This window comes from Acinetobacter sp. SAAs474 (assembly GCF_032823475.1).
In the GTDB taxonomy this organism is placed as follows: domain Bacteria; phylum Pseudomonadota; class Gammaproteobacteria; order Pseudomonadales; family Moraxellaceae; genus Acinetobacter.
On the sequence record NZ_CP127915.1, the window covers coordinates 2,652,887 to 2,710,557 of the forward strand.

Here is a 57,671-nt window from a genome sequence, read left to right on the forward strand (position 1 = left end):
TAATGCTGCTGTACCAATTGCAACGGCATCTGCTCCCAGGGCCATCGCTTTTGCAACATCTGCACCAGTACGAATACCGCCTGAGACAATCAATTGAACTTTACGATGCATACCCATTTCTTGCAAAGCCTGCACGGCTTGTGGAATCGCAGGTAAGATAGGAATTCCAACATGCTCAATAAATACTTCCTGAGTTGCAGCTGTTCCTCCTTGCATACCATCCAATACAATCACATCTGCACCCGCTTTAACTGCAAGTTTGACATCGTAGTAAGGACGACTCGCACCAATTTTGACATAAATTGGTTTTTCCCAATCAGTAATTTCACGTAACTCCGCAATTTTAATCGCCAAATCATCTGGTCCAGTCCAATCGGGATGACGGCAGGCACTACGCTGATCTACCCCTACAGGTAAGGTTCGCATTCCTGCGACGCGCTCTGTTACCTTCATCCCCAGTAGCATGCCACCACCGCCTGGTTTGGCACCTTGCCCTAACACAATTTCAATCGCATCTGCTTTACGTAAATCATCTGGATTCATTCCGTAACGAGATGGAAGATACTGATAAATTAAAGTCTGTGAATGACCACGCTCTTCTGGTGTCATACCACCATCACCGGTGGTTGTAGACGTCCCAACCATTGAAGCGCCACGGCCTAAAGCTTCTTTGGCATTGGCAGATAATGCACCAAAACTCATCCCTGCAATGGTGACTGGAATCTTGAGATGAATCGGTTTTTTAGCAAAACGATTCCCCAAGACGACATCTGTACCACATTTTTCACGATAGCCTTCTAAGGGATAGCGTGACATACTGGCACCGAGCAATAATAAATCATCAAAATGTGGTACTTTACGTTTGGTACCACCACCGCGAATATCATAAATTCCAGTTGCAGCAGCACGCTGAATTTCTTGAATCGTTAAACGATCAAATGTAGCAGATTCACGTAATACTGGTTCAAATTCTTGAGTTGTTTGAGTCATATCTAAATTCTCCATGAAAAGCTAAAAAGGCTAGTAAGCAGATGCATTATCAACTTTGAAGTTATATAGCTGACGTGCCGAACCATAACGTTTAAAACATGTTGGATCCTCATCAAATCCAGCTTTTTCAAGCAACTCTGCTAGTTCAGCTAAATGCTCAGCGCGCATTTCTTTCTCAATACAATCAGAACCTAAAGATTTAACATGACCTTTTACATAAATACGTGTTTCATATAAAGAATCACCTAATGCATCTCCTGCATCACCACATACCACCAAACGTCCTGCTTGCCCCATAAAACAACTCATATGGCCAATACTACCGCCAACAACAATGTCAACACCTTTCATTGAAATGCCGCAACGTGCACCAGCATCTCCATCGATCACCAGTAAACCACCATGTGCAGTGGCCCCTGCTGCTTGTGATGCATTACCTTTGACACGAACTGAACCAGACATCATATTTTCTGCAACACCCACGCCCACATTACCATGTACCACAATATCTGCTTGTTGATTCATACCAGCACAGTAGTAACCAGCATGCCCTTCAATCGTGACATTGATCGCGGCATGAATACCAACCGCAATATTATGCTGTCCCGCTGGGTGAGTAATGACCCAATCTTGAATATTGCTGGTCAACTGTGGATCATGTAAAGCTTGATTAAGCTCACGAACATCATCTAATGCTAAATCATAGTGCTCTTTTAAGCATGCTGTACTTATTTTTTCTGCCAATGCAATCGTCATATTTTTTCCCCATTATCTGTTATTGATTATGTTTAAGCACTTTGTTCTACATTACGTTCCCATACATATAACGTTGCCGGTTCTGGTTCCCATACTTTGGCTTGATCAATATTTGGTAGTGAAGCTAGCGCTTGATATTCAGAAGCCATTGCAACGTAATCATCGGTTTCAGCCAAAACTGCCGGTTTACATGCAATTGGATCACGAATCACAGCAAAACCGTCTTTGGTCCCAATCGCAAAGGTAAAGAAACCATCTAGATCATCTAGTGCATGATTTAATGCCTGTGCCAAATTATCTCCTTGCTGCAACCGCCAAGTTAAATAGCCAGCAGCTACTTCTGTATCATTTTCTGTTTCAAAATGAATACCTTCCCGTTTTAGTGTTTGACGTAAACGAGCATGATTGGACAATGAGCCATTATGTACCAAACACAGATCTGCACCGGTGGAAAATGGATGACTCCCCTCCATAGTCACCGCACTTTCAGTCGCCATACGCGTATGACCAATAATATGACTACCCTTCATGCTTGATAGACCAAAACGCTGTGAAATTTCAACCGGTAATCCCATCCCTTTTAAAATTTCAATACTTTGTCCAACACTCATAATTTTTAATTGTGGTGCTAGCTCAGACACAGCACTACGAATAGTGATTTCATCAGATTTGGCTTTAATTACTGCAGCAGTCGCATTTTGAAACCATTCTATTTCGGTATCTAACTGTGTTTTTAATTGGCTAATCAATGCAGACCAATCAAAATGATCTTGTACTGATTGAAGGGTTAATTTGACCCAGCCATCGGCCACCTCATCACCATAAATGGCAAAACCAGCACTATCTGGACCACGACCTGTCATCGATTGCAGCATGGGTTCAAATAATTGGCCCAACTGTGATTCTAAAGCAGGATTTTTTAAATATAAGCCGACAATTCCACACATCATCATTCTCCATTGAATATGATTGATACATATATTTTTAAAATTAAAAGATTACATGGTTAGATTTAGAAAAATTCGGTATAACGCTGCACTTCCCAGTCTGAAACGTGGCGACTGTATTCCAACCATTCCATGCTTTTTTGTGTGATAAATTCATCGACAATTTGATGACCCAGTTGGGTTCTAAATAATGAATCCATCTTTAAAGCGTCAATGGCTTCTTTTAAAGACTGCGGTAAGGTTGCAATACCACGTGCAGCAATTTCTTCCAGTGTTAAGGTATATAAATTTTCATTACATGCTGGTGGTGGCATCAATTCACGTTCAATCCCATCTAAGCCTGCAGCAATAATTGCTGCTGACACTAAATAAGGGTTACACCCTGCATCTGGTAAACGTAGTTCTATACGACCATAAGGAATACGAACCATTGCAGAACGATTATTAGCGCCATAAGCAATAAATGCAGGTGCCCACGTTGCGCCAGATAGAGAACGACCAACCACTAGACGTTTATAAGAATTTACTGTTGGCGCACAAAAAGCACATAGTGCTGGTGCATGAGCCAGTAATCCAGCAATAAAATGATACGCCATTTTGGATAAACCCATCCCTTGTGGGTCTGTATCATCATGAAATAGATTGCTTGATTCTGCACTTCCTACCGACAAATGGAAATGCATACCATTACCTGCACGTTTTGGATCTGGTTTTGGCATAAAAGAACAGACAATACCGAGATCATTGGCAATTTCACCCGCAGCCATACGAAAGAATGTAAACATATCCGCAGAATTCATGGCATCGCTGTAGGTGTAGTTAATTTCAAACTGACCATTGGCATCTTCATGGTCAATTTGATAGATATCAAAACCCACAGGAATTAATGCTTCTGTTAAACGTTCTAAAAATTCACGTGAACGTGACAAACCTTTATAGTCATAACAGGGTTTATCTAAAGTATCTGAATCATCTACTGCTTTGAGTTTACCGTCCTCATCTCGGCGAAATAAGCTAAATTCAGGTTCTAAACCCGTATTGAGTGTCCATCCTTGCTGTGCTAGTCGCTCAACTTGCTGACGTAATACATAACGTGAATCATAAGGATGAGGCTGACCATCCACATATCCTTCGCATACAACACGGCCATAACCGGGTTGCCATGGTACGGGTGTTAAGGTGGATAAATCCCCTCTCACCATAAAATCTGGACCATGTGGCTGCATTCCCATACCTGAAATTGCAAAGCCAGCAAATCCAACGCCTACATTTTCAATTGCTTTTAAACCTGAGATCGGTACTGATTTGGTTTTTGCTGAACCATGAATATCAACAAACTGTGCCAATACGTACTTTAATTGATGTTCATCAATGACTTTTTGTACTTCTGGACGGTATTTAGGTTTGGTGATAATACTGTGCTGTTCTTCAAAAAACTCTTTTACAATGGCCTGCTGCAACATATTTGACATACTCCCAATATGACAAAAAATGATATTTGGCTCGAATAATGCAGAGAAATGCTTGCTCTTATATTATTCTAAATAAGAAACTTTATTTCCTATTAAGAAAGCAAATCCCTTGCCAACTTTATGCGTACGGCAAAAAAATTTGAATATATTGCTTGAAAGGCTTAATATTCCTAATGGGAATATTTTTTTCATAAAAATGTTTTTTTATTTACCATGGCGCTGAACACTAATTCTGATGAAGATTCAGCATAATTTAGAGTCAAAATAGTGCGAGTTGATCCATAATGAGACACAATAAAAACAGCCTAAAGCTGGAACAATATATTGGCATTCAAATCAAACGTTGCCGTCAAGAGCAAGGATTAAAGCTGGCAGATGTGGCACAAATTGCTGATATTAGCCAAGGAATGTTAAGTAAAATTGAGAATGCTCAGGTTTCAACAAGTTTAGAAACATTGAGTCGTCTATGTGAAGTCCTCGGTATTCCGCTTTCCACACTATTTAGTCAATATGATCAGCAAGAAAGCCATGCGATGATCGTGAAATCAGGTGAAGGAATGGAAGTTGTACGTCGAGGAACTGAAAAAGGTCATACCTATCATTTATTAACACATTCACGTGGGCCACGTAAAAATTTTGAAGCTTATTTGGTCAGCATGGATGACGCTAGCGAAGAATTTCCAATTTTTGCTCATCCGGGTACAGAAATGCTGTATCTAATCGAAGGAGAAATCATGTATCGACATGGCGATGAAGTATTTCATATGCAGCCTGGTGATTGCCTCACATTGGATGGTGAAATACCCCATGGGCCAGAACAATTAATGCAAGTCCCTATCCGATTAATTTCGATGGTTAATTATGGTGAAACTTCAACAGATTAATCGGAACTCAATAATATCTACAATGAGATGAGTCACGCCATTATTCAACAGTGACAAATCTCATTAGGCAGCGTATAGACTGCATTTTCCAGCCCCGTTCTTTACCCCCTCATTTTGTATGTCCAATACACATTGCATTTTCAATCGACTGGTACTGGTACAGGAATTGCTTTGCATAATAATAAATAAATATTCCCATCGGGAATATTGGTGAAACGGCAATACCATCATGCATTGATATAAACCGTGAATTTTAATTCTGGAGGGGCAAATGTGGATCAATACTTTTAAAACATTATTATGGCTAAGCCTATTAATCTCAGGCTATGCCAGCGCCAGTGAAACATTAGACACTGCATCCACGGTTTGGATGATGCTATCAACACTCTTGGTACTCTTGATGTTTATACCTGGCCTTGCACTATTTTATGGTGGCATGATTCGTGCAAAAAATATTCTTTCTATTTATACACAATTTTTTGCAGTTGCGGCTGTCGTCTGTGTTCTATGGTTAAGCTTGGTCTATAGCATCAGCGCAGATTCTAGCAATATGTCTGCAAATGTGACTAATATTCATAGTTTTATAGGTGGATTAAATAAAGTATTTCTTGTCGGTATTGATGAAAATACACTCATCGGAGGTATCCCTGAATATATTTTAATTGTTTTTGGTATGACCTTTGCCATGATTACCCCCTGTATTGCAATCGGTGCTTTTGTTGAACGCATGAAATTTTCAGCCATTCTACTCTTTACGATTCTATGGCTAGTATTGGTCTACGGACCAATGACCCATATGGTTTGGGGGGGGATGGTGCATTATTTCATAATTGGGGCGTACTCGATTTTGCAGGTGGTACAGCCGTACATATTAATGCCGGTGTTGCTGCTTTGGTGGGCGCTTGGGTATTGGGTGCACGTCGTGGTTGGCCAACTACGCCTATCCCGCCACATAATCTGGTCTACACACTCATAGGTGCTGCATTTTTATGGATTGGATGGTTTGGATTTAATGTCGGTTCAGCCTTTGCTGTCAATGCCTCAGCCACCATTGCCATGATGGCAACTATGGTTGCAACCTGTGGTGGTGTCCTCGGTTGGATGCTGATTGAAAGATTGCATACGCAACATGTAAGTGCACTTGGTTTGGCATCTGGTGCGATTGCTGGCTTAGTCGGCATTACGCCAGCTGCTGCCTATGTTGGACCTTTTGGTGCACTCATCATTGGCTTAATTAGTGCAATATGTTGTTTTTATGCCATTCGCACCTTCAAGTATAAAATGGGGATTGATGATGCATTAGACGTGTTTGCCTTACATGGAGTCGGAGGAATCGTGGGTTGTATCTTAACGGGAATATTCTGTATTCCTGCGCTCGGCGGTAAAGTGGAAGGTATTGTACTCTGGTCACAATTGACTGCACAAACTGGGAGTATCTTGTTTACTGTCATATATTGTGGCGTATTCACCTGGCTCATTATGATTGTGATCGAAAAAACTATCGGCTTACGTGTTACAGCAGAACAGGAACAACAAGGCTTAGATATTAGTGAGCATAATGAAGATGCTTACAATCACTAAATCAATCAACCAGACGGCCTAAATCCACTTTCAAGCTCAAATAGCGCCTCATTCAACTCAGCACTATTTGAGCAATAGCATGATGATCATTGTGACATGTCATCAACTACTGCTTTAGAGATATAGATACTGCTTTAGAGATATAGACCTCAACAAAAACAATCCATTATGCTAAAAGATTTAATGATTAAAATAATGCTATCTATATGAAAATCAACAAATAATAATATAAATTATGGTATGAGAGTTGCATCTGTTTTGATGAATTTCATTTTTGCATGAAATCATATTGCATCACAAAAATGAAAATGATCGTTGTAATGAGCATTTAAATTCATGACATTCAGGAGCAATTCATGATCATCAATAATTTAAAACAGTTACTTGGATGTATAAGCTTACTATTACCCGTGACTGCTTTTGCTGCAGACACACTTGATCCCGCAGCAACTGTGTGGCTTATGGTTTCTATTGTGATTGTCCTTCTTATGTTTATTCCTGGACTTGCCCTCTTTTATGGAGGAATGGTGAGGAGTAAAAATATTTTGTCGCTATTTACACAATTTTTTGCAGTAGCCGGTGTTGTTGGCATTCTATGGGTTGCACTGGTATATAGCTTAGCAACAGATACCAGCGGCATGCAGGCCGGTATCTACAACTGGCACAGTATTGTAGGAGGACTGGATAAAGCAATGCTGAGTAATATTACAGCAGAAACATTATCTGGAACCATTCCTGAATATATTGTCATTGTATTTTTAATGACCTTTGCCATGATTACGCCTTGTATTGCACTGGGTGGATTTGCTGAGCGAATGAAATTTGAAGCAGCTGTAATTTTTAGTGCACTCTGGATTGTGATTGTATATGGTCCAATGGCACATATGGTCTGGGGTGGCGATGGTGCATTATTTCATAACTGGGGAGTGTTAGATTTTGCAGGAGGAACAGCAGTTCATATTGCAGCAGGTGTCACCGCATTTGTCGGTGCGATGGTGCTTGGTAAGCGCAAAGGATGGCCGACGACGCCAATGCCACCTCATAATATGGTTTTTGTCATGATTGGTGCTGCACTACTTTGGGCAGGATGGTTTGGATTTAATGTCGGTTCTGCACTGGCAATTAATTCATCTGCTGCTTTAATCATGATGACCACAATGTTGGCAACCTGTGGTGGAATTATAGGGTGGATGTTTGCTGAAAAACAATATCGCGGTCACGTTACCTCCTTTGGCTTAGCATCTGGTGCAATTGGTGGTTTAGTAGGTATTACGCCAGCTGCTGCCTATGTTGGGCCTTTTGGTGCAATCATGATCGGAATCTTGGCCAGTATTGCCAGTTTTTATGCCATTATGACTTTAAAAAGAAAATTTGGTGTTGATGATGCCCTAGATGTATTTTCCCTACATGGTATTGGTGGCATTGTCGGTTGTTTATTGACAGGAATTTTCTGTATTCCTGAATTAGGCGGAAATATAGAAGGTATTGCTTTAATACCACAATTTTTTGCACAATTGGCCAGTATTGTTATGACATTTGCTTATGTGGGTATTCTGAGTTGGATTTTACTTAAATTAATCGATAAAACCATTGGCTTACGAGTGACGACAGAACAAGAACAACAAGGTCTAGATGTCAGCGAACATAATGAAAGTGCTTATAATCATTAAATTGATCATAGATCAAACCACTTTAAGCATGGTTAAAACAAAGCAAATATTTTAAATATTTGCTTTGTTTAATCCATATCGAAAAAAATAATGCTTCACTACTCACTTTCCATTATCTTTCCAGAGCATCATAAAAAGGCTGTTTGATCAATATCAACAGCCTTTTGTCTAGAGTTAGCTTACATCTATGGATTTAATAAGGCATCTACTCCTGCTGCTTTGCCACCAAACTCAGCAATCGCATCCAACAGTACTTGCCATAAATATAATGCAGCAGCACGATCACATAAAATATTGAATTTCTGTGTTTGTAAATCACTTACATTTAAAATAATACCATTAATACGGGCAATCGATGTCTGTACCACCTGCCCGACAGAAAATGCGTCAGCAGATAAATCTACAGCGCATAATTTCGCCATGACCTGCGCAATATGATGTCCTGTTAATTGAATCCACGCATGACTATCTTGCCGAGCCAATAAATAATTTGCTCGGCCATCTGCGCGCCAATCTTGTTCTAAAGTACGAACATTTTCACCAAAATTCAACAATCCCCCTAATAGTAAATATTCATAATGAGAAAGCTTTGCAACCAAGCTACCATCCTTTTGCTGACATAAGCTGTTAGGCTGTTCAGGAACTTGAAAACCATGTTCAGTTAAAAAATCTGCACTGTCCAGACCGCGAAAACCTACGCGGGGTAGATGGGTTAAATCAATAATGGCACATTGCTGGATTTGAGCAAGATCATCTCCTGCTAACAATAAAGTATCTTGACCAAAGATTTGATAGGCTGGTGAACATTGTTGTATTGGACTTTGTGCAGTAGGATACAAACGATTCATGAGGTGATCTCCTGACGACTATTATTCGGATCGTAAAAAGGTGCTTTCACCACCGTGGCATAAACAAGTGCTCCTTTTTCCACACGAATTGGAAATTGCTGCCCAATCTCACTTTGCTCAATACCCACATAAGCTAAACCAATAATTTGATCTAAAGTTGGTGAATATTCACAAGAAGTGATATGTCCAGTAATGTGTTCATTATTTAAAACAATATGACCCTCTAACGGTTTTTCATGTTGTTTATCTAAAACAAAGGCCACCAATTTACGTTTTAATGGCTGTTGCTGTAAAATTTCAATCGAACGCTTGCCAACAAACCAAGGTTTATTTTTTGCTACCGCCCAAGATAAATCAACTTCTTGAGGATGGGACATACCATCCGTATCTTGACTGACAATAATATGACCTTTTTCTAAACGTAATAAACGCTGTGCTTCGACACCAAATGGTTGTATAGAAAATGCTGTACCCGCTTCAATTAATAGATCCCAAATAAACTCACCATAACGTGCAGGGAAATGAATTTCATAACCTAATTCCCCGACAAACCCCACACGTAGAATACGTACTGGAATTCCTTCGATTGTGCCTAAGCGTAGGCCTAGATATGGAAAAGCCGTGGCACTAAAATCAACATCGTGACAGACTTGCTGCATGACTTGACGTGAATTTGGCCCTGCAATATTAACGGCCGAAAATGCAGTGGTAACATTCGCAATATCAACATTTAAACGCCATTGCGCATTCCATTTCAGCATTTGCTGATAAATCCGCTCTACACCACTGGTTGTTGCTGTCACATAAAAATGATCTTCACTTAATCGTCCAGCAACACCATCATCAATAATCACCCCATCTTCTGCAGTCATCACGGCATAACGGGTTTTTCCAATTGGTAATTTGGTAAATGCAAAAGTGTATAAACGATTAATAAACTCAGCACTATCTGGACCACGAATATCTAACCCACCTAGTGTCGAAACATCAATAATGCCCACCTTTTGTCGTACATGACGTACTTCATTTTCAATATGCTGTAAACGTCTGGCAACATCACCATAATATGCTGGACGTTGCCAATTACCAGCCGGCATCATTTGCGCACCAGCCTCTAGATGACGTCGATGCATTGGTGTCTGGCGGTATGGATCAAAACCACGGCCAGCAATATGTGCCAGTTTTTCTGCCGTAAAGGGTGGCCGCGCTGTAGTGACACCCGTTTCACTGACCGTACGATCTGTATATTTGGCCACTAAGCGTGCTGTCGGCAACGCAGAGTGACGACCTTGTGATGGTCCCATACCCACAGTAGAAAACCGTTTAACAAGCTGAATATCTCGATAACCAGATTTAGTGGCATTAATGATATCGCGAATTTGTAAATCTTCATCGTAATCAACAAATTCCTTGCCTTTAGGATGTGGGAAAATTGGCCAAGGAAAATTGATAGGTGGTTCTACAAAATCCATTTTCACTGGTGTCTGCGCTTGTCCTGAAATCTCAGCAACTGCCCGTAATGCGCTCTGTGTGGCATGCTGTAGAACATGATCTAATTGATATAGCCCGCTAACAGAACCACTAATTTTTAAACCTTCAGGTAAACCTGAAATACTAAATTGAGCATGGATATCGTCATAACTTAATTTCGCACCTACCTGACATAATAATTGATACACAGGCATATAACCTGAAGACATCGCCAAAACATCACAATCAATTTTTGTGCCTGTCTGAGCGACTTGACCTTCGGCAATAATACTGCGAATCTCCACAGCCACTAATCGCTGTATTCCTTTAGCTGCAATTGCTTCATATACCGTACTATTTAAATATAATGGAATATTTCGTTCGCTTAAGGCTTGATGTAATAGTGGATCATGAGCAGCCATACGCATATCGACTAAAGCCGCGACATGGATACCTGCTTCAATTAAATCTAAAGCAGCTAAATAACCATCATCATGTCCTGTTAAAATGACAATATTCTGGCCAGGACGAACTGCATATAATTTAACCAACCGCTGTACCGCACTGGTCAATAATATTCCCGGTAAATCATTATTACGAAAAATGACCGGTTGATCAAAACTTCCGCTTGCCACAATACATTGTTTAGCACGAACTTTATACATGCGTTTTGCTTGAATCACGGGTAAATAGTGATCAGTAAACCATGCATTACAAATTGCTTTCCGAAGTATCGTAATATTTTGATGCTGTTCTACATCAGCGATCAATTGATGTGCCAATGCTGTCGCTTTTTGTCCAGCAACATCAAAACGAGCATAATTTAAACTACCACCCAGCACTTTATCTTGTTCAATTAAAATCACTTTTAGGCCAGCATCAGCCGCAGTGAGTGCAGCTTGTAATCCTGCAGGTCCGGCACCAATAATGGCAATATCGGTAAATAAGTAGGCTTTATCGTAATACTCAGGCTGAAAATTTAAATCAAGTACACCCAGACCTGCTTTTTTACGAATCAAAGGCTCCCATAATTTCCAAACACCTTTTGGTTTATAAAATGAACGATAATAAAAACCTACTGGCATAAATTTAGAAAAACGACCTAAAAATGCATCAGTATCTTTCATTAAAGAACCTGCATAATTTTGGCCCATGGCAGATAAACCTGATGTAATTTCGGTATGATCTGCCAATACATTGGCTTCATGTGGTAATTGAATCAATGTATTGGCATCTTGGCCAGCCATCGTTAATGGTGCACGTGGACGATGATATTTAAATGATCTCGAAATAATCCAACGTTGATTGGCAATCAATGCACTGGCAATACTATCGCCCATATAACCTTGAAAAGTCTGTTGATCAAATTGAAAAGTTACTGGCTGCTGACGATCAATTTGACTACCATAAGGTAAAGGCAGTCGATCTAAACTTGCTGCTTTCATACGGCCATCCCCTGTACTTCATTTGTTTTATTACCCGTTTTTTCAACAGCAATCATGGTAAATTCCACACGACTGTTAAACATTTCACGCGCATCGAAAGTCGCTAGAATTTCATCTGTAATCGTATGTCTTTGCGCAATAAACCAATAATTAGTGGGGGTATGCATCCACCACTCAAAAACTTCACCTGCAATATTATTCTTATTAAATACATAATCTGCCCATTGTTCATCACTACAACTGTTTTGATCAGGCATGGTCTTAAGCTCACCACCATAAGTAAATTCACTGATATTTCGTAGACCGTTTAAGGGACAACGCATCATTTTCATGTTATTACTCCTTAATGACTCGCCGCAGTGGCGCCCATTTCATTGACTTGTTGAAAGCGGCTAAAACGTGATAATTCAAACGGCTTAATTAAGTCTGGTGTCTGTCCTGTCGCTACCAATTGCGCCATGGTTTTGCCACAAATAGGCGTCGATTTAAATCCCCATGTTCCCCAACCCGCATCTAAATAATAATTGTCATAAGGTGATTTACCCATAATTGGACTATAGTCCGGTGTCATATCAGTAATCCCCGCCCACTGCCGCATCAGTTTGACATTGGCCATAAACGGAAACATTTCAATCGCATGTGCCAATAAACTTTCTTTTAAATCAAGTGTTGAACGTGTGTTATACAATGGATATGGATCTGATCCTCCACCAAAAACAATTTCACCGCGACTGGTCTGTTGTACATAACAATGTAATGCCGACGAACTGACCAATGGATCAATAAAAGGCTTAAATGGTTGCGAGACCATGGCTTGTAAGGGAAAGGTCTGAATGGGTGATTTAATATGCAGCTTGTTCATTAAAATGCTCGATGCACCTGCTATTGCCTGTACCACACAGCCACATTGGATTGTGCCGCGATTGGTTTTGACCGCAGTCACATGATGATCATCACGCACAAAATCTTGTACTTCTGTTAACTGATGGATTTCTACACCACGTTTGGCTGCTTCTTTGGCATATCCCCATGCCACAGCATCATGACGTGCTGTAGCACCATCCATATGCCAGAGCCCTGCCAAAACGGGTAAATGTGCTGGATCTAAATTAAGACATGGCACTAACTCTTTAATTTGCTGACGATCAATCATTTCGGTGCGGCCACCAAAATGTTTATTTACTTCAGCACGTTGACGAAATGCACGTACTGTGGCATCCGTATGTGCCAAGGTGAGCTGGCCACGTTCTGAGTACATGATATTAAAATCAAATTCGTTCGATAAATTTTTAAATAAATTAACTGATTCCGAATAAAATTTTACGCCTTCAGCAGTTAAATAATTGGAACGAATTACGGCAGTATTGCGTGCGGTATTTCCTCCACCAAGATAGGCTTTTTCCAAGACAGCAACATTCGTGATACCTTGGTATTTTGCAAGATAATATGCCGTTGCTAAACCATGACCGCCAGCACCAATAATGACCACATCATAATGTGACTTCAATTCCTTTGGTGGAGGCAGATCAACTTCAACAGGATATTCACTGCTTAATCCGTATTTGAGCAGACCAAGTGGCATGATTTTTTCTCCAAGGCATATCTTTCAATGCCGCTATCTCATGATCTAAAATGATTGAATCTGCAGACGTGCAGCGTTAAGCGTATTTTTCATTAAATAGGCAATCGTCATAGGACCTACACCACCAGGCACCGGTGTAATGGCTTTGACCTGAGAGACTACATCAGCAAAATCAACATCTCCGACCAAACGGTTTTGACCATTGTGTTGTATACGGTTAATACCAACATCAATCACGACTGCTTGTGGCTTAAGATAAGACGCATTAATCATGTGAGGTTGACCCACAGCTGCAACTAAAATATCTGCGGTCTTACAGATTTCCTGAATGTTTTTTGTCCGTGAATGGACGATCGTAACTGTACAATTTTCTTGTAATAACAAGGCTGCCATTGGCTTTCCAACAATATTAGAACGCCCCACCACCACAGCATGTAAACCCGATAAATTTTCGCCCAAGGTTTCTTTTAATAAACGAATACAACCTGTTGGTGTACAAGGTGTTAATACATCGCGGCCTTGACTCAGGCCACCCACATTTTCACTATGAAATCCATCTACATCTTTGATGGGATCAATCCGCTGTAACACCAGTATTTCATCAATATGTGCAGGTAATGGCAGTTGTACTAAAATGCCATTTACTGTAGGGTCTGCATTCAATTGATCAATTTTTTCTAATAGTATTTCGGCTGTTGTTTCTGCAGCAAAACGAAACTCTAAAGAACGAATTCCCACCTCTAAAGCTTTTTCAACTTTATTACGAACATAAACATGACTTGCAGGATCATCACCCAGCAAAATCACGGCCAGACAAGGTTCAATTTGTTGTGCTTTAAGCAGTTGTACATCGGCTTTAATTTCTGCCAATACACGTTGTGCAATAGCTTTACCATCAATAATGGACATCTCAGTCGATGTCGGTATTTGAGTAACTAAATTCATTTAAAAATCACCGTACGATCATCATTTAAAAACACACGGTGTTCCACAAAGTATTTCACTGCTTTGGATAATGCCACCGTTTCTGTATCACGCCCTACTGAGACTAAATCCTCAGGTAAATAGGCATGATCCACACGTTGTACTTCTTGTTCGATAATTGGACCCTCATCTAAATCCCCTGTGACAAAATGTGCAGTTGCACCAATCAGTTTTACGCCACGTTCAAAGGCCTGATGATAAGGTTTGGCACCTTTAAAGCCCGGTAGGAATGAATGATGAATATTGATGGCACGACCAGCCAATTGACGGCAAAGCTGATCAGAAAGAATTTGCATATAGCGCGCTAAAATCACCAGTTCAGTCTCTGTTTCATCGATGATTCTAAGTAATTCGGCTTCTTGCTGTGCTTTGGTTTCTTTATTGACAGGGAGGTAGATAAAACGTAATCCTTCACGTTCAGCAATTGGGCGTAAATCTAGATGATTCGACACAATTGCAGTAATTTGAAAATCCAATTCTCCTTTGTGATGGCGATATAATAAATTTAAAAAGCAATGATCAAACTTACTGACCATAATCATCACTTTCATGGGTGAATTACAGTCATAGAATGACGCTTGCATATCAAACTGTTGTTCGATTTGGACAAAATTTGTTTTTAAGCGCTCTAGATCGTCTATTCCATCTTCAAAACGAAAAACGATACGGGTAAAGAAGTAGCCAGTAACTTCATCATCATACTGTGCCATTTCACTAATATAACAACCATTTTGAGCTAAACACCCGCTAATTGCAGCGACAATACCAGAGGCAGCCGGACAACGGATCTTAAGTATATATTGAGCTGGAACATGCTGTGGCATAGGACTGTTTCCTATTAATTGTAAATTTTCAGCGTTGGATTGATAATGAAAAAACTTTCTTGTTAGGAAATTTATTTTCATTATGGGAATTTATATCGGATTTTTTTTATGCCGTCTAGCATTTTTGATGAACTTTTTTTATTTTAAATAATTTTTTTAAGTTTTTGATTTTTATACAGATATAGCAAAGCACCAGCAGGAAATTTCTCTCCTGCTGGTCATTTTTCTTCTAACATAAAACATCCACGCGATGAAATTGTTTAAGCTGCATTAACATCTGAAATGGCTGTGAAGATTGCATTAAATCATTCATCTGTTCATGAAATTTATGAGTTAAACTTTGATTACAACGAATCATCCATCCTTTCATAAACTTTTTATTCATGTTCAACATATACACTTCACATGTGGTCGGTGTTAATAAACGAATTTTCTTAATCACAAAGTGCTCTGGATAACTCATAATCTTCTCCTTGAGAACGTTCATCAAATCAAAAGCAAATAACAAGCCAATTATTTTAAGTAGTTAATTAATAATATTTTTTTATAATGATTAAGAAAATATTCCCAATAAGAATATTTTTTGCATTAAAATTGCACATTTTTTTTAAAGCCATGCACCAAGATATTTAAATGCAGTCTATTAATATGATTGAATTGTTGATTGATATGCTCTCAGCACTAAACTTTAGGTTTAAGCAATTCGTATGTCCTTGTATATTCAAGTTAAATATCATAAATGAATGCTTAATTTAATATTCCTTCCATCTCGCCGATGACTGTGCTATTCATCCCACCTAACAACAACTACTGCTGCGCAGCATAATAAATAGAGAATTGCCTGCAATCAGTTAAAAACTGATGATGACTGAGAAGCATCAAGATCAAACCTTCAAATGATCGATCAAACCCGCAAATAAATCATCTTGGATACCACGTTATTACCCAAACGATTTACAACATTATTTATTTTAATTATACCTATTAAAAAATAAGACTACTCACAAAGACATACTCACAAAAAGTCATTGAATTTAAACAATAAATATAGACAAAAACCTTTGTTTTTTTATATAAAATTTATATGAAATTAACTTTTTATTCGTGATTTTTTTCATGCTATATCAGCAAAATTATATTTTTTAACTGAGTTTTAATTGGAGTATTACGCATGCTAACATCTCATTTGAGTGAATATATTTTAAAAGTGCATTGTCCGGCTGCCTCTGGTATTGTCGCTGCAATTAGCGGGTGTTTAGCTCAAAATGGTTGTTATATTAGTGAAATGGCACAGTATGATGATGAAGTTACTGGCTACTTCTTTACCCGTATCGTTTTTCGTTTTGAAGATGGAATAGACGATCTAGAGCGCTTAAAAACAAATTTTGCCCAAATCGAACAACAGTTTGATATGCAAGCGTCATTCTATGACTGTAATTCACCCATGAAAGTGATGATTATGGTCAGTAAGTTTGATCATTGCTTTTTAAATTTATTATATCGCCATCACAAAGGAGAATTGGATTTTCAAATTACTGCAATTGTGTCGAATCATCTAGATTTACGCCCAATTGCTGAACGTGAAGGATTACGTTTTATCTACCTCCCTGTCAATAAAGAAACCAAAGCACAGCAAGAAGCCGAATTACTTAGAATCATCGATGAAACAGAGACTGAACTGGTGATTTTAGCGCGCTATATGCAAATTCTTTCTGATCAGCTTTGCCGTCAATTGGCTGGTCGTGCCATCAATATTCATCATTCATTCCTACCGGGCTTTAAAGGTGCCAAACCTTATCATCAGGCCTTTGAACGTGGCGTAAAACTGATTGGTGCAACTGCACATTTTGTCACAGGGGATTTAGATGAGGGTCCAATTATCGAACAAGAAGTACAACGTGTGGATCATGCCTATTTACCTGAGGATTTAGTCTCAGTAGGGCGTGATACAGAAACGGTGGCATTATCCAAAGCAGTGAAATACTTTGTGGAACACCGTGTGTTTTTAAATGATGATCGTACGGTGATTTTTAAATAAAATCACTTGCATCAACAGTAGTCAATTTGACCTATTCCCATCACCACACGGCAAGCCGTTAGCATGGTGGGAATCTTTACACCCTGTGCATATTTAGAAGAGGATGACTTTTTTGTTGACCAATTAGCTTTGTCATCGAGTTCTTGAAATGCTTTTTTTAAATAGTCTGTAATAATTGTTTTGTAATACCAATAGCCAATTGAAGACCAAGCAAGTATATCCAGAGTACTGACTAAATAACGCCTATTATATTTTAATCGGATAAATACGGTTTTTTACATTGAGTATTAATCTAATAAAATCCTGCGATAACGCAGGATCAGCTCTATCCAAGGCTAAAAATCAACCTTTTGCAGTACGCTTTAATTTTTGTGGATCATCAAAAGGTAATGTATGTGCAATAGCATTTACTGCTACACTTCCCTTCACTTGCAGTGCCTTGCCTTGTTCAGCATAAGGTAGGGCTAAACGCGCAATTGCCACAGTTTGCTGTGTTAATGGAGAATGCATACCACAGGTGATTACACCTACCTGTTGATCACCATCCCATAAGGTATCTCCCATGGCTGGAGCCTGCTGACCCTCTAATAAAACACCAAAAATTTTAAAGCGTGCTTTATCTTTTAAACGTCGATGTTCATAACAGCCGCGGAATTCGCCTTTATCTGGTGAAACCGTAAAATCCAATCCTAACTCCCATAGCGTATCGCCACAAACATCATGCTCAAATGGAAAATATTCAGAATTATCATAAGGGAAAAATAATAGATAACTTTCCGTACGCAACCAATCCAGTGTGGTAAATGAGCATGGCACAATACCATAAGCTTGACCGGTCTTTAAAATCGTCTCCCAAATCATGGCAGCATCGGCAGCTTTACAAAATATTTCATAACCACGTTCACCGGTATATCCAGTACGCGAAATCATAACAGGGGCACCAAATAGTCTGGTTTGGATATGATGAAAATATGCCAAATCACGAATACCAGGAACATGTTCAGCCAAATAATCAACAGCTAACGGTCCTTGTAAGGATAAGTCATGCAAATCGTCATCAAACAAGATCGCAACCTGACGCCCAAGGGCTGAGCGTGATAACATCTCATAGCCAATTCCTGTACCATGTACCACCATAAAAGCATTTGGTCCAGTACGATAAATGACACAATCATCAACAAACTTGCCTTGTTCATTGAGCATAGTGGCATAGACTGATTTTCCAGGATATAGTTTCGAAATATCACGGGTGGTTGCATATTCCAGTAAACTTTCTGCATGTGGTCCTACATAATGTACTTTTTTAAGTCCCGAAACATCCATCAGTCCAGCTTTGGTACGAATCGCCAAATAATGATCTGCAATATCACTATCATAAGTCCAAGCGGTCCCCATTCCATTCCAGTCTTCTAATTTCGAGCCAAGCTGACGATGCTGTGCTGCTAAAGCTGAAATACGCCAAGAATTTGCCATGTCATCATTTCCTTATCAAATCATTTAAGTTGGTCTAAGTGAGTAAAATTAAAATTATGGGTGATCTGTTGAATCAAATTGAGATAACCATTGCAAAAGTGGCTCACGATATTCATCAATACCTTTATATTGCGCAATCGATTGTGGCAAATCTCGAATGACTCGATACAAACGTTTTGCCCATGCAGGATTACGCGTTAAATCATTCAAACTAATCAGATAAGTACGAATACTAAATAACAATGCATTACTACGTGCCAAACGTGGCATCATTTGTAACTCAACACGTAAGTACACCATTTCGCCAGCATTATCGACTGTAACCATGCCACGCTCATGTCCCCATAAATGATAGGTTTCCGAAGAGGTATCCATTCTTGGATTAATGGTCATTGTCCAATTTAAACGGCGATAAGGTTGCCCAACCTGAATGTTTAATAAAAATTTTAAGGCGCGATCAAAAACACCTAGTTGATGTGCTAATTGAGGCACTGGTGCATGCCATTGCTTAAAACTCATCCCAGCATCGAAATGCAGCGACCAATCGGCTGGCCCTGTAATCATGCCAGCATCCATAAATAGGTCACCTTCTCGCTGATCGAGTAGTGCTACATCCCCTTGAAATTGCCGGCTAATAAACTCAAAAGGATGTAATGCTAAACTATTGTCATCACCAAAAATAAAATGCACATCAATATTTAAAGGACGGTTTATCCAATGCCAATTCAGTCCGTCCTGTTGCAATTGAAAATGTTCAGGATAATTTTTTGCATAATGTTGCATCACCATTTCTAAAAAATCCCAGCTTGCTTGGCGCATATGTGGCATAACAATACATCGCTTAGGATCTTGCGCTAAAGTTAAACGGCGTTCATTCATTTCTGTGACATAATGTTCATCAATATCAAACCAGTGCTCAAAAATGCTATCGGGTTTTGCCAGTGCTGGTTCAATATTGACAGAATACATATATTGATCTTCAGGAAATGGAAATGGAAAACGTGCAATGGCTTGCTCACTATTGTGATAGCGAAATTCATCGCGCATATTTTCATCATGATTAAATTGAACAGTCATACAGATCTCTCAAAGTTATAAGGCTAAATGTAAAATATGGCCGGATTTTGCTCTAGAGACACAAGGCATCAACTGTGATGCCTGCTCCTGTACCGTTAAATAGTGGTCTAAATGTGCTACTTCCCCTTGCGTATAAGCTGTACTACACTGACCACAAACCCCACCACGACACAAATTAGGAATCGCTATGCCATGTTGTTCTAAAGCCTCCAGTAAACTGAAATTACTTGGAATATGAATTTTTCGCTGGCTTTGAGTGAGCAGCACATCAAATGCTTCACCAGCCGCAGGTGCTGTAAATTTTTCCCAGTGCACTCTATGTCTAGACCAGCCTAATTGCTGTGCTGTATTCACCACGGTACCAATTAAACGCTCTGGACCACAAATATAGACATGACTCTGTAAAGACTGCTGTTTGAGTAATTTTTCAATATCTAAGCGTTGTTGAGTTTTTTCTGAATAAATGTGCACATGTTCATCAAATAACTGCTTTAACATCAATTCATAGGCATTGCTTATTCCATCACGACAGGCATAATGCAACTCAAAACTATCACCCGCATGTAATAAATATTTCATATGTGATAAAAAAGGCGTAATACCAATCCCACCTGCAATAAACACATGATGTTTGGCCTGTGAATGTAAGGCAAATAAATTCAACGGTGCAGAAATATCTAGCGAATCCCCCACCTGAACATGCTGATGTAGATATTGTGAGCCACCTCGTGACTTGTCTTGTAAACGAACAGCAATTTGATAATGATGTTGTTCATCAGGATCATTTAATAAAGAATATGCATTATGAATAACCCTGTCCTTTAGCGGTAACTGCACCACAATATGACTGCCAGAAGAAAACGGTAATAAAGGTTGATGTTGCGCTGTTAAAGTGAACTCTCGAATCATAGGGGTGACTTGTTCAATATGTGTCACACAAACCGATAATGTATTAGACATCAACTGATTGCTCCTTGAGACTGTTGTACATTGGCACATACGCCCATATATGCACCTAAGCGCTCAGAAAAATGACTCCGAATCAATAAATTAAGATTACAATGTTGACAAGTACAATACTCTACTGCGGTGGTATGCTGAGTTCGTCCACAATGAACACAATAGATTTTTTTTACATTTTGTTTAGGCTCAGTTAAATCGAGTAGCAAACTCATTTCTTCTTTTAGGCAACCATGGTAAATCAGGCATTGTTGTATTTCCCAAATAAATGCTTCAGTACCACATACCACGATGTGAATTCCAGCATATTCAAGACATAACCTATCTTGTAACTGATTTAATAAATTTGCCAATGCATCATCTTTACGCTGATTGTCAAGCGTAAATACTTCACGACACTGTTGAACTTTAAGTTGCTGAAAAAGTTGCTGCGCATACGGTGATGTTGCATTTTCAAGTACCAAAATATAGGTGGGTACATTGAGATGAAATGTATCTAGACTCAGATATTTTGGCGTACTGTGCATAATTTCCATGATGACGACCACCCCCATATAGAACGATATAAGTTAATATTTAAAGCTTTTTTTTTGATTCGACCATCCCCTGTAAATCTTACTCACTAAGGGGTAGTCATCTTTAAATATTAATATTTTTCAAATAGATAAAAATGCAGCATATCGATATAGCTGCAATAATATGTCTGGAATCGTAAGATGATTAATTGCGGCATTAGATCAAAAAGAATATCAATCTGCCACTATCCCGCATTTTGCATCGGAATATCAATTTGCAAATAAGCCTCTAGCGAGTCATCTAAGGCTTCTAGCCATGGGGTATGATGTGCAACTGCCATCGTACCTGTAATCAATGAGCGATACGTCTGATCACGAAAGGCCAAAATATTTTCTTTCTTATGTTTTTTCCATGCTAAAAAAGTCTGTCGAACCGCTTCAATATCAAAACAAGGATAATCGGTCTGCTGAATGAGACGTAAAATATAATCACCTTGGAACTTAAACATTGCCGCGGCATCCTGAAGATTTTTTTCTGCGTCATGCCAAGCTTGCGTATCTTGTTGCATCAATGCCTTATCTGGTAATTCAATTTTACCCAGCATCACATCACGTGCATACCATGCCTGCGCATCAAACATATTAAATGAGTACCACTGATCTTGCATACCGAGATAAAACAAACGTGGATTATCTTCCCAGACCACGCCATGATATAAATTGAGTGGGTATAGAATATTATTGGTTTTTAAGCGTAATTCTTCCTGCATAAATGGAAAGCTGTGTAAATAACCTGTACACAAAATAATGGCATCAATCTGTGCAGTGCTACCATCGATAAAATAAGCATGTGTTCGGTCAACCCGAATTAATTGTGGTCGTTCAGACCAATTATCGGGCCACTGATAACCCATCGGCGTATGACGATAACAACTGATAATTTGCTTTGCACCATACTTATAGCATTGTGAACCAATATCTTCAGCAGAATAACTACTTCCAATTAATAATACATTTTTGTCTTTAAACTCTAATGCATCGCGAAAATCATGTGCATGCAATATGCGTCCGGCAAAATGAGAAAAACCTTCATATTCCGGAATTTTGGGTGTAGAAAAATGACCCGATGCAACCACCACAAAATCAAAACATTCACGATAGCTTTGGTCAATGCTATGATCATGAATCGTGAGTGTAAATTGTTGACTGGTAGTATCGTATTCGACATGACGTACCGCACTATTAAAGCGTACATATTTGCGAACATCTGCTTTTTCTACGCGCCCTTTAATATAATCCCATAACACTGCACGTGGTGGATAAGAGCCAATTGCACGACCAAAATGTTCATCAAAACTATAATCTGCAAACTCCAAACATTCTTTTGGGCCATTTGACCATAAATATCGATACATACTGCTATGGACTGGTTCACCATATTGATCTACACCGGTATGCCATGTGTAATTCCATTGCCCTCCCCAATCTGTCTGCTTTTCAAAACAAACGATTTCCGGTATATCTTGGCCTTTACTTTGTGCAGATTGAAAAGCACGTAATTGTGCCATACCGCTTGGTCCTGCCCCAATAATCGCAACACGTGTCATCATTGATCTCCAAATGATTTATTAAAATCAAACAACTGTGATGCACTTACCTTAGACAGACAGATTTATTTTAGAAATTCCTCAGATGGAGTATCCATAATGAGATATCTCACAGATACATAATCTAATACATGATCTAAGTTGCCTCAGATCAGATAGCTTGAGACAGACATACCGCCCCTTCTACACCAAGCACCATATCACTTTCAGAATATAAGCCTTGACCCGTTTCTTGTACCCATTGAATACGTTGGTCTGCCGTGATAATACGATATTGTAAAAAAAAGACCTGATGATGCTGTAGGCCATATTGAATCTGATCCCACACATATTGCTGATCTTCAGGATGAATAGATTGCCCATATAGTGGCGTATTGAGTAAGGCATGACGTGGATAGCCTGTCACTTTTTCACAACCACGACTAACATAGTCCATGGTCCAATTCCAGTCATTTCGTGAACGATACAACATCACAGGAATACGTGATAATAGGTCTTTAAGGCTACGTTGCTGGGCATATTTTTGTTGCTGCTGCCGAATCTGTTCAGTTTGTTCATGACCCAAAACACACCAACCCAACAATTGTGGTGGCCTATTGCGCTGTGGAAAATGATGATAAATAGGTTCAATATTTAATGCCATCCAGATGAGCATTGCATCTTTTCGTAACATGCGTACATGAATTTTTTGTGTTATTTCACTCATTAATGCAACTTGCAACTTAATGACATCTTCGGGATATAACCACATTTTAAAAGGTTGTTGAGCCTGATCATCAGGCTGCTGAAAATTTTTCCATGCATTATTCGCATGATAAATATATGTTTGCGTATCAAGAAATACGGCAATATCATGAAACTGTTCAAAAAGTGGTGGCCAATAATGATCTAAATATGGACCTAATGGTTCAGCACGCTTATAGACGTTAATATCTGGCATAACAAGGCGACCTGACAAAAGTGGAAGACAATTAAAATGTTTTTTTATCCGCTAGATAGAGATCAAAATCAGCTGTATGTAAATGACGATGCACCCAAACAGATAATTCTAAACGTGAATGAACATTGAGTTTACGTAGAAGATTTTTCACATATACTTTGACGGTACCATCACTGATGCCCAATTGACGTGCAATCAATTTATTATTCAAACCTTGTGCAATTAATCTTAAGGTTTCCTGCTCACGCAAGGTGATTTCTGCCAATAATTTTTGCTGTTGTTGTATGGTGGTGATAGATTTTTGTTGCTGGGCAGTGGCCTGTATATTCTGCTGCCGAAATTGATCTGCTAATACATCAATTCCGTCAGCATGCAAAATAGTTTTCCCGTTAATCACATGTTTCAACTGATTTAAAATTTCATCAGGTAGCGTGTCTTTAGGTAAAAAACCATTGGCGCCATAACGAATGGCATCCAAAATAATCTCGTCAGCTACACTCGCGGTAAGCATAATTACTTTTAAATCATGATTGCTTTTACGAATCTGCTGTAAAACATCAATGCCTGTAATTTCAGGCATTTGTACATCCAATAGCAATAGATCGGATCGATTTTCATCCAGTTCAACTAAAAAATCTCGACCGCAAGCATACTCCTTATGGAGTAGAAATTGGTTTGACTGCCGAATAATATCTGCAACCCCTCGCCGAAATAGTGCATGATCATCGACAATACTCACTGCAAACTTCATCATTAATTACTCCTTAATTTAGCAATATCTAAATCGATGTATACACAGGTACCAGAAGGTTTATTGGGTAAAATTCGTAGTACTGCACCAATTTTCTCTGCACGTTCTTGCATAATATCGAGCCCAAAACTATCTGTACGCTGCATTTTTGGTTGAATACCACGACCATTATCTGCAATAGCAATATGCCATTGCTGTTGTTTTTGCTGCACTGAAATTGATGCAACTGTTGCATGTGCATGCCGAACAATATTGCTTAGACTTTCTCGAATGATATAAAGGAGTTGTACAGATTGCTGAGCGCTCACCCTCAATTGTGTTACACGTAAATCTAATTCAAATGCAATGCTGGATTGATGTTCAAATTCCGCGACGATTTTTTTTAATGCAGCAATAAAATCCAGTTCTTGATAGGTTAACCGAGATGCAGTAATAAGCTCACGCACCTGTTGATATGCATAATGGGTATAGGCTGCTAATTCTTCTGTTTGACAAACAAGCGGATGATAGTGCTCAGACTTTTTGCACTGCTGATTGATTTGTGCCGACTTTAATCTCAAAAATCCAATGACTTGTGCAATGCTGTCATGTAACTCTGCAGAAAAATCACGGCGCTCTTGCTGTAAAATTTGTTGTATATGATCTTGTTGCTTTGTCCAAATCTGAAAACCTTGCTGAAGGTGCAAATCTAGCTGATATAAATATGCCGACTGCTGTACAGGCTCTGGCTGGTAGTTAAAATAAATGCGCCATACCGCGAATTTTTGCCCCACAAAAAGGCGCAAACATTGATGTGTCTCGATATTCAATACTATTTCATGGCTTGGATAAATTTGTGCTGAACGTGGTAATAAATGGCTTTGCAATAAATGGATATCATATGATACCAATGGCTGATCCTGCGCATGAAAAATAAAACTCTCCTGACGAAATGGATAACACATGACTAAGCCATATTCTGGTAAATGGGTTTGCGGTGAATGTCGTTTTAATAATTGTAAAAAAGCGGGTAACTCTGCATGCATATCTTGTATTTGCATCAGATTAACTTTCATTTGCAATAAAAACAGTGCACTTTGACTGCACTGTAACTGTAATTGCTTATGATCTGGATTATATTTTTCAAACTCATCATGCACTGTCATTATGTTCTCAACATGTATTTTTCACTACAAGCATGCAACGACACATTCAACTCATCTGCAGCATCACTTTAACTGAGCAGAAATCATGCCAATAGTCACGCTACCCCATTGAAGGTATATCTCTAGAGAAATTGCTGTTCAGTGCAAAGCAGTATGAAATTTAAATTCTATTTTGACTTTGTAGCAGCAGATCGATTGATGGGAAATCTAAACTTGTCACATACTCAGGCGCACTCAGATGACTATATTCATTTACAGCAGCCCATTTCACAATTACATTTGCGTGTGGATGCACAGGCAATGCAGTCTTTTACACTTCAATTACATGATCAAATTAAAATTTCATTACCCGCACAACAAAATATTGATATTCTCATCTTGAATGATGAACAACAGCCTGCCCCTGAGTTATTGATTGATGAATCAACACCGCTCACACTATTGACGGATACAGCTGCACAAAATACCCTCTTACAGCTTCATCAAGGCACACCATCAAGTCTAAAATTACAACAACAATTAGCCTGCAAAAATATTTCTGTTGCACAATTAAAACAGGCAAAAACACTTGAATACTGTGAATGTGCAATATTTCGCGCTGCTGCACCAATTCAGGTCTTGATTTTTAACACGGGTCCTGATGCTCAAGTCACCGAACAACAAGGACGAGATGAAATCAATATTGAGATTCACTATGCACAACCCATTTTGGCTTATTTACCTGATCCCCTCGCACAACCCGTTCAAGAAATTTTTATTCCACGTGGTTCTGCAAAAACCTATACCGTAACCACTGGACAATGGATTCAAATTATTGATCTATCAGGCAAACAATGTTCAGATTTTCTTGCTTTTGATGCAGATGCGTTAGCAAAAGGTCAAGAAGTTGGCTTAGATGCCATGACAACCCGAACTATTTTAGGGCATAGCATGCCAACACCGGGTTTACACAGCAAATTTTTTGCTGCTGATATGCACGCGATGGTCGAAGTTGTTCAAGATACTGTTGGTCGTCATGATATGTTTTTAAGTGCTTGCAATGCTAAGTTCTATCATGATTCTGGCTATTATTCTCATGTTTCTTGTAGTGAAAATTTTAATCAGATCCTGCAGCAATATGGTATCACTGCACGTGATGCTTGGCCTGCTATTAATCTTTTTTACAATACCTTTATTCAACCTTGCGGCAGCATTGGTCTTGCTGAACCATGGTCTCAACCAGGCGACTATGTATTACTCAAGGCACATCGAAATCTACGCTGTGCTTCATCAGCCTGTCCAGATGATATTGATCCATCTAATGGTTGGGTACCGACCGATATCTTTGTTCGTATTTACGACCAAAATCAGTATTTTCCACGTTCACAACATTATCGAATTGATCCCAAGGAACAGCCCCGTATGACGCAAGCATCTGGATTTTTTTCACGTATTAGCACACTGACCAGCAAGGTGAGTGAATATCATGGTTATTGGATTGCCAATGAATATGATGGTTGGGGAGCGAAAGCAGAATATCTCGCCTGTCGCGAACATGTTGCCATGATCGATTTAAGTGCTTTACGTAAATTTGATATTACAGGTCCAGATGCAGAAGCTCTACTGCAATATGCCTTAACACGCAATATTCGTAAATTGGCAATCGGTGAAATTGTCTATTCTGCATCCTGTCTAGATACTGGTGGAATGGTTGATGATGGTACGCTGTTTCGTATGGGAGAACATAATTTTCGCTGGATTTGTGGCGATGAATACTCAGGTACATGGCTTAAACAGCTTGCACAACAACATGGCTATAAAGTCAGTATTCGACATGTTTCTGCTCATATTCATAATATCGCATTACAAGGACCCAAAAGTCGTGAATTACTCGAAAAATTAATCTGGACCCCTGAGCATCAGCCAAATATTAATACACTGGCTTGGTTTCATTTTAGCTTAGGCAAACTAGTGAATGAGCATGGTCCATCTGTCATGGTTTCACGTACAGGTTATACAGGCGAGTTAGGTTTTGAAATTTGGTGTCATCCCAATGATGCTGAGCAACTTTGGGATACCATCTGGCAACAAGGACAAGCCTATCATCTTGCACCTTTAGGCTTTGATGCTTTAGATATGTTACGTATTGAAGCAGGATTAATTTTTGCACAACATGAGTTTTCTACTGCAACCAATCCATATGAAGCAGGCATTGGTTTTACAGTCGCCATGAAAAGTAAAGCAGAAGACTTTATCGGAAAACAAGCGATGCAAAATCAAAGCTCAGCCAGTCGCCATAAATTAATGGGATTGGTCTTAGAAGAGCATGAAATCCCTCAACATGGCGATCAAATTTATTGTGGTCGCTTTGCAATTGGGGTGGTCACCAGTGCAACAAACTCTCCTCAACTAGGGAAACCGATTGCACTATGTCGTTTAGCACCACAATATGCCACTGCAGGTACTAGCGTCGAAATTGGTCAATTAGATGGGCTAAGAAAACGTTTAAAAGCACAGGTGGTCAACTTACCCTTCTATGATCCAGAACGCAGTCGAGTCCGTAGTTAATCTAGCCCGTTCAATGATGATTAACATGATTAAGCACCAACATATTGCACCGCTCATGATTTACAGCAATTCACAATCTACAATACGTCTATATATTAGGCGTATCCATTTTAATCAGCACATGATGGACAACCCCATACGGCATTTGACTATTTTTGATATTTTAGCAACGCTTGTGCACCATCAATCATTTGTTGTTCTCATGCTCGGATATATTTAGCTTTATTTGGCATCGAATGTGTCGCCAAAGTAACGACACGAAACAATATTATTCAGTCGTATAACAACCTTGATCAGTACAGCTTGAAATTGATTGTATATCAATAGCAGTAGCAAAATCGTATCAGTAAAACCTCCTGTCCGCCCTTGTGGCGGTGTAGCGAGCTGATAAGTTGTATTTGAATCAGATCAAGTATTCAATTAATCATGATCTCTTTTTTATCCTCATCCGACTTATGACAAGTAATATCTCTTTTTCGGATGATGTATCTCATGAAACATAGCATCGTAAAAACACATCTACACCTTGCTATACATGGTATTTTAATTGTAATGCCATTTTTTACCAGTCTCGGCATCAGCTCTACACTCTATGCAGATGATAAAGTCATACGACGCTATACTATTGCTGCAGGAAGTTTACAGCAGGTTCTTGAGCAATTTGCAGTGCAATCACATTTAAGCTTAAGCTATAAAGCACAAGACTTAGATCAAAAACAAAGTATGGGATTAAATCAAAATTACCCTATTGATCAAGCATTGGCGATATTATTACAACCCCATCAATTGCAAGCCACCAAACTAGCCAATGGTGGTTATAGTATCGATAAAATAATGATCGCCGATACAGCACGCCCTTTGACAACTTCTGACATCATCCAACTGAGTCCTATTATCATCAATGCGTCTGAACGTACTGAAAAATCGATTGCAGGAACAGAGACTACAGCATCAGATCAATCCGTACAGCAACTCGCAACGCTTGTTATACAGGCTGATCAAGGTCAACTGAGCCATATCGGTAAATCAGCACAAAGTCTAAAAGAAATTCCTCATTCCGTTACTGTAATGTCACGTGAACGTATTGATCAACAAGGTTTAAAAACACTCGACGATGTCATGCAACAAACCACAGGTGTCACTCGTCAACAACTTTGGTTAAATAATAACTATAGTGCACGTGGCTTAAAAATTGAAAATATTCGTTACGATGGTGGCAGTGCATCTAGTCTACAAGATCGTAATAATGCTGCAGATATGGCTCAATATGAATCGGTAGAATTATTACGGGGTGCAGATGGTCTATTTGGTGCTGGAGAAGCAGGTGGTGTGATTAATTTAAGATCAAAACGCCCTAAAACTGAAACTGAATTAATGACGACACTTTCGGCTGGGAGCTGGAATAATTATCGTGGTGAAATTGATATCACAGGGCCCTTAAGCTCAAATATTCAAGGCCGTTTTGTCACTGTTTTACAGGATCAAGATTTTTTCTACAAGCCTACACATAATCGGCGTGAAATGTTTTATGCTGCTTTAAATTTTGATTTACTGCCTAGCACCACATTATTTACCGGAATCAGCTATCAACACGATAAAACAGATGCATTTAATGCTAGCCTCCCCCGTTGGGAAGATGGTGCTGATCTTAATTTAGCCCGCAGTACCACTCTTGGTGCACCTTGGGGATGGATTAAACGTGAAAATATTTCACTATTTGCCAATCTGCAACACGAAATTAATGATGACTGGAAAACACAACTCAATATACGGCATAACATCGGTAATGATGCGATTAATGGTGCAGAAATGGAAGGTGCTGTTAGTTATGATACATACGAAAGCCAATGGTGGCGATATCAAGATGATACCCATTTTAAAGAAACAACCGTCGATTTAAATCTACAGGGAAATTTTAATTTATTTGAACAAAAGCATGATGTTATTCTAGGTATTGATCATAGTAACCATCAAAAAGACTATAAACAAAATTGGACTTACTATGCCAACGGCAATATCTTTAATCCGATTTACCCGCCTGAATGGGATTATCCACCTGCTACATGGAATATCAACAATACCAACAAACAAACCAATTCGGCACTTTATGGTTCACTGCGCTTACATGCAACGGATCAACTCAGCTTAACCATTGGTGGACGCTACCACTTCCATAATCAATTTACCATTGTTAACCATAATACGCACATATCGGATCGCTATACCGAAGAAAAAAAATTTATTCCTTATTACGCCATCAGTTATGATATTTCTCCAGATATGACACTCTATAGTAGTTTTGCGAAGATTTTTAAAAATCAGCGTAATTATTTAGTCGCTACAAATGGTCCTGGTCTTGAGCCTTTAATTGGCCGTAACTTCGAAGTGGGTTTAAAATATAATATTACAGACAATACTTTATTTTCTGTGGCTTATTTTGATATTAAAAAGGAAAAAGAAGCTGTCTATAGCAGCAGAGCCACATTACCGAATAGTAATTCTGCATGTTGTTATGTGGGTACAGGATCAATGCAAAGTCGTGGTCTGGATATTGAATTAAATGGTAATATCACTCCTGAATGGCATGTTGCCTTAGGTTATACCTATAACCAGAATGAAAAAAAAGATAATACTGAAAATCCCTATAATACCTATACCCCAAGAAATCTGATTAAACTCTGGACCAATTACCAACTTAATCAATTCGTTGAAGGTTTAGAAATTGGTGCAGGTGTAACTGCACAAAGTAAAAATTATGCTGTAGGTCAAGTACAAGAATTTAATCCAGCCACAGGGAAATATGATAGCGGGAAATGGGTCAGTGTACAAATTGTACAACCCCAATATGCAATCTGGTCTGCACGCATCGCATATGATCTTAATCCTCAATGGAATATTGCACTGAACTTAAATAATATTTTTGATAAAACTTATTACAGTACTATTGGTTATCCTGGCTATAATAATTTTTATGGTGAACCTAGAAACTTTATGCTGACACTAAAAGGTAAATACTAATACGCATGAAAGCAACCTAAGCACTTAGGTTGCTTCATCATATGCCATAGTCGATTAAGACTAGAATGAATAACTTAAACTCATCGTGAAATTGCGCGGCGCCCCCCAAACCATGGCATTACTACCAATGCCCTCATAATATTTTTTGTCAAAAATATTATTAATATTCAATTGGGTAGTTATATTTTCAGTAAATTTATATCCCATCATGGCATTTGCGAGATATAAATTAGCCCGATCAATTCTATTTGCAGCTGTTCCAGTATAAATTTTACTAAAATAATTTAATCCCATACCGACAAACCAATTTTGTTGTTGATATTTCATAAAAAGATCAGCAGTGGTTCTTGAATTTGTCGGATTGACATCGGAATTGTTACCATCTTTAGCACTAAAATGAGCTACACCTAAATTAAGTTGCCAATTGGCATTTAATTCGCCACTCATGGTGAATTCTATCCCTTTACTGACCACACCTTGGGTACCGTAATAGGCATTTTCTGCTGTTCCATCGACTTTAATCTGTGTACCATTTTTATCTAACAGTTCTTGTGCAACATTATCCTGTTCAATCCTAAATAGCCCCACACTTGCATTTAAGCGCTGATCAAAGAATGCTGCCTTAATTCCTGTTTCATAACTTTTTCCTTCAATAGGATCTAAATATTGACCATTTTGTTGTTTTCTATTTTGTGGACTAAAAATACTGGTATAACTTGCGTACCAAGAATAATACTGAGATAAATCATAAGTTATACCTAAATACGGGCTCAATTGATGCTTAAATGTACGATCTCCTACACCATTTTCAGCACGATATTTCCAATTAGATAATCTCGCACCAGCCACAATTTTTAACGGCTCAAAAAGATGAAATTTACCTGAAATATAAGCAGCTGTTTGAGTTGTTTCATTGAGTGAATTGACTTTATCCATCTGTAAATTTTTAAGTAACTGAGTATTCATGTGATTAAAATCAACTACATCCTGTCCCAGTAAATCAATTAAATTTTGCTTGGTCTGTGCACTATTTCCTGCAACATAACTTTGCCCATATGGATTTTTCTTTAATTCAGTTTTATTCCATGATCCACCTACAATCACTTCTTGATCTAAACTCAACATTTGAAATGGAATCGAAATATAAGCATCAATATTATTTTCATCTGTCCGTTTTTGATCTCGATACACTGAAGCATTTTCAATTGGAATGGTATTGCTAGAGGGATTTACTTGGCCACTGGTATAATAAAGCAAGCTATCGGTATCATCTCTACGATATTGATAATTAACATTTAAATTAATATCATTCCATAAATTTTGCTTTAGATTGGCAAAAAATGCTGTGGAAACGACATTCCAAAAAGTCCAGTCAGAACTCACCGTATCAGAACGTGAAAAATCAGTCCGGCGACCATCTATATAAAATGCAGGAAGTCCTCCCCACCTTACGCCATTGCGATTTAAATCTTGATAAGATGCGGCAAAGGAAAGATAAGTTTGATCACTCATATCATAATCAATTGCACCATATACAATATTTCGATCACTATGATAAAAATCCATAAATGATTTTTCATCTGTATGTTTAACAAAAACACGCCCTCTTAAAGTGCCATCAGCATTTAAAGGTGCAGATATATCTGCAGAACTAGAGAATTGATCCCATGATCCTACAGAAGTTTCTATTTTCCCCGTTAATGCCTTGGCATAGGCACGCTTGCGAATGAGATTTAGGCCCATTGCTGGACTTCCTGCACCAGCAATTAAACCATTGGCACCTTTTACGACTTCCACACGATCATAAATACTTAAATCTGGATCTCCAGCTCCCAAAGTTAAACTGCTGGGTAAACCATCTACTAAATAATAATCTACTTTAAAACCACGAGCATATACAGATTGACGCTCATCCGTTTGAATGGTGGAAACCCCAGTAATATTGCGTAATAGATTTTGGAAAGAGGTAATATGACGATCATCTAAATATTCACGGGTATAAACTTGTACCGTTTGAGGTGTATCCCGTAAAGATAAATCTAGTTTTGTTGCCGTACTCGACTGGCTAACGGTATAGCTTTGATTAGACTCTTTAACCAACTCATTTTCAGCCGTTAAACTCATCACCGGTAATAATGCCACATCCTGCTGACCATCCTGTTGAATGATCTCTGTATTTTGTGCAAACGTAGATGATATACAACATAATATCGTACTGGAAATAAAAGTCACCCGAATCGCAATGATCAAAGGCTTAGGTATATTTCTAAACGTAGAAGACATAGGAGAATTACTCAAGTCCATGTAATGAAAGGTTTGAAACTCACGATCTTGTTCGACATTTTAAATATGCTGGCATAAGCTCAATGGCCTAACCCAAGATGATCGACTTGGTGATGATTGAAAATTAATCGACCTTTATCATATGGCTAATACAATAAACAATATCATCATGTTAGATGTGTTCTTGATCAACAAAGTCACTGTATCCAATAGCACGATCTATGCTCTCTATATCAATGATCAGCACCATCATATTTATCATGTAGGTCTTAAAGAAGAGCGTGTTTATCTCGTGGCAAATTATATAAAATTAAAAGCAAATAACAATCATTATCTTTTGCATAATCATTAATTTTAATATTATTATTTTAATTCTGTTTATTGTGGCGCATAAAAAGGATTAAAAAAAATCGTTTTAATTACAGAAAAAGAATAGCGCTTATCTATGATGACAATGGATTGCGATTGTGCATTAGAACGATAATATCCATTATATTAAAACTTTAATATGGTGCTACAGGACTTGAAAACTTTCTTGAATCGTTTGAATAAACCAAGTACGTGCTTCTAGATCATCTTGATGTTTATACCAATTTACACTGACATTAAAAGGTTTAACTAAAAATGGCAGTTCGAAAATATTGACTTGACTATTACGCTCATAAACACGTGCTGCACGTGAAGGTAACGTGATGAGCAATGCTGTGCTGCTGACCACATCTTGTAAAACACTAAAGTGAGGAACCTCAAGCATGATTTCGCGCTTTAACCCCATCTCTTTTAAACGTTGATCAATTTCAATATGTCCTGTAGAGGATTTAACTGCAGCATGTTTTTCCTGTAAATACTGCGGTAAGGTTAATTGATGCTGTATTCGAGGGTGAGCTTTATTGACAACACACATGTAACGCTCTTCAAATAAATTACGTGATTCAATCTTTGGCATTACCGTATAACTACTGTTAAATACCGCAACATCTAAAAAACCTTGAATCAACCACTCCTCTACGTGTTGAGAACGGATTTCTTCGATTTCAATTTTAATCAATGGAGCTTGTTGCTCTAAACATTGCATCAATGCAGGAAGTAAACAAATTTCACCTAAATCGGATAAACCCAAACGAAAAGTTTTCGTCGATGTTAATGGATCAAACTGTTGACTCGAAGCGATCGCAATTTCAATGTCGGCAACGGATTTACGAAAAACGGGATATAAGCTTTGTGCTAACTTTGTCGGTTTTACACCAAACTTATCTCGTTCAAATAAAGGATTATTGAGATGCTTTCTTAATCGATTGAGGTTATAGGTCACTGAAGGTTGACTTAAATTCAACTTTTCTGCGGCATGACTAATATTTTTAGTTTCATACACAACAATAAAAACTTTAATCAGACTTAAATCTATCAAGGTTTTATTCTCAAAAAAGAGAGAGCAAAGCCTCTCTCCATATCCGTTAAAACTCGGCAATAATTGCTTTGGGCTGACTGTGCTTTTGACGAAAATAAATCATCGCCACACTCATCACAGCAATCACACATGGAATCGCTAAAGCAAGAAAATTATACGTGAGCGGTAAACTCAAACTTAATAACCAGCCACATAGGATTGGCCCTAAAATCGCCCCTAAACGACCAACACCTAATGCTACGCCTAATCCAGTTGCTCTGATATTTGACGAATAAAATTGTGACATATATGCCAACAATAAAATTTGCCCACCAATAGATGCAGCACCAGCAATTGCAATACAAATATAAAGCAACCACGTCGGTAAGTTATAGCTTAATAAAAATAAAGCCACAGCACCACTTAAAAATAATGTACAAAGCACTTTGGCTAAATTAAAACGATCAGCAAAATAGCCACCAAAGATCGCACCAAACATCCCACCAATATTTAAGGCAAATAGAAACACTAAACTGGTTGATAAATCATATCCGGCTTCAACCATTAGTTTAGGTAACCAATTACCTAAAGCATAGACTAATACTAATGCCATAAATACACTCGTCCAGAATAATAACGTAATAGGTCCTCTATTCTCTACAAATAATGCCCTGATCGGTGATTTAACTACGGCTTGATTATCATGATGAAGATGAATCTCCACCTGTGACTCATTTGTTAGACGATGATCAATTTGTTTTAAAATGTGCAGGGCTTGGTCAGTCTTTTTTTGGCGAACTAAATAATCAATTGACTCTGGGAGTAGATACCAAATGACGGGTAGTAATAATAGTGGTATCCCACCAAGGATAAACATGATCTTCCAGCCAAATTCAGGGACTAACCAAAGGCCTAATAATGCAGAGCACATCCCTCCAACTGCATAACCACTAAACATTAAAGAGACTAACGTCGCTCTTAATTTTTTTGGTGCATATTCCGTCATTAAGGCGATTACATTCGGCATCACCCCCCCTAACCCCAAACCCGCAATAAAGCGACAAATTGCAAAACTCTGTGGATCATTTGCATAACCGCATGCTACAGTAAAGCCACTAAATAATAAAATACATAATATAATTAGCTTCTTACGACTAAAGCCATATCGCTCTAACTGATCACTTAAACTGCCGAAAAAAATGGCGCCAAACATCATACCAAATAATGCAACACTGCCTAAAAAGCCTGCAGTAATGGTATCGATCTGCCATTCTTGCATAATTTTAGGTAAGGCTACACCATAAATCACCAAATCATAACCATCAAAAATAATAATCAGTGCACTCAGCAAAATAACACGCCAATGAATAAACTTGAGTTGTGCATGATCAATAATATCATTCGCATTGATAGATTTCATAAGACCTCCCTGGTCTAATTTTAATAATGCTAAATCTATATCAGGTTTTTCGACAACTCATCGACTATTGAGCTATAGATTAAGAATGAATTGTCTATAAATTCTAGTATGTTGACATCATTTGTGACGTTAAATCTTTTTCTAATGCTGTAAGTGCAGTTTCAATATCATCTTCTAAATCATGCGTCCATAACCAGTCAAAACGATGTATCAAATGTGCGCCAATCTCAGTAAAACTCAAATATTGAGATGAATACAATTCATAGATCTCACCTGATTCACGTGAGGTATTTTGTACTTTTATAGCACGTTCTAAACGTATATCCTGATAAATACAAGATACACACTTAATAGACTCCTGATTAAGACGAGGATCTGCGAATAAATTGGCCAGAATTAAGGCATCTTCAAGTCCTTGACCTGCCCCTGCACCTTGATGTGGCAGCATTGCATGAGCTGCATCCCCCATCACAATCACATTATTGGTTATATTTTTATAAGTTGGCATAGGCTCGATTTCATGCAAAGCCCAAATCGTAGGTTGTTCAATTAAATTCAACAATGTTTGACAACTCTGACTCCAGTCAGAAAAATCGTGCAGCATCTCATGTTTTGCAACGGTCCGTGTCCAAGCTGTACCTTCAGGTAAAGTGGTTTGGGTCCGATCAGACTTAAATGCCACAATATTAATTTCCTCTCCTTGGCGGATTGGGAAGGTTAAAATATGTTTATCTTTACCTAACAACATTTGTGGCACTTCTGCCAGTTGTGGATCATGGCCTAAAGTCTGAATGGCATTTTTAAAATCCTGAAATTTAATAATTCCTCGATAAGCCCATGTTCCAGAAAACTGAGGATGAATAGGTGGCAATTGATGAGAAGCAAGAACACTATTGCGTACGACCGAATGAATGCCATCACAGCCAATCACATAATCACACTCAATTTGCTTGCCGCCCATAAAATGTACGCACACTTTATGTTCGTCTGCATCTACCTTTTCTACACGATGATTAAAATGGACTTTATCGCATGGAACCAATGGAATTAATGCATCTAAGAAATCTGCACGATGTACTGAAGATTGACCGACATGTGCTGCTGTAGATGCAGACAAATATTCATCCGTGTAGCCATTTCTCCATTGAAACCAAATATCGGTATATGGTGCTTTAACTCGATCTGCAATTGCTTCATATTCTTTACCCAGTCCCAGTAAATGAATGGCTTCAACGGCATTTGCACCAAAGGAAATTCCTGCACCAATTTCAGAGAATGCTGTAGCAGACTCATAAAGATGCACATCAAGATGCGCATACTTTACCAATCGGGTCATTAATGCCAGACCCGCAATTCCACCACCAATAACAGCAATTTTAAGCTTTTTTTCCATGTCTTAGTATTCCTTACCATTTGACTCTGTTTTATTATCTTTCTCTATTTTTGAAATTAAATCCAATTTATATTTTTTTAGTATTAATATCTAATTTTTTGATACTTTATTCAAAATCATGCCTAAGCTTATGTCTTGTCATTAAAATAATTAAAATCTAAGTAAAAAATGATGCTGCTCTCATGAGTGATTTTAAGTTCATGACATATTGTAAAATTCAGTAATTGTTATGAGCTTGGCTACCAATGTTATTTGATTGATTTTAGGATGATAAATTTTAATAAAAAAAAAGGAATATTACCGAAGTAATATTCCATAACATCATACTGGCAAACACAATCGTTCGCTAAAAGTCATCGATTTAAGGAGAATAACTTACATTGCCGCTTCAAAAATTTGAATCACTTGCGCATCTGTTGCTTTACGTGGATTGGTCAACATACACGCATCTTTTTGCGCATTTGATGTCATCACAATATGATCTTCTGCTTTAACACCTAACTCTGCCAAGCCAGAAGGAATACCAATTGATGTTGATAATTCACGAATCGCAGCAATCGCAGCATTTGCAGCTTCTGTAACGGTTAATCCATCCGTATTAACACCCATAAGCTGTGCAATTTTCGCATAACGATCTGGACATGCAATCAAGTTGAACTCACAAACATGCGGTAATAAAATAGCGTTACATACACCGTGAGGAAGGTTATAGAAACCACCAAGTTGATGCGCCATCGCATGAACATAGCCGAGTGATGCATTGTTAAATGCCATTCCTGCTAAATATTGTGCATAAGCCATAGCATCACGTGCTTCAATGTTTTCACCATTTGCAACTGCAGGACGTAACCACTCACTGATCATTGAAATAGCTTTTTCAGCACAAGCATCTGTAATTGGATTAGCAGCAGTAGAGACATAGGCTTCAACTGCGTGAGTTAAGGCATCCATACCTGTTGCAGCCGTTAATCCAGCAGGTTTTGCAATCATTAATTTAGGGTCATCAATCGCGACTAATGGTGTACAACGCCAGTCTACAATGGCCATTTTTACATGTGTATCTGTATTGGTAATAATACAAAAACGAGTCATTTCAGAAGCAGTACCTGCTGTGGTATTAATTGCAACCAGTGGCGTCATTGGTACTTTACTTTGATCAATTCCTTCATAGTCACGAATATGACCACCACCAGCAGTGACCAAACCAATCCCTTTTGCACAGTCATGTGAAGAACCGCCACCAAGTGACACAATAAAATCACAACCATTGGCGTTGTATTCATTCACACCATTATGAACATTGATGTCGGTTGGGTTAGGTTCTGCGCCCGGGAATACGTGACTATCGATACCTGCGTCTTTTAGATATCCAACAATAATATCTGCTACACCAAATTTGAATAAGCCTGCATCAGTGACGATCAGTGCTTTTTTTGCCCCTAAATTTTGTGCTTTAACACCTACTTCTTTGGCACAGCCTGGGCCAAAAAGTGAAACACAAGGGATATAAAAACCATTGGTTTGATCTGCAATATTTTTAAAAGCCATGGTGCGATTCCTTCTACCATTGTTATGAGTCCAATAGGTGTTGTTCACCTTGAATCCGAGTATCAATTTTGTAGACTCAGTTGCATACCTACTAAACACCTACCAACGCTCTTTTATTTATTTTTATCGTTTATTTTGATTAAATTTTAGCCATATTTACAGTTTAGATGATAAAAATATGCCCAGAAATACCCTCATATGCTTATTTCAATGAAAAATTCTCATTGGTGGTTGGGGTTATACAAGATAAATACCAAGCCAATGCTCACAATGTAAGCCCAGCATGCCCTAAAACCATCGACAGTAAATCGCCACGACGAATATCATCTACTTTGATTAGCGATACACTGTTTTACCATCATTTTGCAGGATTCATCTTGCTCTGACCATCCATCTTATACAACGTTGGCTTCATCTTGGAATTCAATGCTGATTTTTATATTGCAGCAGTATTTGATGTGCTGGATGCCCGACTGGTGTTAATTCAATAAGACGCTCTACCGCATCAATTGCTTCTGGAAAATGTGCCAAATGCTTGAATAAAACATCCGTTTCATTGGCTTTAAAAATCGCTTCACTTAATCGTGATTCTAAACAGTTTCGCCATGCCGATAAAAATGGGCTTTCTGTTTTTGCCAAAAACACACCTTTACAAAGTCTTAAAGCAGATTCGATATAACCGGCATCAAGTGCACGTTCTGCTTGTAAAAAGTCGGCTTCTACATGTGCCAATAAACGATACGGACGAGAACCTAACATTCCACCTAAGATATCACGTAGTTGTGACATTTCTGCCTTTAATGTTCCCATACTGACTTTACGCTCACCATATAAAGCTTGATGTAAATTCTCTAGATTCATCCCTTGAGGACATAAGGCAAGTATGGTCAGAATCTCGATCTGACGCGGTGTCAACACTACAATTTTGCCATTAAACAAAACTTGAGGAACAGCAAATGCGCGAATAAATAAATGCTGTTGCTGAAACTCAAGTAAAGCAGACTGAATAATAGCGGCACAACGCTCTGCGGCCAGCAATGCCAGACTGTTATGATGGTTCCATGTTGTTGATAAATCAATAACACCTAGAACCTGTTTAGAATATGGATCAATAATAGGCGAAGCATAACAAACCCAGTCATGTACCGAGGACATAAAATGCTCATTGGAAAAGACACAGCTTGATTGCTGTGTCTTTAATGACAATGCCAAAGCATTGGTACCGACCAAATCTTCACGCCACTGTCCGCCGGCAATAAAGTGTACACGTTCTGCTGCATTACGCATTTGACCACTGGCTGCCGACCAGATAATGGTACTACCAATATCTGCTACAGCGACAACCATCGATGATTTTTCAGCAATATGTGTGAGCTCATCATGACAATACTCAATGGCTTTTTCCAAAATGTTTTTACGTTCTGTCTTGGCACTCATCAATGGTGCAGCTTCTCGATCTTTAGGAATCGCAGCAGAATTAGAACGTTGCCATGAACTTAAAATACTCTGTCCGAGCTGGTCAGCCTGTGCTAAGGATAAACTACTACTTTGGCGTAACTGTTCAATTAGACTTCGTTTGTGTGCTAACTCTTGTTGACTTAACATGCACTACATTCCTCTGTAATTCACCTGAAAATAACCTATTTTTTATTTATTATTTTTCTTTAACAGGTCTGCTTATCTACTACTCTATCACAGTAACATAGCTACATCAGCCTAGGTCAACAGAACTAATACCAAAGCTTTATAATAAAAATGTTTTTTAAGCAATATTGAATTGTTTTTTAAGAAAAATATTGTGAATATTATAGATAGATACCCGCAAGATTTTATGCCATAAATTGGAGATATAGACATCGTAGCGTATCAAAATCTAGCGCTCACACAGTGAAATTTGACATATCGCATCTATGCTTGATTCAGCATCAGTGGTTACACTGATGCAATATTTAAGCTGCAATCAACCGCGTTATAACAGCATATGAAATCTGTGATCAAACAGCACAGGATTATTTCACCACATTTCGCCACCTTAATAACCATGCCTCGATATAAACCATTAGACTATCTGTGATTTTACCTAAACAGGCCAATAAAATAATCGCAATAATAACAATATCTGGTCGTGATGTTTCTCGACCATCACTTAACAGATAGCCAATGCCTTGTGTCGCAGCTATCAGTTCTGCAGCAATCATAAACATCCAAGATAGACTTAGACTATTTCTTAACCCAGTTAAAATACTCGGTGAAGCAGCAGGTAACACGACTTGTGTAATTTGTTGCATATAACGTAATCGATAGACTTGCGCCAGCTCAATCAATTTTCGGTCAACACCTTTAATCCCTGCAACGGTATTGGTATAAACAGGAAAGAAAGCGCCTATCGCAATTAACGTTAATTTTGATCCTTCATCAATCCCTAGCCAAAGTAATAACAAGGGAATCCATGCCAGACTTGGAATCGATTTAATCGCTGAAAAAGTCGGTTCTAAAAAAGCATCTGCCTGCTGATTTAAACCAACCAGAATCGCAAAAACAATGCCCAAGCCAGCACCAATAGCAAAACCTGTGAATACACGCCATGTACTTGCAAAAACATGTTGTAGCAAATCTGATTGCCATAACTCGCTAAAGGATAGCCATAGACTAGAGGGTGCTGGTAATAAATATGGTTCTATCCAGCCATTACGAACTGCATATTCACACACGATTAAAACAAGCACAGGTAATGTTATCGCCTTTAGCGCTTTAGAAAACCGAGCTAAATAATAATGTTTAGATTGCAATTTGGGTAAAAGAAAAATCGCCATTATTTCACCACTTTTTGTGCATATTTAGCATCAAATAGCTGAGACACTACTTGATTCACATTGGTTCCAGAACGAACTAAATTTTCCTCAGTTAAAATTTTTCCCGCTTTTTGTAAAGCTAAAATCTGTTTTGAGCTGGGAATATTTTGATCAAAATTAGTTCTACTCAATTGTAATTGAGCAACATTTAAAGGTAACTTGGCTTCTTTTGCTAATAATGCCGCTGTTTTATCAGGATTGGCTTTCGCCCATTTACGTGCTTGCTCATAAGCTTTGATCACTGCTTCTACTGCTTCAGGATGCTGTTTTGCAAATTGGTCCTGAACACTTAAGACACTATAACTATTAAAAGCTACATTGCGATAAATAGGCTTAGCACCTGACTGTAACTGTGCAGCTGCCATCAGCGGATCTAAACCAGCCCATGCATCAACCTGCTTACGTTCTAGTGCTGTTTTGCCATCTGGGTGTTGTAAATGTACCAGTTGCACATCATTTTTATCTAAACCAACTGTTTCAAGTGCCTGTAAGGTAAATAAAAAAGGATCTGTTCCTTTAGTTGCAGCAATTTTTTTACCTTTTAAATCTTTTAAGTTTTTAATATTTGAGTCTTTAGCAACGAGCAAAGCCGTCCACTCTGGCTGACTTTGAATATATACTGTTTTAATTGGACTACCATTTGCCCTGCTCAAGACAGCCGCAAGACCTGCTGTCGATGCAAAATCAACACTACCACTATTTAAATATTCTAAAGAACGATTACTCCCCTGACTAAAAACCCATTTAATTTTAGTATTGGGTAATGCCTTTTCTAACAGTTTTTGATCTTTTACAATCAGGCTCGTAGGTGAATAATAAGCATAATCTAGATGAATAGTTTTTGGTAATGTCGCCAATACAGAACTACTAAATACAACTGTTGATAATAAAATTAATGTTTTTCCAAGCTTCGTCGTCATCATGTTCCCCTAAAAATTTTTAACATAAATGTTGTGAAACATAATGCTGCAAACAACTTAAGGTTTAAAAAGAAGAAAATCAGCTTAATAAAGTCAGAAAAGTAAATTAAAAAAATATTGATTTTTAATATTTTGATTTATATAAAATTATTTTAATTATCTGAATTAATCATAATCAAATATAAAAAAATACTATTAATTTAAATAGTTATATTAATTATAGTCACTCATCAACATGAAGATTAAGCATTATTTAAGCTGCTGTTTGGATTTAATGATTCTGATGTTCAATCGACTATCAAAATAAAAAAGAGATCACATCTCATTGTATATTCTACTGATGCTCGTAAGCATTTAATCCATCGTGAAGTATAATAAATAATCTACTCATATCACGCAGCACAGTATCCTATACAATGACAATGATTGACTATATTAAATCGTTAAAACGAGCTCCCTAAAGATGTTCTTTTATAATTCACTGCCATATCAGTGATGTTTAAGTGTATGGCTTAAGCGATTTCTTTTAATAAAGGTAACAACAATGTCGACGTATATTCTGCTTCTTCAATTAATGGCCAACCAGACATAATTAAAGCAGTTAAACCCGCTTCCTTATGATACGTTTCTACTGTAGAGGCAATATTTTCAGGACTTCCAACCAAATAAGCAGCTGAAGATGCATAACCAAAAATATCGAGAGATGACCATGCACTTATACCTGCAAACAGATTTTTTTCTAAGCGTAAAGATTCTAAAGGAGGAAGTTTGTCTTGACGTAAATATTGTATCCATTCTTGCCGCTGTTGATCTGGTGCTTGAAAATTTTTCAAGCTTTGTTGACCATTGGTTTTACGCTGAATAGAAATATCTAGCTTTTGCTTAAGTAAATCAATCCCTGTTTTTTGAAAAATTTGATAAAATTGCTGCTCCGCTTCAAGCTGAGATTTCCGTACTGTAATACTCGTTAATGCACCCAAATCATTAAAAATACGGCCATTTTTTTGTGCAGCAGTCACTGCACGTGAAAATTGCGCTTTAACACGATTCAGCTCACGCATCATCAATAAATAAACATTAACGACCTGACCTGCATGATCAATACCAGCAACAGAGTCACCTGTACCCCATAATTGAATACCTGCTGTTGTTGTCGGCTCAATTTTAAAATCAGTATTTGGAAATAATGATGGATTACCTTGATGATAATATTGTTGAAACTCGTTCCAGTAGCTTTTCCCCAAGGCATAGCGTGTTTCTGGTGTAAGTGTTACTCCATAGGTAGAAATACGTTGTGGTGTACCATTAATATGATTAAACAATAACCGACTACCGTAAAATTTTTCAAACGTCAGTGCCTGTTGCGCGAGTAATTTCGCAGGTGTTAATCCTGCATATTCAGCAACTAAAAATTTCATTTTTTCCGTAAAAGGTGCCACGGATGATGCTGAAATAAGCGGATCATTTGGCCAAGTCGCGACTAATGCCCCAAAGAACCCTCCACGATCAATAGTTTGTGCTAATTGTTTATAGCGTTGAAAATCAACTGGATAAAAACCTTCCGGCATCCACGGATAATTTCCATCTGCCATACTTAAATACCATAACGCCTTAATCGCCATGTTTTTTACCTATGTTAAACCCAGACTGTGAGGGGTAAATTGGGATTTGCACTCCACTCGGACATTGAACCATCGTACACTTTAACGGCTATTGCTTGTGCACTCAGGAATATTAGTGCTGTGCCACTAGCTGTAATACCACTACCACAATAAACAATTATTTCTTTATTTAAATCAATACCTAAAGCAGTGAAAAAATTTTCTTCAAGCATTTTAAATTGTCCGTTTTCATTTAATAACTGATCAAAAGGAAGACTTAAACTGTTTGGAATATGCCCCGCCCTTGCATAACGTAACTCTTCTCCTAAAAAGACTGAACGGCGCAATACATTGATCAATTGTGTTGCTGAACTTAATTTAGTTGCTTGTTGAACTTGTTTTAAATCTGCAAAAAAACCACTTTTGAGCTGAAAAGAAAATTCTTTAAATTGATTAAATGATGGCATTTTTCCTGTTTGTTGTGGATATTGCGCTTGATACCAAGCCGTCCATCCCCCATGCAAAACTCGAACATTTTGATGACCATATGCATGTAAAATCCAAAATAAACGTGCTGCCCAAATATGATTTGCACGATCATAAATGACAATAGGTTGACTAAAATCCAAACCTAAATATTTTAACGATGCATAAAATTCAGTAGCATTTGGACACTGATAATGTAATGAGGTATTTAAGTTACAAAACTGCCGATTTAAATCTACATATCGTGCGCCGATGATATGTCCGTTTAAGAATTGTTGTAATGCCTTTGCTGCATGATTTTTATCTGCAGTCTTAACACCTATTTCAATAATTTGTACGGCATGCAATTGCACATAGAGTTCGGCAGCAGAAATTAAATACTTCATGCTGTATCCCGTAATTCTTCAATACTCAATTCTAAATATTGCTTAAAGTCATCTGCACGAATACGATATAATTCATTAACAAATTCATTTTGGAAATTGGCTGGAGTATCCGCTTTGGCATGTGCTTTCTTTCCAGCAACTGCATAATGGGCATGTGCCGTGACTACAGCATTAAAAGGATCAGTGACAGCACTATACGCTGCCACTAATGCGCCTAATGAACAGCCTGATGCAGTGACTAAAGGGAAAAAATAACTTCCTCCTTTAATTTTTGCCAACCAATATTTAGTATCTTCGGTTTGCGCAACAATATGATCCACCTCTCCTGAAGCGGAAACAGCAGCACTATGTTTCAATAGAAATTTAGCTGAAGCAATAGCATGCTCAGGATCATCAGAACTATCAAAACCTTTATGATTACGCCCCAAACCAGCCAACCCAATGATTTCTGAGGCATTTCCTCGGATCACAGTCGGTTTAAATTTTAAAAAATCAGCAGCCAATTGCCCACGCCATGATAATGCACCTGCAGCAATAGGATCTAATACCCAAGGCTTATTCAGCGTATATGCCTCAGCAATAGCCAGTTTCATTGACTCAACTAATGCTGCAGTTGGCGTACCTAAATTAATCACGACAGCTTGTGCAAAATGTACAAACTCAGCAGATTCTTCTGGATTGTCGACCATTGCAGGTGAGGCACCAGCACTTAATAAAACATTTGCCATAAAATTAACTGAGACGGTATTGGTTAAACACTGGACCAAAGGTTTCTGTTGCTTGAGTGCCTGATGTGCTTCAATAATGCGCTCCAAAGTAGGTAATTTATTGTAAATAGACATAATTTTACTATTCTTAAAAATATGATTAACTGATTTTTTATTATTAATGAAAGTTATTTTCTTTAAAAATAATTAAAAAATTATTGTTTATTATTATTTTATATATACAAAAAATTGCTCAATTTCAGCATTTTTAAAATAAAGCACAGCAGCATTGCTCAACGCTGCTTTTGCCAATATTGAATAAGATTAATGCTACTATTTATTTAACAAGCAATGGTGGATCTTCGATATCAAGCGAATGATTAGCATCAACATCTTGTTTTGTCGGCTCAAATTTAATCATTAAACCGATCACAATTAAAGGGACCGCTGCAAAGAGTGAAATTAATAAAAATACATCAGTGGTAAATTTAGCCATCCAAATCGGCAATACAAATAAGGCGATTGCCTGTGCTACTCCCGACACAGCACGATTCATTCCTACACCAACACCTCGAATTGATGCTGGATATGCCATGGTAGGATAAACCATCATTTGTGCACCAGGACCAAATCCTTCGGCAAACAGCCACAATCCCAGCATAGCAATCGCAAAATACAGCAGTAAGCTATTGGCAGGCTCTCCAACCAAACCTAAAAATATCAGTGCAATAAATTGTAAAAGAAAACCACTGAGTAAAATAAACCGCGAACTGAGACGACTTGCGAGATAAACACCCAATAAGCCTCCCGTAAAAGCAAAAGCTAAATTTAACCCTAAGGTAGTAGTAATCGTGGTTAAAGTATCTGTATGAAAAAAACGCGTCAAAATTGAAGGTAAAAAGAATGCTATCGTAGTGTATTGAAAAGCAACAGAAATATGAATCACAATAGCAACAATAGTTCTAGATAAGTAAACTTGATTAAATAATACTTTAAAACTTCCTTGTGTTTTTTGGCTTGCAACTTTTTCAACATGATCGACAGCTGCATAAGCATTAATATCATAGGAATCGCGTAAAATTTTTGCAGCACCTTTTAAGTCACCTTGATTTGCAAGCCAAATTGGTGATTCTGTTAAATATTTACCACGAATAAAAATGATAAAAATTGCAGGAACAGCACCAAAAATCAGTGAAATACGCCATAACCAATGTGCATAATCAGCTGGTAATATAAAATATAAAATCAGCACAATTGCAAAACAGGTACTAGAAGCAGCGTACCACATTGGGCACCAAGCCGCTAAACGTGCCGCTTTATTACTTTTTCCACTAAATTTTGAAAATTCGGCTAAATATGACATGGCAACTGGAAGATCAATACCGACACTAATTCCCATAACAAAACGTGCCGCAATCAATACCCAAACATTAGGTGCTAAACCAGCAACGATGGCTGCAATCACAAACAGCACCATATCGGCCATAAAAACACGATAACGTCCAATTTTATCCGTTAGCCATCCACCCAATAAATTTCCAACAATTGTTCCAACGATAATGGCTGAAGCCACCACGCCTGTCATTACGGGTGTTAAGGAAAAATCTGAAATAACCTGTTCAATACCAAAAGATAAAGTGGTTAAATCATAAGCATCAATAAAAACACCAATTAGGGCTAACCAAATCACTTTATTGGTTTTGCCTTCACCAGCATATTTTGAAATAAGCTGGGAAATATCAGCCGAATTTCTAATTAAATAGGAATGATCTGTATCGATTGTTTGTGACATTTGTATAACCTAGCAAAATACTATACTTAGGCTAGTTTTAATTTCTAATAATTTTAAATATTTATTTTTGTTTTTTTATTCTATATTTAATAAATATTTTTTTGATATAAAATTTTCATTTTTACTATTAATATTATTATTTCACTTAATTATCATGAATTATTAATTTATTAACTCAACAAAAACTCTAATATTTTATTTTTATTTAACTCTATATTTATCATGACAGTTTTAACAGATTTAAAATATCCAAGCCAAATTAATCATCGACCAAGCCAAGATGCGATTATTTATCAAGTCTGGGGCCAAGGTCCATCCGAACGTTATGATGCATTGGCTCAACAGTTTCGCCCAATTTTTGAGAAAATTAAACGCAGTACCAATCAGCGTGAAAAGCATCATATATTGCCATTTGAACAGCTACAATGGCTCAAAGATTCTGGCTTTACCCGCTTACGCTTGCCTCAAAGTCATCATGGTTTTGATGCCACCATTCCAGAACTCTTTGCATTGCTGATTGAATTGGCGCAAGCGGATGCTAATTTACCTCAAATACTACGAGTTCATTTTGGTTTTACTGAAGACATTTTACTGAGTCAACATACTGAATTTAAAGAATTATGGTTAAAGCGTATTGGTCGAGGTGAAACGGTTGGGAGTGCTTGGTCTGAAGGAGGAAAAGAGTCGATTGATCAGTTTAGCACCCATTTATCTAAAACCGCAGAAGGTAAAGTATTACTCAACGGCACCAAATACTATACGACGGGAAGCTTATATGCAGAATGGATTGATGTCGGAATCAGTGATTTAGAAGGGAATTCTGCTTCGATTTTAATTCCACGCCATGCAACTGGCGTAGAAGTAATTGATGACTGGAATGGTTTTGGTCAAGTACTTACTGCCAGTGGTACAGCTATCTTTAAAGATGTAGAGGTTAACCCTGCCGATGTATTAGCAGATGATGACCGATTTAAATATTCTGCTGGCTTCTATCAGTTAATTCAACTCGCGATTATTACTGGACTTACCCGTGCTGCAAGCTATGATCTCTCGCATTTAGTTGAAACACGTACACGAAATTACACGCATGCAAATACTCAGCATGTTCGGCATGATCCACAAATTCTACAAGTTGTGGGTAAAATTCGTGGTGCTGCCTATAGTGCTACTGCAATTATTGAAAAAAATGCACAAGCATTACAGCGTACTTATCATGCTGCATTACAACAAAATGAACTGATAGAAGCAGATCAAAATGCGATTGCAGAACTTGAAATTGCACAATCACAAACGATTATTACAGACTTAGCATTAAATGCATCATCAATTATTTTTGATGCATTAGGTGCTTCCGCGACAGATAAGAATTTAGCTTTAGATCGTTATTGGCGCAATATACGTACACTTGCCTCACATAATCCGCGTATTTATAAAGATCGTATTGTTGGTGATTTTAGTGTTAATGGTCATTTACCGCCTTATCAATGGCGTATTGGTCAGGCATAAATAGTTAAAAACTACTTTTAGCTTATCGTTAAAGTGATGATTGAAATTTTTAGGGGGATATATCCCCCTAAAAGTTGGACGAGATGTCTAACTTTTAGGGGGTAATTCAATGCAATAATTTTCTTATCCTTAAAATGCACTATAGATTTCACCCTTAAAGCGCTGTTGAATAAACTTACGCGTTGAATCACTATTTAAGACTTTAGCAACTTTTTGTATTTCAGGCTTTTTCTGATCACCTGAACGCACAACCAAATACTCTGCCCAGATATTTTTTCCATCTTGACCACGTTCAATATAGAGTGCTTTATTCAGCGGCAAATTCGCTTCCAACACATAATTACAATTTAATGCCGCAATATCAACCTGTGATAAAGTACGCGGTAACATTGCAGAGTCCAGTTCTTTAATTTTCAAATGTTTAGGATTACTTGCAATATCACGTACAGCTGGTAACAAATCTGTTGGTGAAGATAGCTGTTTAAATCCTGGTTTTAAGGTAATTAAATTCAGCTTTGCTAATAGTAATAATGCACGTCCACCATTGACAGGATCACTCGGAATAGCAACAGTTGCACCATCTTTTAACTGCTTAATATTATTAATTTTAGCTGAATAAAGCAAAAATGGTTCAATATGTACTGGTGTAACAGCAACCAAGTTAGACTTGGTTCTACGATTAAAATCATTTAAAAATGGGCGGTATTGAAAATAGTTGGCATCTAGTTTTTTCGCTACTAACTGTGTATTGGGTTGTACATAATCTGAATAAACTTTAATTTTTAAATCAATGCCCTGCTTGGCCAATTCTGGTTTAATATATTGCAAAATAATGGCATGAGGCGTTGCGCTTGCGCCAATAGTGACTGTTTGATTGGCAAAACTGAGTGTAGATGCCGTCATCATGCTGAGTAGGATGGCATATTGAGTTAATCTTTTCATAATCTCTCTTGAACATTAAATTAAGTATAATTTTTAGAAAAATAATGTACAGTTTTATTTCCGATAAGCTGGATAACCTGCACAATAACAATTAGCAACAATACCGTGACCAACATAATTTCTGTTTCGTAACGCTGGTAACCATAACGAATTGCCAGATCACCAAGACCGCCTCCCCCAATAACACCAGATACAGCGGTATAATCAACCAAAGCGATTCCTGTCACGGTAATCGCCGCAATAATGGGGGCTCTGGCCTCTGGTAATAAAACACCTGTGACGATTTGCCAATAACCTGCACCCATCGATTGTGCTGCTTCAATCACGCCACTATCAACTTCATGCAAAGCGGTTTCGGTTAGGCGAGCAAAGAATGCAATACCTGCAACGGTAATCGGTGGAATAACCCCTGCCACATCAATCGTTGTACCCGTTATAAAAGCCGTCAATGGCATCAGTAAAATCATTAAAATAATAAAAGGAATAGAACGTATAATATTGATACAAAATGATAAAATATGATAAAAAAACGGATGCTTCCTGATGCGACTATTTGCAAAAGAGTAAATTGCCACGCCCAAGGGGAGCCCTAAAAGTACAATCAAAATTAAAGCCATAGACAACATCAATAGTGTTGCTTTGGATGCTTCCCATAATTCGATATAATCCAAATTTGCAATTAATTGCAGCATTTAAGCAGCCTCCGTGATCTGTTGCTGAACGACAGATAGTGGCGCAATAGAGGCACCTAGCTGTTGTAAATGTTGAATAAAATACTGAATATCTCCTCCCTGCAGTGCTAAAATAGTTTGACCGTATAAAGAAGTTTTCGTCCGTTCTACTTTTGAATGCAATATTTGATAATCAACTGCACATTGTTGTGCCAACTTTTCATAAACTGGACGTTTAACCAATTCACCCATCGCAGTGACACGAATTAAAGTTGATGTTATCGATAATTCCTCATGTGGATATAAACTTTCAGCTGCAAATATCAGTGAACGTGATACCGAATGGCGAGGATATAAAAGAACCTGATCGACAGGACCTTGCTCCACAATATGTCCTTTATCCATCACAATCACTTCATCACAAATGCTACGAATCACATCAATTTCATGTGTAATCAATACAATTGTAATACCCAAATCACGATTAATTTGCAGTAATAAAGTTAAAATCTCATGTGTAGTTATTGGATCAAGTGCACTGGTCGCTTCATCACATAATAAAATTTTAGGAGAATTTGCTAAAGCACGTGCAATACCAACACGTTGTTTTTGTCCACCAGACAACTGTTTTGGATATTTCTGTAAATGGGCAGTTAAACCGACTTGTATTGCTAAAGCTTCTACACGCTGCTGAATCTGCTGTTTATTGAGCTGTCGATCTAGATATAATGGAAAGGCAATATTGTCAAAAACAGTTTTAGTTTTAAGCAAATTAAAATGCTGAAAGATCATTGAGATTTGCTTTCTAAGTCGCTTTAATTCAACGTCTGAACAATCTTGTAATAACTGACCCAAAACTTCGACTTGGCCAGCATCAACTTTTTCAAGACCATTCATAAGACGCAGTAAAGTTGACTTTCCTGCACCTGAATGACCAATAATGCCCACAATTTTAGCACTTTCAATGTTTAGACTGATTTGCTTTAATGCATAGAATTTATGATTCTTGACATTAAAATATTTATCAGCATTTGCAATATTAATCATCAGCATAGACCTATATTTTAATATTGCAAAATATATAAAAAACATGATTTAAAAAATCATTTAAATCTTATTTTGATATATCAAAAATAGAATTAATAAACGACGAAATATTTATTAATTTTTATGCATAAGGATTAACTCCATGGATGATGTGGTAAATATTTTCCTTTTAAATAATATTCACCAATCAATTTATATTTCCAGCGTATAGGATCATGTAGGGTATGTGTTCGTGCATTGCGCCAATGGCGATCTAAATTTAATTCACTTAATGCAGCACGCGTCCCTGCAAGTTCAAATAATTTATTGGTTGCTAAAATTGCAATCTCAGCACTCAGCACTTTGGCCTCAGCGACGGCTAAAGTAGCAGCATTGGCTTTTTCTGCAGTGAGATCTTGTAAAGCTTGATCAATAAAATCAGCTGCACGATCCAGCATTAATGTTGCTGCATGTAATTTAATTTTTAACTCGGCTATACTCACTTGAGTCAATTGATCATCGACTGCATATTCTTGATGAGCATCGATCCATGGCCGAGTATATTGTCGAACAAAAGCAATTGTATCCTCAATGGCAGCATCAGCAATACCGGCATCAATAGAAGCATGTATCAACTGGGAAATTGTTCCGACTAAATTAATATTTTCACTCCCTGCAGCAGGTTTAATCACATATTCAGCTTTTACCTGAATATCATCTAAAATAACCGTTCCACTAGCAGTTGCACGTTGTCCCAAACCAGACCAGTCATTAAGAATCGTTAAACCTTCAGCATGATAAGGAATCAGTGCGGTCACTTCATGACCAGTTTCATCCAGTCCAACTGCATATACCCAGTGTGCCAGAATTGCACCCGTTGCATAAAATTTTTTCCCTTTGATCTTATAACCGTCTTGATGCTTGGTAATACGTGTGGTGAAATCGGCAACGGTTCGTCCGCTACGCTCAGATAATGCATTTCCCAAGCGTTGACCTGTTAAAATATTGCCAAAAATAAACTGTTTTTGTGTTTCATTTGCATCTAAACGAATTTGCTCTAAAAAAGACCAATGGTTTTCGGCAATTTGCGTTAAAGCAGGGTCTGCACTTGCCAGAATACGAACCACTTGCGATAAGGTTCGATATTGAACTTGCGCACCACCATACTGTTTGGGAATATTGATTCCCCATAAGCCACTTTGTGAAAATGCAACAATTTCATCAAGTGCTAATAAACGATGAGCATCACGATAAGCAGCATTTTGCTTAAAAACCTCTGCTAATGTTTGAGCAACTTGAAGTGCTTGCTGGTCATTAACAATATGTTGAGCCTGCTCTTTTTGTACAAATACAGATTCAGGTATGTCTTTATTCGTTTTTACACGAATATCTTGTAATTTAAGGTTCATTATGATTACTCTGGTCTTTACTGTATTAAAAATATCATTGCTTGATTTGATCCTTTATATTAAATAAATATTTAAATTACATAATTTAAAATAAGGCATAGATATCATCATTTAAATAATTAAATTTTTTATATTTTTAAATCGAATTAAAATACAGCCAAAAAACCACATCATTCAAACTATATTATTCTGAAAATTAGCCACTACTTAAAATCATATCAGTTAAATTACACTTATAATATTACCTTAATTAAATAAATAAACTACCAACTTAACAAATCAATTCATTAACAATTAATTTTATAATTTACCCCTAGTCATCTTGTACCAACCAACTAGGAATAAATTTAAAAACTATTATCTCTTAAAATAATTTAATCTAAAAATAATATCCAAGAGAAAGATAAAGTGTATTATTTGAATGATGATCATTGCCTTGTGCATAACCATCTTCTGATCCAAAAGCATTATCATTCTTACTATTAATATACTCTAGATAAAACTGTAAATTTTCTTTATATTTAGTATAAACACCTGTAATTAAACGCTGTGAATCTCCGCTACCCGCTTTATTTTTAATGAATCTTGAGTAATTTATATACACATAAGGACTACTAAAATTTTTAAAGTTTACAGGTAAAGTATAGTTTAACTCTGTCGTTAAAAAATTAGATTTATTTGCTACATTATAATATCCATCAAAGAAACCAAATGTAGATTCATCTGGATAAATATCATCCTTATTTTTTATATTTTGTCCTCCATACATAAAATTAAAACCGATATCATTAATTTTTGATTTTTGAAATAATGTCCATACATCTCTACGCCCCTTATAATCTGTTCTCAAATTATTTACCTGACTATGTAAATAAGAAACACCAATATTTGAAGATATATCATTACTATATATATGATATGAAAAATCTTTGTCTAGCTTTAGACTCAAAAGATTCTTTTCTTTTAATTGAGTCCCCTGTTTAAATTCTGGCTCTGCTGTTAAATTACTTGAGTAATGTGCTGAATTATGACTATTACCAACATGACTACCTGCATCTCTGATAAAATAACCGGCAGTTAAATTAAAATTTTGAGGTGAATATTTATAAGTCAATCCCCAATTATTTACCTCTTCCAAACCTAACTGATATAATATGGTTAAATTATAAGTAGATGAATAATAACGCCCTAAACCTAATGGAACTGGTTGTAAGCCAATTTTAAAATTGTTTTCAGGATTTAAATCATAGGATAACCATGCATTTACAGGAAAATGTAACTCTCCAAGTTTATCATTTGCCTGATAAAATCGATAATCTAAATGACCTGAAATATTTTCCTTTTTATAATTCAACCATAATACAGCATCTGCAAAATCAACTTTATTTCCATGATTGTCTAAATAATCATTATAAACATAGCTAAACCTCACAGCACCATTAACATTAAAATCTTTATGATCTAAACTATCATCTGAAAATGCATTTCCAGATAAAATAGATAACAAACTAGCAGATAAAATCAAACGAATTAACATAGATATCAATACAAAAAAATAGTATTAAAATTATAGCGTTACAAAAAGTATTTAAAATAATTTTTAAAATATAAAAAAATTAAAAAATTATATATACTATATTATTATTTATAAATAATAATATACCAAATATTTAAAAATAAATATTTGGTATATCTAAATTAAAAATTCTTATTACTTTATAAAAGTATCTACTTAAAATAACTTATAAAAATAAACTGCAATTTATTTAAAAAATTCATCTTCATTAAAATTCATACAATAAGATCATTTTATTTAATGACTCGATACAGGCGTTAAAATACCTTTTACATTCGGATCTGTGGTTGTTTCTAGATATGTTTTGATTCTCGGATCTGCAAAAACCTGCTGTAACTTTATAATTACGGGATCATGTTGATGCTTTTCGGCAATCACTAAACGAGCAGCAAAGGTACGAGGTGCAGCAGGAAATAGAATCCCCTTGCTTCTTGGAATCTTTCCGGCATCAAATTGGGCAACATAACCAATTGCCGCATCGACAGATTCTAAAGCACGTGCTAAAGAAAGCAATTCAATTTCTTTAAACTTAAGCTGATATGGATTCGCAATAATATCTTTTAATCTCGCTGTACGTGGTTCAATCTTAGGATCTAATCCAATAATACCTTCACGTTGTAATAACCAAAGTGCTTGTCCTTGGTTCGCAAGATCACTGGGTACAGCAAAAGTCGCACCTTTTGGCATGTCTTTAATATTTTTATATTTATCTGAATAAATTCCAAATGCCCATTGATAAACTTCGACAGTAGGAATTAATTTAAACCCATTTGCATCACTGACTTGCTTTAACCACCACTGATGTTGATAAATAGTTCCTGCGAATTCACCATCATTTACGGAACGATTACTTTGTACAGGATCTGGTACACCAACTGCCTCTAACTGAAGACCATAATCTGGTGCAATATATTGATTAACATATTCAATTAGATTTTTTTCTCCAATCATTGTTGGTTCATAATGCACTTTTAAAGCTTGGCCAAAAGGACTTTGCTGCTCTTTTTTCTGACGATTTAAAACATTGAACGATAATAATAAAATAGCAATTAATACTATCACTGCAATAATATATGGGACTTTAGACTTCTTTTTTAATTCAAAAGATGAACGATTAATATTCATAAAATTTTCAACTAAGCATATTTAAGTAAATGACTAATACGATTGCCAATAAATTGAACAATTTGGATGGTAACAATGAGGGTTATAATAGTTGCGATCATAATGTGTTCATCAAAGCGTTGATAACCATATAACACTGCTAAATATCCAATCCCTCCAGCACCTATCGTTCCCGCAATAGCAGAATATTCAATCATAGCAATCAGGTTTAATGTGGCTGCAGAAACCAAACTAGGTAATGATTCCTTTAATTGAACTTGCTGAATAATTTGTATGTGGGTGCCACCAGAAACTCGACCAACAGCAATGATTTCCGTTGGAAGTTCATTTAATGCGTTTTCAACTAAACGAGCAAAAAAAGGAATACCTGCAATGGTCATTGGAACAACTGCTGCTGCAATACCAATCGTGGTTCCAGTCAGCCATTTGGTTAAAGGAATAATTGCCGCCATTAAGACTAAAAATGGTAATGATCTTCCTATATTCACAATCATATTTAATAAATAATAGATTCTTAAATTATAAAATAATCCACGTTCTGAACTATTGAATAAGGCAATACCTAAAATTCCTCCCAGGCCAATAACAAAAACCATCACAATACTCACCATGGTCCATGTTTCTAAATAGGCTGGCCATAACATACTTGGAATATCTGACCAAGGCGTGTTATTACTTAAAACAATATCTTTAGACATCATAGCCCCATTAAGCAGCAAAAATATGATTATAAATTTCAGGAATATGAATTAATTCACTTTGAATTTTTAATAAAGATAAATGCTGATCTATTATATTTTGATATTGAAAATATAAATCAGCAGATATACTAAGAATAATCTTTCCAACAGTCTGATCACATATTTGTTCTACTGTTGATGCATGTATATCAAACTGAATATCAACATGCTTACTAAGTTGGCTTAACCAGTTTAAAGGCGTACCATAAAGTGAGGAATAGGTCAGCAAAATAACGACATGATTTGATGGTAGATTCGATGGAATTTTTAGCGGTAATATTTTTTTCCCAATTTGGGAAGCAGGATTTAAGATCAAATCTAAAACATGACCATTTTCAATTAATTCACCATGAGATAACACTGCAACTTCATCAGCA

General features: G+C 37.3%; 45 protein-coding genes and 1 pseudogene (2 of these 46 running past the window's edge). 7 read left to right on the plus strand and 39 right to left on the minus strand.

Translation table 11 applies throughout. From position 1 onward, the window contains the following. The 4 genes from QSG86_RS13375 to glnT form a co-directional block, all read right to left on the minus strand. Positions 1 to 990: the 5' portion of an FMN-binding glutamate synthase family protein gene (locus QSG86_RS13375; protein ID WP_317031958.1), read on the minus strand. It extends 345 nt beyond the left edge of the window; only the first 990 of its 1,335 coding nucleotides appear in the window; the start codon lies at positions 988 to 990; its stop codon lies beyond the left edge, outside the window. Between the two features lie 30 nt (positions 991 to 1,020). Beyond that, positions 1,021 to 1,746, minus strand: coding sequence for a protein glxC (locus QSG86_RS13380; protein ID WP_317031959.1), 726 nt, complete (start codon positions 1,744 to 1,746; stop codon positions 1,021 to 1,023). A 32-nt stretch (positions 1,747 to 1,778) separates the two neighbouring features. Next, a complete protein-coding gene (locus QSG86_RS13385) occupies positions 1,779 to 2,693 on the minus strand; it encodes a glutamine amidotransferase family protein (RefSeq protein ID WP_317032579.1) in 915 nt (304 codons plus the stop codon). Positions 2,694 to 2,758: 65 nt separating this feature from the next. Beyond that, positions 2,759 to 4,156 (minus strand): type III glutamate--ammonia ligase, encoded by a 1,398-nt coding sequence (glnT, locus tag QSG86_RS13390; RefSeq protein WP_317031960.1) that lies wholly within the window; start codon positions 4,154 to 4,156, stop codon positions 2,759 to 2,761. A 293-nt stretch (positions 4,157 to 4,449) separates the two neighbouring features. Here glnT and QSG86_RS13395 point away from each other — a divergent pair, with 293 nt between their 5' ends. The 3 genes and pseudogenes from QSG86_RS13395 (at position 4,450) to QSG86_RS13405 (ending at position 8,300) form a co-directional block, all read left to right on the plus strand. Further along, entirely contained in the window at positions 4,450 to 5,049 is a 600-nt protein-coding gene (locus QSG86_RS13395; RefSeq protein ID WP_317031961.1) for an XRE family transcriptional regulator, read from the plus strand. Positions 5,050 to 5,320: 271 nt separating this feature from the next. Then, positions 5,321 to 6,630: pseudogene (locus tag QSG86_RS13400) on the plus strand (ammonium transporter). A gap of 356 nt (positions 6,631 to 6,986) precedes the next feature. Further along, positions 6,987 to 8,300: an ammonium transporter gene (locus QSG86_RS13405; RefSeq protein ID WP_317031962.1), complete on the plus strand. Its 1,314-nt coding sequence runs from the start codon at positions 6,987 to 6,989 to the stop codon at positions 8,298 to 8,300. 185 nt (positions 8,301 to 8,485) lie between these two features. Here QSG86_RS13405 and QSG86_RS13410 read toward each other — a convergent pair whose 3' ends face one another. The 7 genes from QSG86_RS13410 to QSG86_RS13440 all read right to left on the minus strand — a co-directional run bounded on the left by QSG86_RS13410 (position 8,486) and on the right by QSG86_RS13440 (position 15,916). Further along, a complete protein-coding gene (locus tag QSG86_RS13410) occupies positions 8,486 to 9,148 on the minus strand; it encodes a sarcosine oxidase (protein WP_317031963.1) in 663 nt (220 codons plus the stop codon). Further along, entirely contained in the window at positions 9,145 to 12,063 is a 2,919-nt protein-coding gene (locus QSG86_RS13415) for a glycine cleavage T C-terminal barrel domain-containing protein (RefSeq protein ID WP_317031964.1), read from the minus strand. The genes QSG86_RS13410 and QSG86_RS13415 overlap by 4 nt, the downstream gene beginning before the upstream one ends. Continuing rightward, complete coding sequence (locus tag QSG86_RS13420; RefSeq protein ID WP_317031965.1) at positions 12,060 to 12,395, minus strand: sarcosine oxidase subunit delta; 336 nt, start codon at positions 12,393 to 12,395, stop codon at positions 12,060 to 12,062. The genes QSG86_RS13415 and QSG86_RS13420 overlap by 4 nt, the downstream gene beginning before the upstream one ends. A gap of 11 nt (positions 12,396 to 12,406) precedes the next feature. Further along, complete coding sequence (locus tag QSG86_RS13425) at positions 12,407 to 13,645, minus strand: FAD-dependent oxidoreductase (protein WP_317031966.1); 1,239 nt, start codon at positions 13,643 to 13,645, stop codon at positions 12,407 to 12,409. A gap of 45 nt (positions 13,646 to 13,690) precedes the next feature. Further along, positions 13,691 to 14,590 (minus strand): bifunctional methylenetetrahydrofolate dehydrogenase/methenyltetrahydrofolate cyclohydrolase FolD, encoded by a 900-nt coding sequence (locus tag QSG86_RS13430; protein WP_317031967.1) that lies wholly within the window; start codon positions 14,588 to 14,590, stop codon positions 13,691 to 13,693. Then, a complete protein-coding gene (purU, locus tag QSG86_RS13435; protein ID WP_317031968.1) occupies positions 14,587 to 15,453 on the minus strand; it encodes a formyltetrahydrofolate deformylase in 867 nt (288 codons plus the stop codon). Before purU (QSG86_RS13435) ends, QSG86_RS13430 begins: the two co-directional genes overlap by 4 nt. A 229-nt stretch (positions 15,454 to 15,682) precedes the next feature. After that, positions 15,683 to 15,916: a hypothetical protein gene (locus QSG86_RS13440; RefSeq protein ID WP_317031969.1), complete on the minus strand. Its 234-nt coding sequence runs from the start codon at positions 15,914 to 15,916 to the stop codon at positions 15,683 to 15,685. Positions 15,917 to 16,624: 708 nt separating this feature from the next. Between QSG86_RS13440 and purU (QSG86_RS13445) the strand changes: the two genes are divergently transcribed. Continuing rightward, positions 16,625 to 17,491 (plus strand): formyltetrahydrofolate deformylase, encoded by an 867-nt coding sequence (gene purU / locus QSG86_RS13445; RefSeq protein ID WP_317031970.1) that lies wholly within the window; start codon positions 16,625 to 16,627, stop codon positions 17,489 to 17,491. Between the two features lie 342 nt (positions 17,492 to 17,833). Here the strand turns inward: purU (QSG86_RS13445) and QSG86_RS13450 are convergent, their stop codons facing one another. From QSG86_RS13450 to QSG86_RS13485, 8 genes are all read right to left on the minus strand, one after another. Then, entirely contained in the window at positions 17,834 to 18,964 is a 1,131-nt protein-coding gene (locus QSG86_RS13450) for an aminomethyltransferase family protein (protein ID WP_317031971.1), read from the minus strand. Between the two features lie 54 nt (positions 18,965 to 19,018). Then, positions 19,019 to 20,041 carry a DUF3445 domain-containing protein gene (locus tag QSG86_RS13455; protein WP_317031972.1) on the minus strand — a complete coding sequence of 341 codons (1,023 nt, stop codon included), beginning with the start codon at positions 20,039 to 20,041 and terminating at the stop codon, positions 19,019 to 19,021. Positions 20,042 to 20,056: 15 nt separating this feature from the next. After that, positions 20,057 to 21,001 carry a PDR/VanB family oxidoreductase gene (locus QSG86_RS13460; protein WP_317031973.1) on the minus strand — a complete coding sequence of 315 codons (945 nt, stop codon included), beginning with the start codon at positions 20,999 to 21,001 and terminating at the stop codon, positions 20,057 to 20,059. Then, positions 21,001 to 21,537, minus strand: coding sequence for a dimethylamine monooxygenase subunit DmmA family protein (locus QSG86_RS13465; RefSeq protein WP_317031974.1), 537 nt, complete (start codon positions 21,535 to 21,537; stop codon positions 21,001 to 21,003). The genes QSG86_RS13460 and QSG86_RS13465 overlap by 1 nt, the downstream gene beginning before the upstream one ends. Positions 21,538 to 21,761: 224 nt before the next feature. After that, positions 21,762 to 23,123 (minus strand): NAD(P)/FAD-dependent oxidoreductase, encoded by a 1,362-nt coding sequence (locus QSG86_RS13470; RefSeq protein ID WP_317032580.1) that lies wholly within the window; start codon positions 23,121 to 23,123, stop codon positions 21,762 to 21,764. Between the two features lie 151 nt (positions 23,124 to 23,274). After that, a complete protein-coding gene (locus QSG86_RS13475; protein WP_317031975.1) occupies positions 23,275 to 24,063 on the minus strand; it encodes a PAS domain-containing protein in 789 nt (262 codons plus the stop codon). Positions 24,064 to 24,094: 31 nt separating this feature from the next. Next, positions 24,095 to 24,817, minus strand: a complete 723-nt coding sequence (locus QSG86_RS13480; RefSeq protein ID WP_317031976.1) for a response regulator — start codon at positions 24,815 to 24,817, stop codon at positions 24,095 to 24,097. Further along, entirely contained in the window at positions 24,817 to 25,959 is a 1,143-nt protein-coding gene (locus QSG86_RS13485; protein ID WP_317031977.1) for a sensor histidine kinase, read from the minus strand. The genes QSG86_RS13480 and QSG86_RS13485 overlap by 1 nt, the downstream gene beginning before the upstream one ends. A 153-nt stretch (positions 25,960 to 26,112) precedes the next feature. Here QSG86_RS13485 and QSG86_RS13490 point away from each other — a divergent pair, with 153 nt between their 5' ends. Continuing rightward, positions 26,113 to 28,506 (plus strand): DUF1989 domain-containing protein, encoded by a 2,394-nt coding sequence (locus QSG86_RS13490; protein WP_317031978.1) that lies wholly within the window; start codon positions 26,113 to 26,115, stop codon positions 28,504 to 28,506. Positions 28,507 to 28,998: 492 nt separating this feature from the next. Further along, entirely contained in the window at positions 28,999 to 31,524 is a 2,526-nt protein-coding gene (locus tag QSG86_RS13495) for a TonB-dependent siderophore receptor (RefSeq protein WP_317031979.1), read from the plus strand. A gap of 60 nt (positions 31,525 to 31,584) precedes the next feature. On the opposite strand, the gene QSG86_RS13500 is transcribed toward QSG86_RS13495, so the two are convergent. The 12 genes from QSG86_RS13500 to QSG86_RS13555 form a co-directional block, all read right to left on the minus strand. Next, complete coding sequence (locus QSG86_RS13500; protein ID WP_317031980.1) at positions 31,585 to 33,807, minus strand: TonB-dependent siderophore receptor; 2,223 nt, start codon at positions 33,805 to 33,807, stop codon at positions 31,585 to 31,587. Between the two features lie 514 nt (positions 33,808 to 34,321). Beyond that, entirely contained in the window at positions 34,322 to 35,212 is an 891-nt protein-coding gene (locus QSG86_RS13505) for a LysR family transcriptional regulator (RefSeq protein ID WP_317032581.1), read from the minus strand. Between the two features lie 49 nt (positions 35,213 to 35,261). After that, entirely contained in the window at positions 35,262 to 36,614 is a 1,353-nt protein-coding gene (locus QSG86_RS13510) for an MFS transporter (protein ID WP_317031981.1), read from the minus strand. A 103-nt stretch (positions 36,615 to 36,717) separates the two neighbouring features. Beyond that, a complete protein-coding gene (gene salA / locus QSG86_RS13515; protein ID WP_317031982.1) occupies positions 36,718 to 38,007 on the minus strand; it encodes a salicylate 1-monooxygenase in 1,290 nt (429 codons plus the stop codon). A gap of 375 nt (positions 38,008 to 38,382) precedes the next feature. After that, entirely contained in the window at positions 38,383 to 39,555 is a 1,173-nt protein-coding gene (locus tag QSG86_RS13520; protein ID WP_317031983.1) for an iron-containing alcohol dehydrogenase, read from the minus strand. A 423-nt stretch (positions 39,556 to 39,978) separates the two neighbouring features. After that, positions 39,979 to 41,160 (minus strand): transcriptional regulator, encoded by a 1,182-nt coding sequence (locus QSG86_RS13525; RefSeq protein WP_317031984.1) that lies wholly within the window; start codon positions 41,158 to 41,160, stop codon positions 39,979 to 39,981. 404 nt (positions 41,161 to 41,564) lie between these two features. Next, positions 41,565 to 42,368: an ABC transporter permease gene (locus tag QSG86_RS13530; protein ID WP_317031985.1), complete on the minus strand. Its 804-nt coding sequence runs from the start codon at positions 42,366 to 42,368 to the stop codon at positions 41,565 to 41,567. After that, positions 42,368 to 43,330: an aliphatic sulfonate ABC transporter substrate-binding protein gene (locus tag QSG86_RS13535; RefSeq protein ID WP_410487470.1), complete on the minus strand. Its 963-nt coding sequence runs from the start codon at positions 43,328 to 43,330 to the stop codon at positions 42,368 to 42,370. Before QSG86_RS13535 ends, QSG86_RS13530 begins: the two co-directional genes overlap by 1 nt. 509 nt (positions 43,331 to 43,839) lie before the next feature. Next, entirely contained in the window at positions 43,840 to 44,949 is a 1,110-nt protein-coding gene (locus QSG86_RS13540) for an LLM class flavin-dependent oxidoreductase (RefSeq protein WP_317031986.1), read from the minus strand. Positions 44,950 to 44,963: 14 nt separating this feature from the next. After that, a complete protein-coding gene (locus tag QSG86_RS13545; protein WP_317031987.1) occupies positions 44,964 to 45,800 on the minus strand; it encodes a sulfurtransferase in 837 nt (278 codons plus the stop codon). Continuing rightward, the gene (gene thiM, locus QSG86_RS13550; protein ID WP_317031988.1) at positions 45,797 to 46,642 is read right to left on the minus strand and encodes a hydroxyethylthiazole kinase; all 846 of its coding nucleotides are present in this window, start codon (positions 46,640 to 46,642) and stop codon (positions 45,797 to 45,799) included. Before thiM ends, QSG86_RS13545 begins: the two co-directional genes overlap by 4 nt. Before the next feature lie 202 nt (positions 46,643 to 46,844). Further along, positions 46,845 to 48,299, minus strand: a complete 1,455-nt coding sequence (locus QSG86_RS13555) for an MFS transporter (RefSeq protein ID WP_317031989.1) — start codon at positions 48,297 to 48,299, stop codon at positions 46,845 to 46,847. A gap of 222 nt (positions 48,300 to 48,521) precedes the next feature. On the opposite strand from QSG86_RS13555, the gene QSG86_RS13560 reads away from it, so the two are divergent. Next, positions 48,522 to 49,805 (plus strand): acyl-CoA dehydrogenase family protein, encoded by a 1,284-nt coding sequence (locus tag QSG86_RS13560; RefSeq protein WP_317031990.1) that lies wholly within the window; start codon positions 48,522 to 48,524, stop codon positions 49,803 to 49,805. A gap of 129 nt (positions 49,806 to 49,934) precedes the next feature. On the opposite strand, the gene QSG86_RS13565 is transcribed toward QSG86_RS13560, so the two are convergent. The 8 genes from QSG86_RS13565 to QSG86_RS13600 all read right to left on the minus strand — a co-directional run. Further along, on the minus strand, positions 49,935 to 50,747 hold the full coding sequence (locus tag QSG86_RS13565) for a MetQ/NlpA family ABC transporter substrate-binding protein (protein ID WP_317031991.1): 813 nt from the start codon (positions 50,745 to 50,747) through the stop codon (positions 49,935 to 49,937). Between the two features lie 20 nt (positions 50,748 to 50,767). After that, complete coding sequence (locus QSG86_RS13570) at positions 50,768 to 51,439, minus strand: methionine ABC transporter permease (protein ID WP_317031992.1); 672 nt, start codon at positions 51,437 to 51,439, stop codon at positions 50,768 to 50,770. Next, the gene (locus tag QSG86_RS13575; protein WP_317031993.1) at positions 51,440 to 52,465 is read right to left on the minus strand and encodes a methionine ABC transporter ATP-binding protein; all 1,026 of its coding nucleotides are present in this window, start codon (positions 52,463 to 52,465) and stop codon (positions 51,440 to 51,442) included. 134 nt (positions 52,466 to 52,599) lie between these two features. Continuing rightward, the gene (locus tag QSG86_RS13580; protein WP_317031994.1) at positions 52,600 to 53,853 is read right to left on the minus strand and encodes an SfnB family sulfur acquisition oxidoreductase; all 1,254 of its coding nucleotides are present in this window, start codon (positions 53,851 to 53,853) and stop codon (positions 52,600 to 52,602) included. 379 nt (positions 53,854 to 54,232) lie between these two features. Next, on the minus strand, positions 54,233 to 55,390 hold the full coding sequence (locus QSG86_RS13585) for a hypothetical protein (protein WP_317031995.1): 1,158 nt from the start codon (positions 55,388 to 55,390) through the stop codon (positions 54,233 to 54,235). Between the two features lie 276 nt (positions 55,391 to 55,666). Continuing rightward, complete coding sequence (locus QSG86_RS13590; protein WP_317031996.1) at positions 55,667 to 56,554, minus strand: MetQ/NlpA family ABC transporter substrate-binding protein; 888 nt, start codon at positions 56,552 to 56,554, stop codon at positions 55,667 to 55,669. 11 nt (positions 56,555 to 56,565) lie between these two features. Then, positions 56,566 to 57,252: a methionine ABC transporter permease gene (locus QSG86_RS13595; RefSeq protein WP_317031997.1), complete on the minus strand. Its 687-nt coding sequence runs from the start codon at positions 57,250 to 57,252 to the stop codon at positions 56,566 to 56,568. Positions 57,253 to 57,262: 10 nt separating this feature from the next. Further along, positions 57,263 to 57,671 carry the final stretch of a methionine ABC transporter ATP-binding protein gene (locus QSG86_RS13600; RefSeq protein WP_317031998.1) on the minus strand. It continues 623 nt past the right edge of the window, so the window shows 409 of its 1,032 coding nt (coding positions 624-1,032); the start codon falls outside the window, past its right edge; it ends in the stop codon at positions 57,263 to 57,265.

Bases quoted from the DNA above. Each gene is read 5' to 3' on its own strand.
- QSG86_RS13455 (WP_317031972.1), bottom strand. From the start codon at position 20,041: ATGACTGTTCAATTTAATCATGATGAAAATATGCGCGATGAATTTCGC.
- QSG86_RS13595 (WP_317031997.1), bottom strand. From the start codon at position 57,252: ATGTCTAAAGATATTGTTTTAAGTAATAACACGCCTTGGTCAGATATT.
- QSG86_RS13460 (WP_317031973.1), bottom strand. From the start codon at position 21,001: ATGTCTAATACATTATCGGTTTGTGTGACACATATTGAACAAGTCACC.
- QSG86_RS13425 (WP_317031966.1), bottom strand. From the start codon at position 13,645: ATGCCACTTGGTCTGCTCAAATACGGATTAAGCAGTGAATATCCTGTT.
- QSG86_RS13415 (WP_317031964.1), bottom strand. From the start codon at position 12,063: ATGAAAGCAGCAAGTTTAGATCGACTGCCTTTACCTTATGGTAGTCAA.
- QSG86_RS13565 (WP_317031991.1), bottom strand. From the start codon at position 50,747: ATGAAAAGATTAACTCAATATGCCATCCTACTCAGCATGATGACGGCA.
- QSG86_RS13530 (WP_317031985.1), bottom strand. From the start codon at position 42,368: ATGGCGATTTTTCTTTTACCCAAATTGCAATCTAAACATTATTATTTA.
- QSG86_RS13555 (WP_317031989.1), bottom strand. From the start codon at position 48,299: ATGTCACAAACAATCGATACAGATCATTCCTATTTAATTAGAAATTCG.
- QSG86_RS13465 (WP_317031974.1), bottom strand. From the start codon at position 21,537: ATGGAAATTATGCACAGTACGCCAAAATATCTGAGTCTAGATACATTT.
- QSG86_RS13500 (WP_317031980.1), bottom strand. From the start codon at position 33,807: ATGTCTTCTACGTTTAGAAATATACCTAAGCCTTTGATCATTGCGATT.
- thiM (WP_317031988.1), bottom strand. From the start codon at position 46,642: ATGTCTATTTACAATAAATTACCTACTTTGGAGCGCATTATTGAAGCA.
- QSG86_RS13510 (WP_317031981.1), bottom strand. From the start codon at position 36,614: ATGAAATCTATCAATGCGAATGATATTATTGATCATGCACAACTCAAG.
- QSG86_RS13545 (WP_317031987.1), bottom strand. From the start codon at position 45,800: ATGAAGTATTTAATTTCTGCTGCCGAACTCTATGTGCAATTGCATGCC.
- QSG86_RS13450 (WP_317031971.1), bottom strand. From the start codon at position 18,964: ATGGCAAATTCTTGGCGTATTTCAGCTTTAGCAGCACAGCATCGTCAG.
- purU (WP_317031970.1), top strand. From the start codon at position 16,625: ATGCTAACATCTCATTTGAGTGAATATATTTTAAAAGTGCATTGTCCG.
- QSG86_RS13575 (WP_317031993.1), bottom strand. From the start codon at position 52,465: ATGATTAATATTGCAAATGCTGATAAATATTTTAATGTCAAGAATCAT.
- QSG86_RS13495 (WP_317031979.1), top strand. From the start codon at position 28,999: ATGAAACATAGCATCGTAAAAACACATCTACACCTTGCTATACATGGT.
- QSG86_RS13420 (WP_317031965.1), bottom strand. From the start codon at position 12,395: ATGAAAATGATGCGTTGTCCCTTAAACGGTCTACGAAATATCAGTGAA.
- QSG86_RS13485 (WP_317031977.1), bottom strand. From the start codon at position 25,959: ATGACAGTGCATGATGAGTTTGAAAAATATAATCCAGATCATAAGCAA.
- QSG86_RS13470 (WP_317032580.1), bottom strand. From the start codon at position 23,123: ATGACACGTGTTGCGATTATTGGGGCAGGACCAAGCGGTATGGCACAA.
- QSG86_RS13385 (WP_317032579.1), bottom strand. From the start codon at position 2,693: ATGTGTGGAATTGTCGGCTTATATTTAAAAAATCCTGCTTTAGAATCA.
- QSG86_RS13580 (WP_317031994.1), bottom strand. From the start codon at position 53,853: ATGAACCTTAAATTACAAGATATTCGTGTAAAAACGAATAAAGACATA.
- QSG86_RS13475 (WP_317031975.1), bottom strand. From the start codon at position 24,063: ATGCCAGATATTAACGTCTATAAGCGTGCTGAACCATTAGGTCCATAT.
- QSG86_RS13480 (WP_317031976.1), bottom strand. From the start codon at position 24,817: ATGATGAAGTTTGCAGTGAGTATTGTCGATGATCATGCACTATTTCGG.
- QSG86_RS13540 (WP_317031986.1), bottom strand. From the start codon at position 44,949: ATGGCGATTAAGGCGTTATGGTATTTAAGTATGGCAGATGGAAATTAT.
- QSG86_RS13560 (WP_317031990.1), top strand. From the start codon at position 48,522: ATGACAGTTTTAACAGATTTAAAATATCCAAGCCAAATTAATCATCGA.
- glnT (WP_317031960.1), bottom strand. From the start codon at position 4,156: ATGTTGCAGCAGGCCATTGTAAAAGAGTTTTTTGAAGAACAGCACAGT.
- QSG86_RS13395 (WP_317031961.1), top strand. From the start codon at position 4,450: ATGAGACACAATAAAAACAGCCTAAAGCTGGAACAATATATTGGCATT.
- salA (WP_317031982.1), bottom strand. From the start codon at position 38,007: ATGGAAAAAAAGCTTAAAATTGCTGTTATTGGTGGTGGAATTGCGGGT.
- QSG86_RS13440 (WP_317031969.1), bottom strand. From the start codon at position 15,916: ATGAGTTATCCAGAGCACTTTGTGATTAAGAAAATTCGTTTATTAACA.
- QSG86_RS13585 (WP_317031995.1), bottom strand. From the start codon at position 55,390: ATGTTAATTCGTTTGATTTTATCTGCTAGTTTGTTATCTATTTTATCT.
- QSG86_RS13520 (WP_317031983.1), bottom strand. From the start codon at position 39,555: ATGGCTTTTAAAAATATTGCAGATCAAACCAATGGTTTTTATATCCCT.
- QSG86_RS13430 (WP_317031967.1), bottom strand. From the start codon at position 14,590: ATGAATTTAGTTACTCAAATACCGACATCGACTGAGATGTCCATTATT.
- QSG86_RS13490 (WP_317031978.1), top strand. From the start codon at position 26,113: ATGAAATTTAAATTCTATTTTGACTTTGTAGCAGCAGATCGATTGATG.
- QSG86_RS13410 (WP_317031963.1), bottom strand. From the start codon at position 9,148: ATGAATCGTTTGTATCCTACTGCACAAAGTCCAATACAACAATGTTCA.
- QSG86_RS13405 (WP_317031962.1), top strand. From the start codon at position 6,987: ATGATCATCAATAATTTAAAACAGTTACTTGGATGTATAAGCTTACTA.
- purU (WP_317031968.1), bottom strand. From the start codon at position 15,453: ATGCCACAGCATGTTCCAGCTCAATATATACTTAAGATCCGTTGTCCG.
- QSG86_RS13380 (WP_317031959.1), bottom strand. From the start codon at position 1,746: ATGACGATTGCATTGGCAGAAAAAATAAGTACAGCATGCTTAAAAGAG.
- QSG86_RS13570 (WP_317031992.1), bottom strand. From the start codon at position 51,439: ATGCTGCAATTAATTGCAAATTTGGATTATATCGAATTATGGGAAGCA.
- QSG86_RS13535 (WP_410487470.1), bottom strand. From the start codon at position 43,330: ATGATGACGACGAAGCTTGGAAAAACATTAATTTTATTATCAACAGTT.
- QSG86_RS13590 (WP_317031996.1), bottom strand. From the start codon at position 56,554: ATGAATATTAATCGTTCATCTTTTGAATTAAAAAAGAAGTCTAAAGTC.
- QSG86_RS13525 (WP_317031984.1), bottom strand. From the start codon at position 41,160: ATGTTAAGTCAACAAGAGTTAGCACACAAACGAAGTCTAATTGAACAG.